This is a genomic window from Niallia sp. Sow4_A1, assembly GCF_052116745.1.
GTDB classification, from domain to species: domain Bacteria; phylum Bacillota; class Bacilli; order Bacillales; family Cytobacillaceae; genus Niallia; species Niallia hominis.
In genome coordinates, this window is sequence record NZ_JBQKKM010000031.1 from 1 (window position 1) to 57,671 (window position 57,671).

Annotated in this window: 49 protein-coding genes (1 of these 49 running past the window's edge); 8 read left to right on the forward strand and 41 right to left on the reverse strand. The window is 35.0% G+C overall.

Annotated features, from left to right (window positions below):
• Positions 1–321 precede the first annotated feature (321 nt).
• Together ACTQ5K_RS16360 and mgtE are read right to left on the reverse strand one after the other, a co-directional pair.
• A complete protein-coding gene (locus tag ACTQ5K_RS16360) occupies positions 322–2,172 on the reverse strand; it encodes a monovalent cation:proton antiporter family protein (protein ID WP_251628607.1) in 1,851 nt (616 codons plus the stop codon).
• Between the two features lie 21 nt (positions 2,173–2,193).
• Positions 2,194–3,564: a magnesium transporter gene (gene mgtE, locus ACTQ5K_RS16365; RefSeq protein ID WP_031540159.1), complete on the reverse strand. Its 1,371-nt coding sequence runs from the start codon at positions 3,562–3,564 to the stop codon at positions 2,194–2,196.
• A gap of 652 nt (positions 3,565–4,216) precedes the next feature.
• Between mgtE and prpE the strand changes: the two genes are divergently transcribed.
• Positions 4,217–4,981: a bis(5'-nucleosyl)-tetraphosphatase PrpE gene (gene prpE / locus ACTQ5K_RS16370; protein WP_235251661.1), complete on the forward strand. Its 765-nt coding sequence runs from the start codon at positions 4,217–4,219 to the stop codon at positions 4,979–4,981.
• 37 nt (positions 4,982–5,018) lie between these two features.
• Here prpE and ACTQ5K_RS16375 read toward each other — a convergent pair whose 3' ends face one another.
• From ACTQ5K_RS16375 to ACTQ5K_RS16390, 4 genes are all read right to left on the reverse strand, one after another.
• Positions 5,019–5,915, reverse strand: coding sequence for an RluA family pseudouridine synthase (locus ACTQ5K_RS16375; RefSeq protein ID WP_031540161.1), 897 nt, complete (start codon positions 5,913–5,915; stop codon positions 5,019–5,021).
• 21 nt (positions 5,916–5,936) lie between these two features.
• The gene (locus ACTQ5K_RS16380) at positions 5,937–6,731 is read right to left on the reverse strand and encodes an NAD kinase (protein WP_031540163.1); all 795 of its coding nucleotides are present in this window, start codon (positions 6,729–6,731) and stop codon (positions 5,937–5,939) included.
• Positions 6,732–6,811: 80 nt separating this feature from the next.
• Positions 6,812–7,444, reverse strand: coding sequence for a GTP pyrophosphokinase (locus ACTQ5K_RS16385; RefSeq protein WP_031540164.1), 633 nt, complete (start codon positions 7,442–7,444; stop codon positions 6,812–6,814).
• A 155-nt stretch (positions 7,445–7,599) separates the two neighbouring features.
• Entirely contained in the window at positions 7,600–7,968 is a 369-nt protein-coding gene (locus tag ACTQ5K_RS16390) for a hypothetical protein (protein WP_235251662.1), read from the reverse strand.
• 506 nt (positions 7,969–8,474) lie between these two features.
• On the opposite strand from ACTQ5K_RS16390, the gene ACTQ5K_RS16395 reads away from it, so the two are divergent.
• The 4 genes from ACTQ5K_RS16395 to ACTQ5K_RS16410 all read left to right on the forward strand — a co-directional run bounded on the left by ACTQ5K_RS16395 (position 8,475) and on the right by ACTQ5K_RS16410 (position 11,423).
• The gene (locus tag ACTQ5K_RS16395) at positions 8,475–9,062 is read left to right on the forward strand and encodes a CYTH domain-containing protein (RefSeq protein ID WP_349204101.1); all 588 of its coding nucleotides are present in this window, start codon (positions 8,475–8,477) and stop codon (positions 9,060–9,062) included.
• A 346-nt stretch (positions 9,063–9,408) separates the two neighbouring features.
• The gene (locus ACTQ5K_RS16400) at positions 9,409–10,038 is read left to right on the forward strand and encodes a lytic transglycosylase domain-containing protein (RefSeq protein WP_031539986.1); all 630 of its coding nucleotides are present in this window, start codon (positions 9,409–9,411) and stop codon (positions 10,036–10,038) included.
• Positions 10,039–10,143: 105 nt separating this feature from the next.
• Entirely contained in the window at positions 10,144–10,551 is a 408-nt protein-coding gene (locus ACTQ5K_RS16405) for a globin domain-containing protein (RefSeq protein ID WP_031539984.1), read from the forward strand.
• Complete coding sequence (locus ACTQ5K_RS16410) at positions 10,551–11,423, forward strand: ClpXP adapter SpxH family protein (RefSeq protein ID WP_031539983.1); 873 nt, start codon at positions 10,551–10,553, stop codon at positions 11,421–11,423. The genes ACTQ5K_RS16405 and ACTQ5K_RS16410 overlap by 1 nt, the downstream gene beginning before the upstream one ends.
• A 480-nt stretch (positions 11,424–11,903) precedes the next feature.
• On the opposite strand, the gene ACTQ5K_RS16415 is transcribed toward ACTQ5K_RS16410, so the two are convergent.
• The 13 genes from ACTQ5K_RS16415 to ACTQ5K_RS16475 form a co-directional block, all read right to left on the reverse strand.
• The gene (locus ACTQ5K_RS16415) at positions 11,904–12,353 is read right to left on the reverse strand and encodes a DUF305 domain-containing protein (RefSeq protein WP_349204102.1); all 450 of its coding nucleotides are present in this window, start codon (positions 12,351–12,353) and stop codon (positions 11,904–11,906) included.
• A 436-nt stretch (positions 12,354–12,789) separates the two neighbouring features.
• Positions 12,790–14,613, reverse strand: a complete 1,824-nt coding sequence (gene pepF, locus ACTQ5K_RS16420; RefSeq protein ID WP_031539978.1) for an oligoendopeptidase F — start codon at positions 14,611–14,613, stop codon at positions 12,790–12,792.
• A gap of 165 nt (positions 14,614–14,778) precedes the next feature.
• Positions 14,779–15,963 carry a competence protein CoiA gene (locus tag ACTQ5K_RS16425; protein WP_284561064.1) on the reverse strand — a complete coding sequence of 395 codons (1,185 nt, stop codon included), beginning with the start codon at positions 15,961–15,963 and terminating at the stop codon, positions 14,779–14,781.
• Positions 15,964–16,110: 147 nt separating this feature from the next.
• Positions 16,111–17,628 carry a cardiolipin synthase gene (gene cls / locus ACTQ5K_RS16430; protein ID WP_031539975.1) on the reverse strand — a complete coding sequence of 506 codons (1,518 nt, stop codon included), beginning with the start codon at positions 17,626–17,628 and terminating at the stop codon, positions 16,111–16,113.
• Between the two features lie 338 nt (positions 17,629–17,966).
• Positions 17,967–18,629 (reverse strand): adaptor protein MecA, encoded by a 663-nt coding sequence (mecA, locus tag ACTQ5K_RS16435; RefSeq protein ID WP_031539974.1) that lies wholly within the window; start codon positions 18,627–18,629, stop codon positions 17,967–17,969.
• 557 nt (positions 18,630–19,186) lie between these two features.
• Positions 19,187–19,582, reverse strand: a complete 396-nt coding sequence (spxA, locus tag ACTQ5K_RS16440) for a transcriptional regulator SpxA (protein ID WP_031538220.1) — start codon at positions 19,580–19,582, stop codon at positions 19,187–19,189.
• 517 nt (positions 19,583–20,099) lie between these two features.
• Positions 20,100–20,675, reverse strand: coding sequence for a GNAT family N-acetyltransferase (locus ACTQ5K_RS16445; protein ID WP_031538219.1), 576 nt, complete (start codon positions 20,673–20,675; stop codon positions 20,100–20,102).
• 3 nt (positions 20,676–20,678) lie between these two features.
• Positions 20,679–21,902 carry a putative glycoside hydrolase gene (locus ACTQ5K_RS16450; protein WP_035416518.1) on the reverse strand — a complete coding sequence of 408 codons (1,224 nt, stop codon included), beginning with the start codon at positions 21,900–21,902 and terminating at the stop codon, positions 20,679–20,681.
• Positions 21,903–22,069: 167 nt separating this feature from the next.
• Positions 22,070–23,005, reverse strand: a complete 936-nt coding sequence (locus ACTQ5K_RS16455) for an ABC transporter ATP-binding protein (RefSeq protein WP_031538217.1) — start codon at positions 23,003–23,005, stop codon at positions 22,070–22,072.
• The gene (locus tag ACTQ5K_RS16460) at positions 23,006–24,073 is read right to left on the reverse strand and encodes an ABC transporter ATP-binding protein (RefSeq protein WP_031538216.1); all 1,068 of its coding nucleotides are present in this window, start codon (positions 24,071–24,073) and stop codon (positions 23,006–23,008) included.
• A 12-nt stretch (positions 24,074–24,085) separates the two neighbouring features.
• Complete coding sequence (locus tag ACTQ5K_RS16465) at positions 24,086–25,003, reverse strand: ABC transporter permease (RefSeq protein WP_031538215.1); 918 nt, start codon at positions 25,001–25,003, stop codon at positions 24,086–24,088.
• Between the two features lie 2 nt (positions 25,004–25,005).
• Positions 25,006–25,941: an ABC transporter permease gene (locus ACTQ5K_RS16470; RefSeq protein ID WP_031538214.1), complete on the reverse strand. Its 936-nt coding sequence runs from the start codon at positions 25,939–25,941 to the stop codon at positions 25,006–25,008.
• Positions 25,942–26,189: 248 nt separating this feature from the next.
• The gene (locus ACTQ5K_RS16475) at positions 26,190–27,803 is read right to left on the reverse strand and encodes a peptide ABC transporter substrate-binding protein (protein ID WP_031538213.1); all 1,614 of its coding nucleotides are present in this window, start codon (positions 27,801–27,803) and stop codon (positions 26,190–26,192) included.
• Between the two features lie 884 nt (positions 27,804–28,687).
• Between ACTQ5K_RS16475 and trpS the strand changes: the two genes are divergently transcribed.
• Entirely contained in the window at positions 28,688–29,677 is a 990-nt protein-coding gene (gene trpS / locus ACTQ5K_RS16480) for a tryptophan--tRNA ligase (protein WP_031538212.1), read from the forward strand.
• A gap of 350 nt (positions 29,678–30,027) precedes the next feature.
• Here trpS and ACTQ5K_RS16485 read toward each other — a convergent pair whose 3' ends face one another.
• From ACTQ5K_RS16485 to ACTQ5K_RS16505, 5 genes are all read right to left on the reverse strand, one after another.
• A complete protein-coding gene (locus ACTQ5K_RS16485; protein WP_031538211.1) occupies positions 30,028–30,774 on the reverse strand; it encodes a YjbA family protein in 747 nt (248 codons plus the stop codon).
• A 404-nt stretch (positions 30,775–31,178) separates the two neighbouring features.
• Positions 31,179–31,934, reverse strand: a complete 756-nt coding sequence (locus tag ACTQ5K_RS16490; protein ID WP_031538210.1) for a DUF2268 domain-containing protein — start codon at positions 31,932–31,934, stop codon at positions 31,179–31,181.
• Positions 31,935–32,505: 571 nt separating this feature from the next.
• Complete coding sequence (locus tag ACTQ5K_RS16495; protein WP_031538209.1) at positions 32,506–32,928, reverse strand: Fur family transcriptional regulator; 423 nt, start codon at positions 32,926–32,928, stop codon at positions 32,506–32,508.
• 319 nt (positions 32,929–33,247) lie between these two features.
• Positions 33,248–34,489, reverse strand: a complete 1,242-nt coding sequence (gene fabF / locus ACTQ5K_RS16500; protein WP_349204103.1) for a beta-ketoacyl-ACP synthase II — start codon at positions 34,487–34,489, stop codon at positions 33,248–33,250.
• Between the two features lie 70 nt (positions 34,490–34,559).
• Positions 34,560–35,498, reverse strand: a complete 939-nt coding sequence (locus ACTQ5K_RS16505; RefSeq protein ID WP_349204104.1) for a beta-ketoacyl-ACP synthase III — start codon at positions 35,496–35,498, stop codon at positions 34,560–34,562.
• Positions 35,499–35,865: 367 nt separating this feature from the next.
• Between ACTQ5K_RS16505 and ACTQ5K_RS16510 the strand changes: the two genes are divergently transcribed.
• A complete protein-coding gene (locus tag ACTQ5K_RS16510; protein WP_349204105.1) occupies positions 35,866–36,267 on the forward strand; it encodes a hypothetical protein in 402 nt (133 codons plus the stop codon).
• Between the two features lie 187 nt (positions 36,268–36,454).
• On the opposite strand, the gene ACTQ5K_RS16515 is transcribed toward ACTQ5K_RS16510, so the two are convergent.
• The 3 genes from ACTQ5K_RS16515 to ACTQ5K_RS16525 form a co-directional block, all read right to left on the reverse strand.
• A complete protein-coding gene (locus tag ACTQ5K_RS16515; protein WP_235251673.1) occupies positions 36,455–37,465 on the reverse strand; it encodes a BMP family ABC transporter substrate-binding protein in 1,011 nt (336 codons plus the stop codon).
• 22 nt (positions 37,466–37,487) lie between these two features.
• A complete protein-coding gene (locus tag ACTQ5K_RS16520) occupies positions 37,488–38,279 on the reverse strand; it encodes a hypothetical protein (RefSeq protein WP_251628602.1) in 792 nt (263 codons plus the stop codon).
• Positions 38,280–38,459: 180 nt separating this feature from the next.
• Complete coding sequence (locus ACTQ5K_RS16525; RefSeq protein WP_349204106.1) at positions 38,460–39,197, reverse strand: hydrolase; 738 nt, start codon at positions 39,195–39,197, stop codon at positions 38,460–38,462.
• 285 nt (positions 39,198–39,482) lie between these two features.
• On the opposite strand from ACTQ5K_RS16525, the gene ACTQ5K_RS16530 reads away from it, so the two are divergent.
• A complete protein-coding gene (locus ACTQ5K_RS16530) occupies positions 39,483–39,674 on the forward strand; it encodes a YjzD family protein (RefSeq protein ID WP_031538202.1) in 192 nt (63 codons plus the stop codon).
• 218 nt (positions 39,675–39,892) lie between these two features.
• Here the strand turns inward: ACTQ5K_RS16530 and clpB are convergent, their stop codons facing one another.
• From clpB to ACTQ5K_RS16600, 14 genes are all read right to left on the reverse strand, one after another.
• On the reverse strand, positions 39,893–42,493 hold the full coding sequence (gene clpB / locus ACTQ5K_RS16535; RefSeq protein WP_031538201.1) for an ATP-dependent chaperone ClpB: 2,601 nt from the start codon (positions 42,491–42,493) through the stop codon (positions 39,893–39,895).
• Between the two features lie 262 nt (positions 42,494–42,755).
• Positions 42,756–42,935 carry a YjzC family protein gene (locus ACTQ5K_RS16540; RefSeq protein WP_031538200.1) on the reverse strand — a complete coding sequence of 60 codons (180 nt, stop codon included), beginning with the start codon at positions 42,933–42,935 and terminating at the stop codon, positions 42,756–42,758.
• A 500-nt stretch (positions 42,936–43,435) separates the two neighbouring features.
• Positions 43,436–44,383, reverse strand: a complete 948-nt coding sequence (gene argF, locus ACTQ5K_RS16545) for an ornithine carbamoyltransferase (protein ID WP_396953883.1) — start codon at positions 44,381–44,383, stop codon at positions 43,436–43,438.
• On the reverse strand, positions 44,380–47,502 hold the full coding sequence (locus tag ACTQ5K_RS16550; protein ID WP_441131376.1) for a carbamoyl phosphate synthase large subunit: 3,123 nt from the start codon (positions 47,500–47,502) through the stop codon (positions 44,380–44,382). Before ACTQ5K_RS16550 ends, argF begins: the two co-directional genes overlap by 4 nt.
• Positions 47,495–48,577 (reverse strand): carbamoyl phosphate synthase small subunit, encoded by a 1,083-nt coding sequence (locus ACTQ5K_RS16555; RefSeq protein ID WP_031538197.1) that lies wholly within the window; start codon positions 48,575–48,577, stop codon positions 47,495–47,497. Before ACTQ5K_RS16555 ends, ACTQ5K_RS16550 begins: the two co-directional genes overlap by 8 nt.
• Positions 48,578–48,656: 79 nt before the next feature.
• Positions 48,657–49,814 carry an acetylornithine transaminase gene (locus ACTQ5K_RS16560; protein WP_251628597.1) on the reverse strand — a complete coding sequence of 386 codons (1,158 nt, stop codon included), beginning with the start codon at positions 49,812–49,814 and terminating at the stop codon, positions 48,657–48,659.
• Positions 49,811–50,584, reverse strand: coding sequence for an acetylglutamate kinase (gene argB, locus ACTQ5K_RS16565; RefSeq protein ID WP_251628612.1), 774 nt, complete (start codon positions 50,582–50,584; stop codon positions 49,811–49,813). The genes ACTQ5K_RS16560 and argB overlap by 4 nt, the downstream gene beginning before the upstream one ends.
• A 10-nt stretch (positions 50,585–50,594) precedes the next feature.
• Positions 50,595–51,839 carry a bifunctional ornithine acetyltransferase/N-acetylglutamate synthase gene (gene argJ, locus ACTQ5K_RS16570; RefSeq protein ID WP_031538193.1) on the reverse strand — a complete coding sequence of 415 codons (1,245 nt, stop codon included), beginning with the start codon at positions 51,837–51,839 and terminating at the stop codon, positions 50,595–50,597.
• A gap of 12 nt (positions 51,840–51,851) precedes the next feature.
• Entirely contained in the window at positions 51,852–52,886 is a 1,035-nt protein-coding gene (gene argC / locus ACTQ5K_RS16575) for an N-acetyl-gamma-glutamyl-phosphate reductase (RefSeq protein WP_031538192.1), read from the reverse strand.
• 478 nt (positions 52,887–53,364) lie between these two features.
• A complete protein-coding gene (locus ACTQ5K_RS16580) occupies positions 53,365–54,081 on the reverse strand; it encodes a LutC/YkgG family protein (protein ID WP_031538188.1) in 717 nt (238 codons plus the stop codon).
• Entirely contained in the window at positions 54,078–55,508 is a 1,431-nt protein-coding gene (locus ACTQ5K_RS16585) for a LutB/LldF family L-lactate oxidation iron-sulfur protein (RefSeq protein ID WP_031538187.1), read from the reverse strand. The genes ACTQ5K_RS16580 and ACTQ5K_RS16585 overlap by 4 nt, the downstream gene beginning before the upstream one ends.
• 20 nt (positions 55,509–55,528) lie before the next feature.
• Positions 55,529–56,248, reverse strand: a complete 720-nt coding sequence (locus tag ACTQ5K_RS16590) for a (Fe-S)-binding protein (RefSeq protein ID WP_031538186.1) — start codon at positions 56,246–56,248, stop codon at positions 55,529–55,531.
• A 156-nt stretch (positions 56,249–56,404) separates the two neighbouring features.
• Positions 56,405–57,127 carry a FadR/GntR family transcriptional regulator gene (locus ACTQ5K_RS16595; protein ID WP_441994086.1) on the reverse strand — a complete coding sequence of 241 codons (723 nt, stop codon included), beginning with the start codon at positions 57,125–57,127 and terminating at the stop codon, positions 56,405–56,407.
• 57 nt (positions 57,128–57,184) lie between these two features.
• On the reverse strand, positions 57,185–57,671 hold the end of the coding sequence (locus ACTQ5K_RS16600) for a molybdopterin molybdotransferase MoeA (RefSeq protein WP_284561072.1). The gene runs 782 nt beyond the window's last position; the window shows 487 of its 1,269 coding nt (coding positions 783–1,269); its start codon lies off the right edge, out of view; its stop codon occupies positions 57,185–57,187.

The window sequence follows — 57,671 nt, forward strand, 5'->3', positions numbered from 1 at the left end:
TTTTACTAAAAAGGGCTTAGAGACGTTTTCTCTGTTACCCTTTCGTCCTTCTTTTTGCTAAAAAGGGCTTAGAGACGCTTTCTCTGTTACCCTTTCGTCCTTCTTTTTGCTAAAAAGGGCTTAGAGGCGCTTTCTCTGTTACCCTTTTGTCCTTCTTTTTACTAAAAAGGGCTTAGAGGCGCTTTCTCTGTTACCCTTTTGTCCTTCTTTTTGCTGAAATGGGCACTGACACCGTCGTCTTTCCTTTACCTTTCAAGCCTTTCTCATACTGCAAAAATTATTAAATAATTTACCCGCCTATAATAACCTAACGATACTTAATTAAAATTTAAATTCCAACTGTCTCTTTAATTCTGTTACATATTCATGTGATCCAGTTACAAGTAGATGGTCATTAAGTTGTAACTCTGTATCTCCATGAGGGATGACAAAATCAGATCCTCTAAAGATTCGGACGAAAATGACATCTCCAGTAAACGGGAATGATCTCAAAGACATTCCTTCAAATTCTTTGTTTCTTAATATTATTTCATGTAGGGATGTCTCTGTATTTCCAAGTAGTGCAAATATATTTGGAGACTGAATTAATGCAGTTAATAATGCTTTCGTAGATGTCAACATAGAAAATACTTCTATATCTTCTCTGCGTAATTCCTCCTCCATCTCCATATTTTCCACACGACAAATCACTCGATCTACCCCTGCTCTTTTAATCAAGAGACTCATTTCAGCATTTAAGAAGGAATCTCCTGTCGAAATCACAACTATATCTGCTGAGCAAATATCTGTTTGTCGTAGAATCTCCTCTGAATAATTGTTCAATTCAATGATTTCAAATAAAGAGTCTGCAATTTGAAAATCTTGCTTTTCTTGTTTTTTATGATAGAAAGTTACATCATAAAGAGATGATTTCAACTCTTGGTAAACTTGCATAGTAACTTGATTTACTCCAATAATAGAAACATTTATCACTTTTTCTTGTGCTACATCTTTCGGGAACATTTTCTTGAACAAAATCGGCGAAATAATGCAAGATATAATGGCAACCAAAATAAAGATTCCACTCATTTGAGGTGTTATTATATTTAAACGTTCTCCAATTGTAGATGCAGCTATAACGAGTGACAAAGTAGATGTTAATAAAAATCCAGAAGCCACAATCGTTTTTGTATCATACCATTTTTTTAAATAGTAGACTGGTAACAGCTTACTTACTAATAAAGCCATTAATAGTAAAGGAATAAATAATAATAGTTTAGGATATGTAAATAACGACCAGATATCCATTTCAACACCAATCATCACAAAGAAAATAGGTATTAAAAATCCATAACCAAATGAATCTAACTGGTGAACCAATTCTTCATTTGGTGATAATAGGGACACAAGTACTCCTGCTAAGAAAGCACCTAAAATATGTTCTGCTCCAACAGATTCTGATAAAGCGACAAGAAAGATGATTAGTGCAAATACTGCTCTTGTGCCTATTTGTACTGTTCCTCTAGAAAGAGTGTCCATAAATTTATTATTTTTTATTTTTCTACCAACAAAGTAAAGAATTAAACCTGCTATAAAAAGAATTAATAATAGCCAAGTATTCCCTCCTGTTTCATGAATAGAAGCAAATACAGCAAGTAAAATCATTGTGACTAAATCAGCAATTACTGCTACAAGCAAAATAATTTGCCCAATAACGGACTTCATGATGTTTGCTTCTTTTAAAGTTGGAACTACTACTCCTAAAGAAATAGTTGCGATAATAATGGTCATTAAGAATGCACTATCAACAAATCCAGCTAGTACAAATAAGAAACTTAATCCGATTGATAGAAGGAGAATTGCCACAAAAATAATCATTGCCGTCTGAAATGATTTAGGCTCTAATTTCCCATTAGGCAATGTCTCTCTTTTTTTTCTACTTGAAAAAGCAGAAAAATCTATCTCTAAACCACTTAAAAACATTAAAAAGATAAACCCTAAAGTCGATAGAGTTTCTAGCCACATATCTTGCTCTACAAGGTTAAACCCACTTTTCCCGATAATTAAACCCATCAGAATTTCTGCCACAACTACGGGAATAATATTCAATTTTAGTCGTTGCAAAATAATTGGTGTTAATAGAGCCACCGTAACTACGATAACTAGTGATGCGAAAGAAGCACCGTGTTCCATCGCTATCCCTCCTTTTTTCCTCTAATTCGTTAAATAACTCATAAACATAGTTGCCATACCAAAATAAATCAAAATACTAATAATGTCATTAATTGTTGTAATAAATGGACCTGAGGCCACAGCTGGGTCTATATTAAATTTGTGCATAATAAGAGGGATGATTGCACCAGCAATCGTTGCTACTATCAGTGTTCCAAGGATTGAAACTCCAACTAGAATTCCGAGAAATAAATCACCCTTCCATACATACACCACAATCGTAACCAGTATGCCACATATCGTTCCAGTAATGAGCCCAGTCCCTGCTTCTCTTACAATTAGCTTCCAGCTATTTTCCTTGCCAATATCTCCTGTGGCTATCCCACGTACAGCAACTGCCAAAGCTTGCGTTCCTGTATTCCCAGCCATTCCGGCAATCAGTGGAATAAATACAGCAAGGATTGCTACTTGATTGAGTGTTTCTTCAAATCGACCAATAAGGCTTGCAGTAAACATGCCAAGAAATAATAAAATAATTAGCCATGGGAGCCTTTTTTTTGCTGCAGAGAAAGGATGCTGGTCAACAAAATCCATATTGGAAACCGCAGCAAATTTTGAATAATCCTCTGAAGCTTCCTCTTGCATAACATCGACAATATCATCAATTGTAATAATCCCAAGCAATCTTTTTTGAAAATCAATAACAGGTAAGGCTAAAAAGTCATAGTCTTGCATTTTTCTAGCTACTTCTTCCTGATCCTCACTTACAGAGACAGAATAGATTCTGTCATTCATAATATCTTTGATAAGCGTTTGATTCCCACTAACAATTAAACTTCGTAAAGAAACCACGCCAACTAATTGTTTTTGGTCATTAACTACATAAATATAATAAATAGTTTCTGCATTGGGTGCCTCTCTTTTTAAAATATTCATAGCAGTCTCTACCGTTTGTTCTGCAGATAAACTTATATAGTCTACTGTCATAATACTTCCAGCAGTCGACTCTTCATAATGCATAAGTGCTTTAATGCTCGTTGCAGTTGGTTGCTCCATTATTGCCAAATAGCTTTCTACTTGCTCTTTTTCTAATACATTTAATATATCTACAGCATCATCTACAGACATATTTGCTAAAGTGTCTGCTACATAATCAGGGATAAGTTTAGCAAAAATCTCTTGATATTCCCAATCATCCATTTCTAAGTTCTCAAACATTTCTGCGATTTCACTTGGAGCTAAGTATTCAAAAACTTTGGTTCTCTCTTCTATCTCCATTTCCTTAAAAAATGAAGCTTGGTCATAAGGATGTAATTCAAGGAAATTTTTACGAAATTCCTGTAAGTTTTCATTTTGTAAAGAATGGAGAATTACATTACGCTGTGCTTCATTCGTTAAATTTTTCTCTGACACTTGTCTTCCTCCTCTCTTTTAAAATTGACTATTTTTCTTTGTCAAAGCAATAAGCTTTTAAAAAGGCTGTTTAAGTTTGTAACTGCAATTTAATCATAATTGTTGGTGGCCGACTTTTAAATTTGGGTATTTCATTTGTTTTCCGAGGCGACAGCTTGCTTTCCATGGGGCGAGCGCCGAGCCGCTTCGTTACTACGTTCCTGCTGCAGGGTCTCGGACTTTCTCGCAGCTCCCATAGGAGTCGAGCTGTCGCCTCTCCAAACCAACTTAATATTCGCTTTCAAATAAATAAACCCTTAATTAATTTGGAGAAACTATACTTTTTCAGTGCCCTCGTTATGCTCATGCAGAATCTTAATAGCGTCTCTCTCGATAATCCCACTGGAGTCTACGTATATTACGGCTACTCTATTTTTCCAACTTATTCTTTTTTCCTATTGAAAAAACAACAATCTTTTAGAAAACTGCCTTTAAAAATCAGCCTAAAAATTTCAATATGATTTTTATAGTAACAAAAGATTAACGATTTGTCTTTTATTTAGACATGACACTTTTATTCTTTTATCTTTCCCCAAAAGCAGAAACAATTAACAAAATGCTCTCTAAAGCAATTGGGTATAGTAAAAAAGAGAATAAAGGAGAGAGGGATTTTATGAAGCTTGATATCATTGGAGATATTCATGGGTGCTATGAGGAGTTTAAACTTTTAACAGAGAAATTAGGTTATAGATGGGATCAGAATTATCCACAGCATCCAGCAGGGAGAAAACTAGCGTTTGTTGGAGATTTAACAGATCGCGGCCCTGCTTCCTTAGCTGTAATAGAAACTGTTTATTTATTACTCAAAAAGGATTTGGCTTATTACGTACCTGGAAACCATTGCGATAAATTGTATCGTTTTTTCTTAGGACGAAATGTGAAAATTGCCCATGGTCTAGAAACAACCGTAGAAGAATGGAAGCAATTAAATAAAAGAGAACAGGAAAGAATAAGAAAAATGTTTAAAGAATTATATGAGAATGCACCATTATATCATGTGCTTGACAATCAAAAGCTTGTTATTGCTCATGCTGGCATTCGGGAGGATTACATTGGCCAATATCATAATAAAGTAAAAACATTCGTACTGTATGGGGATATCACAGGCGAGGTACATGGAGACGGTTCACCTGTAAGAAGAGATTGGGCTAAATATTATAAAGGAAAATCCATCATTGTTTATGGTCATACACCAGTAAGCAATGTAAGAGAAATCCATCGTACCTATAACATTGATACAGGCGCAGTATTTGGAGGAAAATTAACAGCACTAAAATATCCAGAACTAACTAGCGAATCTGTCCCATCCAGTATGCCTTTTTTTGCAGAGAAATTCCGTACTTTTGATGAAGAGGTAGTAGGAAACAAGGATAGGTGAGTGAATTAATAAAGAGTTAGAGATCTGTCTTCGATCCTTAACTCTTTGTCATTTTTTGCTTCAACCTTTTCATATCGTCCGGGAGATCAATTGTAAAAGTCATTGTTTGTTTTGAAACTGGATGTGTAAATTTAATAAAAAAACAATGTAATGCTTGCCGATCAATATCGATTCTTTTCCCACCATATAAGTCATCCCCATGAAGTGGGTGTCCTTTATAAGAAAGATGTACTCGTATTTGATGAGTTCTTCCTGTCTCAAGTGTTAATTCTACTATAGAATAATCTACATCCTGTGATAAGACTTGATAATGGGTAATGGCTGTTTGCCCATCTTCTCGAACTTCTCTTTTAATTATACTGTCTTGGCACCTGCCAATTGGCTCATTAATTATATCACGTAAGGGAGAAATTTCCCCTTCTGCAATAGCGATATATTTTCTTTTTACATCTCCAGTTTTTTGTTGCTCACTCAGTAAATGATGAATATGGCGATGCTTCGCAATAAGTACTAATCCTGATGTATCTCGATCTAAGCGTGTAACAATATGAGTTGTTGCTTCAATGCCCTGCTTTTTATAGTAATCAACTAAGGCATTTGCCAAACTGCCTGTAGGATGCTCTCTTGAAGGGATCGTATTCATCCTAGCATTTTTTTGCACGATAAGAATATACTCATCCTCAAAGATTATGTTTAAAGGAATGGATTCTGGTGTTAATCCACTACTAGGCAACTCAGGCGGAAAGAGAACAACTAAATGATCATCCCTTTTTAAAAAATAGCGAACGTTTTCTTCTTGATCGTTTACCAGGATTTTTCCACCTTTAAACTTTATATCTGTTAAAGCTGCCTTTGAGATACATTGTGTTTTCAAAAATTCTTTAATGGTAATGCCTGCTTCATGCTGTATAACCCACTCTAACAAAAAGCTCAAACTATCGCTCCTGTCTATTTCTTATTCAGAAATGAAAGAATCATGTACTCGTTTCCAAAATGGGAACGAACGAAATCTTGCAAACCGTACTTTTTCTTCTGCTACACGATATTGAATCGAATGTACTTTTTTATGTAATAGATTCAAATGATCAATCGAAATTTGAAAATTCGGTTCATTAACTGGCTTTAAAACACATGTATGATGTTTTGGTAAAATCAATGGGGAGCCAACCGTTCTAAAAACACGATTATTAATGGACGCCATTTCTGCCAGCTGAATGGCTTCAATGGAAGGATGTACAATTGCCCCACCTAATGCTTTGTTATAGGCAGTACTTCCAGAAGGTGTTGAGACACAAAGACCATCTCCTCTAAACCGCTCGAAATGCTTACCGCTCATTTCCACATCCATGACAAAGGTTCCTTCTATACTTTTCACCGTTGATTCATTTAATGCTAAGTATCTCGTTTCCTTCTCTTCGTTCTGATATCGTACAACCACTTCCAATATTGGATATTCAATGATGTTATAAGGCGTTTTCGCTATCGCAATCACTAGTTTTTCCAATTCAGCTGGAGTCCAATCTGCGTAGAATCCTAAATGACCTGTATGCATACCAACAAATGCTGTTTTGTCTAAACGATTGCTGTAGCGATGAAATGCATAAAGAAGTGTTCCATCTCCCCCTACAGAGATAACAATATCTGGCTCTTCTTCATCATATTGAAGTTCAAAATCAAGTAAGTATTGTTTGATTATTTGCACTAAGTTTTCGGATTTTGAATCACCCTTTGAGGTTACGGCAAATTTCATTGTTTAGTAGCTCCTCTTCTCAGTTTAGAAATGCAGAATATATATTTTTATTTCTATTGTTTTAACTTAAGAAAAAAATACTAACTATTCTTGTCATTTTCTTTTTTTCGATTAAAGAAAGCTTGTGCTTCTTGAATTTCTCCACGGATTAAGGACATTTCTTTATCTAAACGAAAGGCTGCTTCTGCAGCTCCCTGCAACCTCATTTTAATATCTTCGGGAAATTGGCCCTTATATTTATAATTCAGTGAATGTTCAATCGTCGCCCAAAAGTTCATCGCAAGGGTACGAATTTGGATCTCAACTAGGAGCTTCTTTTCCCCAGTAATGGTTTGTACTGGATAGACAATTACCACATGATAGGATCGATAGCCGCTTTCTTTACTATGTAATATGTAATCTCTTTCTTCTACAATTTCAAAATCATTTCTTTGTCTTAATAGTTCAACTACTCTTATAATATCGTCAACAAATGGACACATCATACGAAGTCCTGCAATATCTTGCATTTCCGTTTCTAATTTGTCTAAAGGAATTCCTTTTTCATTCGCCTTATCTAATATACTTGCAATCGGCTTTACGCGCCCTGTTACAAATTCGATTGGAGAATGCTCCTCTTCATGATCAAATTGTCGTCGCATTCCTTTTAGTTTAACCTTTAATTCATCCACTGCCTGTTTGTAGGGAGCCAAAAATTGATCCCACTGTTTCATATATAACACCTCATTTCCAAGGTTTCTTTTTGAGACGAGGTATTTCACTTATAGAAAATCTGTTAATTTATTCTTGTTCTCTATACAGGAAGGCTAGCACCTAATTTATCCCATTCACTGTGCCGTTGTACCTGCAAAAAACTAATCAACAAATTTTATTGGAAAACGGAAGAAACCGCTTTTTCCATTTCCTCTCCATAATTTCCATTTCCTCGAATATTTTCAATTAAATATTCCAATTCCTCTTTAAAATTCTCAAGCAATAATTCCCCATTTAAAGCCTTAATAAAGAATGCATTATTTGCTTCTAATGCCACTTTACAATCCTTCCACACCATTTCTGGAATTTCTAGATAAACATATTCATTTTCTTTTTCAAGTAAATATATAAACGCAAGAGAATCAGAGTCAACCAGCATTTGACCACTTGCCATTGTATTCTCTAAATTCGCATTCTCCTGCAATTGAAATACCAGTTCATTTTCTCTTACAATACTCTCTGTAATCTTCCATTTTTGTTTCATCATTCACCCTCCAACTATGCATTATTTTACCACAACCAAAAGAAATATCATAGAAAAGCGCAGGGTTCCCGTTTAGGGGCGTGTGGGATGGAGCGACCTTTCCTGAGATAAAGGAAACACGGTGAACGTTAGTGAGCCGATGTTGACTTATCGTAGGGAACGGGCGCGAAGCCCATCTGCCCCTGGGTGCCTGGAGCTAGACAAATAGAAAAGCGCAAGGTACCCGTTTAGGGGCGTGTGGGATGGAGCGACCTTTCCTGAGATAAAGGAAACACGGTGAGCGACAGTGAGCCGATGTTGACTTATCGTAGGGAACGGACGCGAAGCCCATCTGCCCCTGGGTGCCTGGAGCTAGACAAATAGAAAAGCACAGCTGCCTAGGTAGCTGTTTATTTAACACAAAAGGAATAAAAAATGGAACGGAAACAAAATGGAAGTTGACAATAGCTTGTTTTCTAATCTCACCTTATAATAGTAGAAAAGATTACATTAGAAAGGATTTATTTATGTCGCAAACTCAAAACATTGAAATTGAATTTAAAAACATGTTAACAAAGAAAGAGTATGAATTGCTTCTTACTCACTTTCACATTCAAGAAGGCGATTTATTTGAGCAAGAAAATCATTATTTTGATACAAGCGATTTTGCTTTAAAGGCTAACCATTCTGCATTAAGAATTCGCAAAAAGAATGACGGGTATGAATTAACATTAAAACAGCCTCATCCAGATGGACTTCTTGAAACAAATAAAGTTCTTTCCAAAGAAGAAAGCGAAGCAATTTTTGCAACTGGGAAAATAAACGATGAGAAAATTTCTCGTCTATTGGTAGAAATGAACATCGAGCCTGCTTCCATTTTATATTTTGGAAGCCTCCGAACTATTAGAGCAGAAAAAACAATTGGAAATGGTTTACTAGTTTTAGATCATAGTTTTTATTTAAAAAAAGAAGATTATGAGTTAGAATATGAAGTAAGTAATCGGGAAGAAGGAGAAATATATTTCACAGAACTATTATCCAGCTTAAACATTCCCGTTAGAAAAACGAAAAATAAAGTACGCAGATTTTATGAAGAAAAATACAAACAAAAATAAATTTTAGTTTATTAATACACCATTTAATGGACCTTCATATATGGTTCCATTGCGTTTTTTAAGATTGTATCTTGAAAATTTTGCTTATAATTAGTTGGCAAAATGGAACAGCCTGAATACACGTAGACTCTATGGAAGTGGCTCGGCGCCTTCCCCATGGAGAGCGAAGTGTATTCAGGCTGCGTGTAATAACAGCAGACTTCAAGAAAACATTTTTTTAGACTAAAACAGAAAATGGTCGTGCTTATCGTTAACGGCAATACTTATGTCCCAACCATCTTCGTTTTGTTAAACGAAATTTTGCATGACTGTATAAAAGTCCTTATTTTAACAACGGAGGAAAGCAATGAAAATTGATCAATTTAAAGTAATGCTTGAACTCCAAGCTTTACAAGGATTAAATTCTATGAACACTACAAATAGTAGTGCATCCACCCTTTTCCAAGACTTTCTGAGTAGTATGTTGTCATCCGAATCAACTTTAACAAATTCTATTGAAAACAATACTCTAGGAACTTCTTCCCTACCTGTAGGAGTGACTAGTAATGTTTCCCTTCTACCAATGAACTTAACAAAGCTTTCTTCTTCATCGTCATCTGCCACCGATTACGATGAAATGATTAAAGTAGCTGCGGATAAATATAATCTACCTGAAAAATTAATAAGCTCCGTTATTAAAGTGGAATCTAACTTCAATCCAAACGCTACGAGCTATGCAGGAGCATCTGGATTAATGCAACTAATGCCTAGTACTGCAAAATCATTAGGTGTACAAAATGTATTTAACCCAATAGATAATATCATGGGCGGAAGTAAGTATTTAAAGCAAATGTTAGACAAATATAACGGAGATGTTGAACTTGCTTTAGCTGCATATAATGCAGGGCCTGCTAATGTTGATAAGTATGGTGGTATTCCACCGTTCAAAGAAACCCAGAATTACGTAAACAAAGTCACACAGCAATATATGGCATAATTTCTATCTCGATCTATTTACAAGCTATTTATTTGTACAATGAAATGTGGATTGTTACAATATAATAAAGTAATGTTATAAAAGAACGAAAAAGGAGTTTTAAATATGGTCGAGAAAATGTCGACACCTTATGATCAAATCGGTGAAGCCACATTAAATAAACTTGTAGATATATTCTACAATCATGTTGGTCAACATCCTGACCTAGCTCCTATCTTCCCAAAGGATTTAACAGAAACAGCTCGTAAACAAAAACAATTTCTTACACAATTTTTAGGTGGTCCTTCCCTTTATTCAAATGAACATGGTCATCCTATGCTTAGAGCGAGACATCTACCTTTTCCCATAACAGAAAAGAGAGCACAAGCATGGTTAGCTTGCATGGATCAGGCCATGGAAGAAGTAGAACTAGATAGCGAACTGCGTGATGGGATTTTTTCAAGACTCGTGCTGACAGCAAAACATATGATCAATTCGGAGGAAATCGAAACTAAAAAAGGTGATAACACGTGATGGAAAAAGACTTCTCTATATCCAAGCCGAAAACAGCTGATGATAATTGCCAAGAAAGTAAACCACTTGAAATCTATATGTTTATCGATCCACTCTGTCCTGAATGCTGGGCACTTGAACCTATTATGAAAAAACTACAAATTGAGTATGGACGATATTTCTCCCTTAAACATGTATTAAGTGGTAGATTATCTTCTTTAAATTGTAGTAAGAAAAGCAAGCATGCAAACATTGCTGAATTTTGGGAAAAAACAGCTAGTCGTTCTGGAATGTCATGTGATGGTTCCTTATGGTTTGATAATCCTATTATTTCGCCACATTTACCTTCCATTGCGCTAAAGGCGGCAGAATTGCAAGGCCGGAAATCGGGAATGAAATTCTTACGAAAATTACAAGAGCTTTTATTTTTGGAGAAAAAAAATATTGCCACATTTGATGTACTTAAATCTTGTGCCAAGAGCGTGGGAATAGATGTAATTGAGTTTGTAGCTGATATCCATTCACATAGTGCAGCGAAGGCATTTCAATGTGATTTAAAAATCACAAGAGAAATGGAAGTAAATGAAATTCCGACATTAGTCTTCTTTAATGAAAATATTGAAGAAGAAGGAATTAAAGTCACAGGTTATTATCCTTATGAGATATATGTTCAAATCATCGAAGAAATGCTGCAAATTCAACCAGAAAAAGCAGCGCCACCACCACTCGAAAACTTTTTAGAGTGTTTTAAACTTGTTGCGTCCAAGGAATTATCTGTTGTTTATAATAAATCGATACAAGAAGTGGAAAAAGAAATGAAGAAATTGCAATTACAACAACTAGTAGAACAAATACCTGCTAAATACGGGGTGTTTTGGAAATATATCGGTTAGTAAATAAGGGATATGGCATATCTACAACAGATGCCATGTCTATTTTTTTATTTTGCTTCAAAATAGGAAAGATAAAAAGGAATCCTAAAAAAATAAAAAAGGACTTGCTGTCTCAAGGCAAGGCCTTTTTTATTTTTTTACGAACAAAGGGGATGGGAGAAATTTTTCACGGTCAAACAAAGGGGTATAAGTTTGTATGTGATTAACTTCACAACTATATACTATCATAGGTCAATCAATTTTCGCAATACACTCGATACTTTGTTCACAAAAGCGTCAAAATTAAAGACGTTTTTGTAAAGATTATCGCCATTTCCCGTCCGCCCTTTCTGAGAATACAACTCCTCCACGTTTCCTGAAAAAGGATAGAAATGAAAAATCCATTAGGAAAAGAGGGACTAGATTCTTTTATGCTCCAGTATCTCCTACAATATCTTAGCTTAATAACTCTATTTGCAGGAATCTATACTTCTTAATTTATTATTCATCTTTTAAATCTTTCATTAATTTTTTCATTTCATTAATTTCTTCTATTTGCTTACTTATAATTTCATCAGCAAGACTTCGGACTCTTGGATCAGTTATTTGAGCACGCTCACTCGTTAAAATGGCAATGGAATGATGGGGAATCATTGCTTCCATATAATCCACATCGTCAACAAGTGTTTGGCTCCTCAACAAGTATAGGGAAAGAAAAAAGACAACTACACTTCCAATCGCAATCATTATATTTACTTTCCGATTTTTTAACATTTTAACCATAAATACTAGCATAATCAGCGCCATTGTCGCTCCCATCAACAAAGCCATATACGCTCTTGTTTCACTAAAAAAAATATGGTCCATTTTATAAGTACTCAAGTATTTAAATAGAAACATGACAATTGTTGAGGTTAAAACCATTCCAAAAAACTTTACATATGGCTTCATAAAAAAACTCCCTTTCTATTAATTTTTAGAATTAACCCCCTCCGATTCTCAAACATCCCTTCTTAGAGATTTCTCTTCCCTAACTACAATTAAACAAAACCTCCTCCAAATAATATGGAGTATTTCATATCATAGAATCCCTTATAACCTAAAATCCATTTATTACCAATAGAAGTATAATCAGATTTTGCTTTAGTCAACTATTCCTTAGCTTTTTGATGACTTTATAGAATATCACGGTCTGCCAATTTTATTACATTAAATATTAAACTAAACCTTTTGAAACATAGATAGTCCTAAAATTCACATGCCCTATCCCTTTGTTCTAAGTAATTTTTTATCTATTAATCAATGATTTTCTAGAAAACAAAATAAATAAACAAAAAAACGAGTAAAAGAGCTGTCTCTCCTACCCGTTTTTCCATCCTACAGACTATTATAGTTCATTCAATAAGCTTTCCATTTCATTTAATTTTTCTTCAAATACCTTACAAGCCTCTTCAATTGGTGTTTTGCTTGTCATATCTACCCCAGCTTTTTTAAGAACCTCAATGGGATAATCGGAGCTTCCAGCCTTGAGAAAATCGATATATCGCTCAACAGCAGGCTTTCCTTCCTCCAAAATTTGTTTACTTAAGGCCGTTGCAGCACTATAGCCAGTCGCATATTGATACACATAGAAATTATAATAGAAATGCGGTATTCTTGACCATTCTAATCCAATTTCCTCATCAATTACGATGTCTTCTTCACCAAAATACTTCTGATTTAATGCGTAGTACTCTTTTGTCAATAAATCAGCAGTTAATGGCTCATTATTACTTGCCTTTTCATGAATTAGTTGTTCAAATTCAGCAAACATCGTTTGACGGAATACTGTACCTCTGAATCCTTCTAGGAAATAATTAAGCAAGTATAAACGTTTTTGCTTATCCGTAATCGTTTTAAGCAAATAATCATTTAACAAGGATTCATTACAAGTAGAAGCAACTTCAGCGACAAAGATGGAATAGTTCCCATATGGATATGGTTGTGATTTTCTTGTATAGTAGCTATGCACAGAATGGCCAAATTCATGAGCTAATGTAAATAAATTATTCACATTATCCTGCCAGTTCATTAAAATATATGGATTTGTTCCGTATGCGCCTGAAGAATAGGCCCCACTTCTCTTCCCTTTATTCTCATGGACATCCACCCAGCGATTTTCAAAGCCTTCTTTTAAGATTGAAGCATATTCTTCTCCTAGAGGTGCCAAACCTTTCACTACTAATTCCTTCGCTTCATCATAAGGTATTTCCATCTTTACATCCTTTACTAACGGTGTATAAAGATCATACATATGAAGCTTTTCTACTCCAAGAACCTTTTTGCGAAGCTTCACATAGCGATGCAATAATGGTAAATTTTTATTTATCGTTTCGACTAAATTTTCATACACTTGTTCAGGAATATTATTCGCAGCCAGTGCAGCATGCCTTGGTGAGCTATAATTTCTTATCTTTGCATTGAATGTATGATTTTTTACTTCTCCACTTAAAGTGGAAGCAAACGTATTTTTAAATTTTCCATAGGTGTCATAAACGGCCATAAAAGCATCATGACGTACTCGCTCATCTGCGCTCTCTAAAAAACGTGAATAACGGCCATGAGTAACCTCTACTTCTTCTCCATTCTCATCTTTAATGGTTGGGAATTCTAAATCAGCGTTATTAAGCATTCCAAATGTATTGCTTGAAGAATCCAATACTTCTGATGCTTGTGCTAACAATGCTTCCTGTTCTGCACTTAATACATGTGGACGTTGCAAGTTAACTTCTTCTAACGCCTTTTTATATAGCTGTAATTCTGCTTTTTCTTCTAAAAAAGCATTGATTACTTTTTCATCAATAGACAATAATTCTGGAACCATATATGCAAGAGCACTTGCAGCTTGGGCATATAAGCTTTTAATACGGCCATCTACCCCTTGATAGTAACTGTTCGTTGTATCTTGGTCATACCGCATATGTGCATATGTATATAATTTTCCGAGCCTTGATAAAAGCTCGTCTTGATACTGCAAAGCTTCATAAAGAACATCTGCGCTATCTGCCAGCTTGCCTTGATATTCTGTTGCCTTTTGTGATAAATTCTTTACTTCTTCAAATTCTTTATCCCATTCTTCATCAGTCGCAAAAATATCCTCTAATTTCCAAGTGTCCTCAACTGGAATTTCATTGCGTAATGGTAATTTCTTAACACTTGTTTCTGTTGACATACTAAATCCTCCACTCTTATCCTTCGTAATTCGAAAATAAACCATAGTACATAGTTCTCTTTTTATAAACTAATTCCTTCTTTATTGTAACAAAATTCCGGTTTAATTCCGATTATAAGCATTTGACCAATACTATTATCATATGTAATTTCTCCTTTTTCATTATCATTTATTGCTTATCATCATATTTTTTAATCGCTGATAAAACAGTACTTCTTCTTGTGTTTGTCTCTCATAATTATTTATTTTTTTCTGATGAAGAAGTCGAAAGAAATTGGGTTTTACTTCTTCCAAAACTTGGATACTCACAAGCATTTGTAAATAATGCTTAACGACGGTTTTCCATTCTATGTTTTCTAGAAAAGGAAACTCTCTTATTTTAATATGTCCTGCCTTTATTCTTTTTTGAAAAAAATCATAAACTTTTTGAAGTGGATAAATTTTCTTTTCATCATTAAGACAAAAGCTATCGAGAAAAATATATGCTTGCCAGAATAGTGGTGGTGTTTCAAAGAGGAAACCTTCTTTCACAGGGATTCCGATAAAGGGTGGTAAAAAATGAGGATGTAATTCACCGGCATAGAGTTCTTTTAAAAAATGATCATTCGTCTTAGTAGGATAATGTAAATCTTTTGTTTTTTGGCGGTTTAGTAGCTCACGCCAATAGGAATAATGGATATTCATGCTTGGAATTTTCGGGAGACTTTTCTCTAATTTCACTAAGGGATAGGAAGAAGTAGAGATAAAAGTTTGAGAGACGGAGATTGGAATGGGATTGTGAAGCAAATAAAAGACCTTATTAAATGGGCAATATATTGGTAGAAGATACTGGCTCTGATAGAAAGTGAGAAATTGAAAAATAAAAGCAGTAAGTTTCAATTTGATTGGATTCCATTTTTTTATTTGATTAAAGCCAATAATCCATATGGGCTGAATATTTATTTTTCGATAGCCATCTGTACGCTTTTTTACTAATTGAGGAGAAATGACAGCACACTGAAATTCAATTACATACTTTTTATGATGCAAGATAAAGCTGATATCTCCCCGTTGCTTTATTTCTGGATAATATGGTTCCAATTCTGGCTGAAGATTTACTTGAAGTAATTTTTGATATAATTGAAGCTTCCCTTGCAAATGGTAGGAAGACTCAGCCTCTCCGTTACCTGAACAGCAGTCTTTCCTTTCATGGGCAAAATGAGTAATCTTTTTTGTCCCCATCTTCAAAATGACACGTCCTTTACATTCTGGACAATATGTCGGAATATTTTTCCATGCTTTTAGTTCTTCCTTGTCTCTCATAGTAAATAAATTAATAATGCTTCCTTTTTCGGTCATGGCAGTAAACAAATACAAATCCCTCCCTTTGATTTCTTTCCTATACTTATTCTTTTTTGTCCTTCCGAATCCTTCAAGAATATTAATTTTCATGTAAAAAATGCAAAAAAAAACTATCTTTGTCCAAGAAAGATAGTTTTCCCTGTTGCAAGGCTTGCTTTATAACAATGGCGACAATAATCTAGAAGTGGATTCAAGCATCCTATACCCATAATGCCTTTTATTAAAGCTCGCCACTTCTAATTCAAGTGAGTGTTTGATGTCTTCCTTATAATCTTTTACTAGTTTTTCTATACTCCTTGTTTTATATAAAAAAGCACTTACTTCAAAATTTAAATGAAAGCTCCTCATATCCATATTACAAGTCCCAATGGAGGCAATTTCTCCATCCACAATAATAATTTTGCTATGCATAAATCCTCGATTGTATTCAAAAATCCTTACGCCTGACTCTAATAATTCTGGAAAATAGGAACGAGAAGCATGGAAAACGATTCGTTTATCTGGTTTACTAGGTACAAGTATGCGAACATCCACTCCACTTAGAGATGCTATTTTAATTGCAGAAAAAATGTCCTCATCTGGAATAAAATATGGAGTGGCAATCCAAATCGATACTTTCGCAGTCGTAATCATACTGAAAAATATACTTTTAATAACACTCCATTCATTGTCAGGACCACCGGCTATTAATTGTACTCCACCATGTGAATTTTCCTCAGAAACAGGTGTTAAGTATTCCTCTGTTAAAAAACTATGACTAGTCATGTAGAACCAATCTTGGAGAAAAATTAATTGCAAAGATCTTACTGCATTACCTTTCACAAGTAAATGAGTGTCTCTCCAATATCCAATTGAAGGATTTCTCCCTAAATACTCATCCCCAATATTCAGCCCACCAACAAAGCCCACATTTCCATCCACAATAATAATTTTACGATGATTTCTAAAATTAAATTTGCTATTAAAAAAAGGCATTTTAACAGGCCCAAATGCAATTACTTCAATGCCAGCCTCTTTCATTTCTAGGCAAAACCTTTTAGAAAGCTTCCAAGATCCAACTGCATCATATAAAAATCTAACTTGTACCCCAGCCATTGCTTTTTCAACTAATATGTCCTTAATCTGAGAACCGATTGCATCATCTCTTACTATATAATATTCCATGTGAATATGGTGTTTCGCTCGCTTCAGTTCATCTAAAATAGTAGAAAATGTTTCCTCACCATCTGTTAACACCTGTGTTGAGGTACCAAAGGAGATTGGACTATTTCCAAGCTTCTCAGCTAGGTGAAATAAATTGCGTTGATGTCCGTCTAGAATCTTTCTTTTCTCTTCTGATTTAGAACCAATATCTTGCTCAATCTTAAGAAATGCTTCTTTATCCAAAAAGTATTTTTTTCGATAAACTCTTTCCTTCTGATAGTTCCTGCCAAAGAATAAATAAAAGACAAAACCAATAATCGGAAAACTTCCTAAAACAATTAACCATGTTAGTGTTTGTGTTGGGTGTCTATTTTCAAAAAATATAACAAATCCAATAAAAATCACTGATAAACTTATTACTAAACTTAACTGCCCGTAAATTCCTCCCCGAATAGAAAAAAATAAATTAAACACATAAACAAAAAGAGCTGCAACAACAAAAAATAATCCTAACCTAGCAGTATGATTCATAGCAAACACCGCCATTCTCCCATTTACTTACATTAAGCTTAGCTCTATTCATTATTATTCCCTTATATTTACCCACAATGTCAATTTAATACTCGCTTTAAAAGCTGCTAAATTGCTCTTTTGAAAAGAACATTTATGAACGCAAGACTACTTGAAAAATGAAGCTTACTTTCTAGTTTTTAAAGGTGTCTATATCTATTCAAAAGGAATGACAATTATACATGCCTTCGCCGAGTTTCTTTAGCCTAAATACAAAAAAACTCCACAATGCAAGGCACTAACCGAACATTGTGGAGTTTCTTCTTCACTTCGAAATATTATTGTTGTATCCCTATTATTTAATGAAAGTATTTTCTTAACTCCATAAATACTTCGTTCTCAATAATTATTTTTCCGTATTCTTGGAGAACATGAATTGTCATTTTGGAATCTTCTTGAGCATATTCTAATAAAATGCTTAATGCATTTTCTACTTCCTCTTCTGGTATTTCTTCGTCAAGGAACTGTACAAATAAGTAGTATTTATCATTATAGGTATAAAGTTTGGTATCAATTCCTTCTAGTCCCTGTAGTTTGGATAAGGAGATGATGTCCTCAAAATCTTTAAATGTTAGTATAAATTCAAGACTGTCATCGTATTCTTCTTCCCCATCTTTAATGGTAAAGTGTTGATCCATCAAGTCTTCAAATCTTTCATCTACTGGTAAATCCTTCAACTTATCCTCAGGGATAGAAATTTCAAACTTCTGTCCATCTTTTGAAAGCTGTGCTTTTGTAACGAGAATTTCCAACCCTTTTTCTAATGCCTGAACCTGAATCCATAATGGTCCATCAAACATGAAGTCTTCTTCTTGATGCACTTCATCCATCATTTCCCAAAATAGTTCTTCACTACGTTCCCGATTATACCAAATCTCCTCACGCTTAAAACCACGTTCTTCTATATCAATATACGAAATATAAAACTTTACTGTATGATCATTAATTCTTTCAATTTCCATACGCTAACACTCCCTTCAGACTATGATGGAAGGGACAAGAGACCCCCATACAGATTTGTTTTATTCCTTACAATAAATCGTTCTGAAATAAAAATTTATATTTTCCTTGTATTGTACCTTGTACCTTGTACCTTGTACCTTATATTTTATGACAAAAGCTGTATAAATGGAATTAAAATATCTTGGGATCGAAAAAAACCATTAAATACCCATTCAAAAAACATTCACAATTCTCAATTTTCTAAAATAAGCACAGCTTCATTCAGCCTCAGGTTTTATTTCTTTTTAATACCTTATTCCTGTTTCGTTATATTTAGTAGTATTACCTCATAGAAATTATTTCAAACTAAAAAGAAAAAGCAAATAACTATCCGTTTTATCCAAACATATTGATTTTCAGTTTAAGCTAATCATTGAAACTTTTACAAAGCATTCGTTCGTCGCTTCTCTTCCTATTAATAGGATTGAGCCTATTTCCCAAATAAAAAATAAAAATCTGACCAAAGGATGATAAAATCACATCCTATAAAGTCAGATCTTTTTATACTTGCTTATAATTAGTTAACTAATCGTTGAGCTTCTCTTAATTGGAAAGTACGAACTTTTCTTGGTAAGAATCGACGAATTTCATCTTCGTTATACCCAACCTGCAGCCTTTTTTCATCAATTATAATTGGGCGTCTTAATAGCCCTGGATTATTTTGAATAATGCCAAATAAATCTTGTAGCGGCATTGTTTCTAAATTCACATTTAGTTTTTGAAAAGTTTTGCTTCTTGTTGAAATAATCTCATCGGTTCCATCTTCTGTCATGCGAAGAATTTCTTTTATCTCGTCAATTGAAAGAGGCTCTGAGAAAATATTTCTTTCTTTATAAGCAATTTCATGTTCCTCTAACCATGCTTTTGCTTTTCTGCAGGATGTACAACTTGGTGAAGTGTATAATGTTACCATTTTACAAATTCACGCTCCCTTTATTTAGACATGTAATTAACTACATTCATTATAATTATAAATAACTTGAATTCTTTTTTCGAAAATTCTTAAATTATAATTAATTCAATCAAGTAATTTATATTAATTATTATACACTAATTATTTGCTTTATGGTATATGTTTTGAAAAAATTATCCACAAGTATGATTTTTTTCTGTTTATAAGCTTCTATTCTTTGCAATGTTTGTTGGTGTTCTCCTCCTTTATGTAAGAAAAACTCGTTATACTTGTACGAATTCCTCTCTTATTTTGTTGCTTATCATTATAGACGTTTGAAAACAAAAAAAGTTTCAAAAATTTACGGTATCTGTTAGGATATTTGTTTTAAAAATGACCTTATTTTTTAATACCCCTTATTTCTTTTCATTAAACCTATTTCTATTCTCAATTAAAATGTTTTAATGAAAATACGACCTTTACAGATCGTTCATCCTCAACCTATCTTCCTCAAGGGGATTTTATCTTTGCAAGCTAATTAAATTTCGTCAAAAATGTTTTTTTGTTCTTCCTCATCGTTCAATTGCACTACTTTTTCAACTGGTTCATAAGCTTCCCCGTAAAAATGGACATCCTTATATGTATGAATTTTATTATATGTCTTTACCAATGCCTGATAAACGACATCTTCTCCTTCATTATTTGGAGCCCAATAGAGAATTTCCATCGCATTTACTTCTCTAGTTGCTAATGACAACCGTCTATAACCAATCGTTTTTGCATGTTTAAATCCTTCACGCTGATAAAATTTCAATCTCTTTTTTGTATCACTATCCTTATAATTTATAGGTTCCACTTCTAATATAATTGGTTTCCCCTTCTTTTTTAGCTTCTCAACTAATTGATGTCCAAGACCTTGCCCTCTGGCTTCATTAGAAACAAATAAATAATCTATAAAAATAAAGTCCTCCGCTTCCACATACATCAACACATGATATTTGTCTTCATCCTTATGATAATACTCTGGAAAATCCTTAAGCAAAGCTTCCATATGTTCTTGCGATTTCATTTCTTCAACAGGAAAATATTCATTAAGTTTATCGTACCAATGCATTTATTAATCTCCTTTTTCTTCTTTGTTATTCGGTATATAGTTAACATTTTTTGTATAATTATTTCCAGCATTCCATAATAAAAACTCAGAAACCCCTTGATCATTTAAGGCTTGTATCTGCTTTTGAATCTCCTCTTGTCCATATACTTGATAATTATCTTTACCAAGCCATGTCGCTGTGAAGTCTTGGAGCCATGGTCTTGAAATTGGCGGTTTGTCAAGTTGATTTAACTTTTGCTTTTCGACTTTTATATACTCGCTCACAAGTTCATAAGGATGGAGGTCTGGTTTTTCAATGCCAAAATAGGAAGACCAATGGCTTGGATAAATCATCGATGAAATAACATCAACATGTTTACTTATTTTTGAAAAGTTTTGCCCAATACCTGGTGCTTGATCTAAGGTTGCTGTGTATCCAAATATATCAACAGAAACCTTTACATCATATGGTTCGAGTTTTCCTTTCGCATATTCAACAAAATCTGTAACAGCTTCTACTCTTTTTTCCCCTTCTGTTACATTTAATTTCTCATAATCACCCTTCGTATAGGTTAATTTATCTGCCTTATTTTCAAATCCTTCTGGAAAACGAACATAATCAAACTGTATCTCTTGGAAGCCCATTTTCGCCGCTTCCAATGCTAGATTGACATTATATTCCCAGACCTTTTTTTCAAAGGGGTTCACAAAAGCTTCTCCCCTTCCATTTGTCCAAACCTTTTCCCCTTGAACAAAAGACCATTCTGGTTTTTCCTTTGCCAGCACTGAATCTTTAAAAACAACAATGCGTGCAATCGGATAAATTTTCTCTTTTTCAAGCTGTTCCAATAATGCTTTCATGTTCTTTATAGAATCACTCCCAATTTTCTGATAAGGAGAGCTTTCTTCCGGCATAAAGGTCAAATTTCCATGGTCTTCTTTATAATCAATTACCATTGCATTTAAATCCGTATTTTTTACTAAATTGATTAATTGGTTCCACTTGCTCCCACCAATTGAGTGGGCATTTACATATATACCTCTTACCGCATCTGGGTATGAAAAAGTAAAGGAATTGGTTTTCAATCTTGGTAAAGTAGCTGGCAATTGTTTTATCATAACTTCCATTTGTTTTACTGGTTGTTTAGGAATGACCTTCTCCCCTTTAGCCAAAGCGACATTAGGGAATAATAAAGATATAGTTAACCCGAAGGATATTAGTTTTTTATTCACGGCGATAACTCCCATCTATGTACAGTATCCATTATCCACTATCTTGGTATAAATTATGTATTCCTTTTATTGTAACAACTCAAACAAACTTAGGCTATTACTGTTTTTTCTCTTTTGCCACCGTGCTAGTATAAAAAGGCGACACCTCATTATCTCTGAGATTGTCGCCTTTTTTAAAATCATTATTTAGCTACTTGCGTTTTATATTTCTTATATTCACTTTCAGAGCAATAAACAAAATGACCTGGCTTTACTTCTCGCATTTTAAGTTCTTCCCCATCTTGATATTGATGAATCGCAGGATCATAAACAGTTCTTTTTCTTGTGCGCTCTGTTTCTGGATCTGGAAGAGGAATTGCTGATAGTAAGGACTGTGTATATGGATGAATCGGATTATTATATAGCTCATCTGCTGAAGCAATCTCCACTAATTTTCCAAAATACATTACTCCAATACGGTCACTTATATACTTAACCATCGATAAATCATGGGCAATAAATAAATACGTTAATCCCTTTTCCTTTTGAAGTTTCTTCATCAAATTAACAACTTGGGCTTGAATGGAAACATCTAATGCAGAAATCGGTTCATCAGCTATGATAAAATCAGGATCTACAGCTAAAGCACGAGCAATTCCGATTCTTTGTCGCTGCCCACCTGAGAATTCATGGGGATAACGATTAGCATGCTCCTTATTTAATCCAACTGTATGAAGCAAATCGTATACCTTTTCCATTCTTTCACTTCTGTTCTTCGCTAATCCGTGAATATCAATGCCTTCTGCAATAATATCTGCAACAGTCATTCGTGGATTTAATGAAGCATATGGATCTTGGAAGATCATTTGCATTTTACGATTAAATTTCTTTAAATCTGCTCTTGATTTTCTTCCATGCACGTCTTCTCCATTAAATAGAACTTGACCACCGGTTGCATCGTATAGACGAATGATTGTTCTCCCAGTCGTAGATTTCCCGCAGCCTGATTCTCCTACTAGTCCAAGCGTTTCTCCTTTGAAAATATCAAAGGTTATATCATCCACTGCTTTTACTAAGTTAGGAGTGCCCACATTAAAATATTGCTTAAGATTTTTAATTTCTAATAACTTCTCAGCCACTTATTTCTCCCCCTTTACTAATACTGGTGTTTCAAAGTTAGAGGGTAGCTTTCTCATTCTCTCTTTAACAGAAGCAGGTGGTTCTACTGCTGGTGCATTTGGATGTAAGAGCCATGACTTTACAAAATGTGTTTCTGAAACTTGATATAATGGTGGTTCCTGTTCGAAATCAATAGCTAATGCATATGGATTTCTAGCTGCAAACGCATCTCCAACTGGCGGGTTTGTTAAATCTGGCGGTGTCCCTGGTATTGCTGCAAGCTCATCTTCGTTATCATTATCTAAGCTTGGCATAGACGCAAGAAGTCCCCAAGTATAGGGATGTCTTGGATCATAAAAAATTTCATCTACAGTACCCATCTCTACAATTTGGCCTGCATACATAACAGCTACACGATCTGCCACATTTGCAACAACCCCTAAGTCATGGGTAATGAAAATAATGCTTGTATCCATTTTGTCTTGCAAATCGTTCATTAAGTCTAAAATTTGCGCTTGAATGGTAACATCTAATGCTGTTGTTGGTTCATCGGCAATTAGCAAATGTGGATTGGCAGCTAAAGCAATGGCAATCATCGCACGCTGTCTCATTCCGCCTGAAAATTCATGTGGATATTGGTCCACTCTTTTTTCGGGTTTTGCTATTCCAACTAAGCTTAAAAGTTCTATTGCTTTCTTTTTCGCCTTTTCTTTATTCATTTGCTGATGTTTAATCAGCACTTCCATAATTTGCGTTCCAATTCTCATTGTCGGATTCAAGGATGTCATTGGATCTTGGAAAATCATACTCATTTCTTTTCCACGGATGCTTTCCATCTCTTTATCCGTTTTTTGAACAATATCTTCTCCGTTAAATAAAATTTGTCCGCCTTTAATATGACCTGGAGGCATAGGAATTAATTTCATTAATGTTTGAGAAGTAACACTCTTACCTGATCCGGATTCACCAACAATTGCCAATGTTTCTCCTTTATATAAGTCAAAGGATACTCCACGAACTGCCTGCACTTCTCCTCCATACGTATGGAATGAGACTTGTAAATCCTTTACTTCTAATAATTTTTCCATTTATCTCACTCCTTACTTACGTAGTCTTGGATCAAGAGCATCTCGGATTCCGTCACCTATAACATTAAATGCAAAGATTGTTAAACAAATAAACATTGCCGGGAAGAATAATCGCCATGGGTAATATTGCATCGCTCCGATTCCATCATTAGCCATTGTTCCCCAGCTAGCTAATGGAGGCGTTAACCCTAATCCAAGATAGCTTAAAAACGCTTCTGTAAAAATAGCGTTTGGCACAGTTAGTGTTAATGTTACAAGAATAGGTCCCATTGCATTAGGAATTAAATGCTTGCCCATTATTCTTGATACTCCTGCTCCTAATGTTCTAGAGGCAAGTATATATTCTTGACTCTTTAAAGATAATACTTGTCCTCGGACCATACGAGCCATATTAATCCAACCTGTAATACTCATCGCTAAAATCATCGTCCAAATTCCTTGTCCAAGCACAACCATTAGAAGGATTACAAGTAATAGGTAAGGAATTCCATATAATACGTCTGCTATACGCATCATCACTTCATCAACCTTACCACCTTTATAACCTGCAATTCCGCCCCAGATTACCCCAATCACTAAGTCGATTAATGCAGCAGCAATCCCAATGAAGAGGGATATCTTTGCCCCATACCAAATACGTTCGAACATATCTCGACCCAATTCATCTGTTCCAAAATAATGCTCTGCACTTGGTGGTTGATTTGTTTTTGTTAGATCATTTTCATAGTAATTGTATGGCGTAAGGAATGGTCCAACAAATGCCATGACGATTAAAAGAATTAATAGTACAAGTCCAAATACTGCAAGTTTATTTTTCTTAAAACGAGTAAATACATCTTTCCAAAAAGACAGACTTGCTTTTGAAATCTTCTCTGATTCAACGCTGCTATTTCCTACTATTTCAAATTTATCTTTCGAAATTTCTTGCATCTTTACTCTCCTTTCTTCCCGCCCGATAATTTAATTCGAGGATCTATTAATCCGTACAATATATCGACAAGAAGAACAGATACTAACAGGATAATACTATAGAAAACAGTAACTCCCATAATAGCTGTATAATCACGATTGTTTATACTTTTTACAAACTGTGATCCTAGTCCCGGGATACCAAAGATTTTTTCAATAACAAAACTTCCTGTAACGATCCCAGCTGATAATGGTCCCATGTAGGAAACAACTGGTAGAATCGCATTACGGATTGCATGCTTTACGGTAATATTAAAGCCGCTAATTCCTTTAGCTTTTGCTGTTTTAATATAATCATTGCTTAATACTTCTAGCATGGAAGATCTAGTTAAACGGGCAATAAATGCTGTTGGACCAGCTGCTAACGCTATTGCCGGCAGGACACTTTGCATAAATGTTCCCCATCTTGCTACAGGGAAAATACCTAGCTTCATCGCAAAAATATATTGTAAAAAAGCAGCCATTATAAAGGAAGGTACGGAGATTCCTAATACAGCAACGATCATTGCCAAATAATCTTGCCATTTATTATGTCTTAATGCAGCAATTACGCCTAATGTTACGCCAATTGCTAAAGCAATGAAAATGGCTTCGACTCCCAATACTAAGGAAACGGGGAAGCCCTCATTGATTAATTGATTAACAGTCTGACTCTTATATTTAAAAGATGGACCAAAATTCCATTGAACAACTCTTAGCAAATAATCTCCATATTGAGCATACCAAGGTTGATCAAGACCATAATGGGCATTTAAATTTGCTTCGATTGCAGGTGGCATTTTCTTTTCCGATGTAAATGGGTTACCCGGTGCCATCCTCATGAAGAAAAACGTTGCTGTAATGATTAACCATAAGGACAGCGCCATAAACAGCAAACGTTTTGTCAAGTACTTTATCATGGTTTTACCTCCATTTTTTTCTAAAACAACGCCAATTAGAAAGGAAGAGGATGTCTTAGGGAACGAGCTTCCTAGTGTATCACTCGTTAAATAAGACAGCCTCTTTTATCTCTTTGATCTTGTAGTTCATGAATGGTTTTCTTGTCCTAATTACACAAACAATTTAATAATATTTTTTAACAATTTCTATATGCAATTAGAATTTGAAATCCTTCTAACATGATTGCGGAACAAAGTAATTCCTTTTATTATTCAAAATGCGCCCATTTCAACTGAGCTTCCCCTAAACCTGAAATTACTACATCCTTCAGATTCTCTTTTTGTACCCAAGTGTTTGTATAAAAATATACAGGTGCAATTGGAAGTTCATTCATTAAAATAGCTTCTGCATCTTGTAATAATTGTTTACGCTTCGCTTCATCTGTTTCCTTTTGTGAAGCAATAAGAAGTTTTTTGTATTCTGGATTTTCCCAACCAGTATCATTGTTTCCGCCGTCTGCATCACGATACAATTCTAGGAAGTTAAATGCATCATTGTAGTCACCAGACCATGACATACGCCCAATCTGATAGTCACCAGAATCAATTTTTTCTAAGTAAACTTGCCATTCTTCGTTGTCTAATTCGACATTAATACCAAGGTTTTGTTTCCACATATCTTGAACGGCTTGCGCAATTTTAGCATGTGCTTCACTTGTATTATAAGATAATGTAATTTTTGGTAAGTCTTCTACACTATCATAGCCTTCCTCTTTCAAACCTTTTTCAAGAGCCGCTTTCGCTGCTTCGATATCATTATCTTTAAAGTAGCCTTTTTCGTTTTCAGAAAACATTGTTGGAGGAACAACTGCCATGGCTGGGATTTGTCCACCTTGTGTAATTTGCTCAACAATCGCTTGACGATCAATTGCATATGTTAATGCTTTACGAATATTTTCGTTATTAAATGGTTTTTCTTCCGTATTGAATTTATACCAATACGTTCCTGCTATTGCTTTAATATTTAGGTCCCCATTGTCTTTTAATGCCTTAATAGCATCTGTAGGTAATGAACCAAATGGTAAACCAGCCCAATCTAACTCATCGTTATCAAACATGCTTAATTCCGTTGTTGGATCTTCTACCATTGACATTTCCACTGTCTCTAATTTAACCGAGTCAGCATCCCAATAATCTTCATTTTTTTCTAAAAGAATAGACTCACTATGATTCCACTCTGTCATTTTGAAAGGACCGTTTGTAACATAATCATCGCCAGCATCTTTATACCAATCTGGATTTGCTTCTGCTACATTTTTATTCACTGGGAAATAAGTATAGAAAGCTAGTAATTGTAAGAAGTATGGTGTTGGATTTACTAAAGTTACTTCTAAAGTTTTTTCATCCACTGCTTTAATAGCAACATCATCAAGTTTACCTTCTCCATTATTAGCTGCTTCAGCACCTTTTATGGCATATAATTGATAGGCATATTGTGATTGGTTTTGAGGATCAATAGCCCATTTCCAAGCATATTCAAAATCTGCTGCTGTTACTGGATCACCGTTTGTCCATGTTGCATCTTCACGAATTTTGAATGTATAGTTTAATTGATCGTCTGAAACTTGAATATCTTCGGCCATTGCAGGCTGAGGCACTCCATCTTTATCAATACGAGTTAAACCTTCAAACGTTTGAATTAACACTCCACCAGACGTTGAATCTGTTGCTAGTGCTGGATGTAATGTTGGTGGCTCTGAAACGATGTTCAAGCGCAAGTTCTGTGATGATTTATCACTTCCACCATTGTCATTACCACATGCAGCAAGAAATGCACTTAGCACAAGCACTAAGCTCATTAGTACAAGCATTCTTTTTCTCATGTAATTACCCCCTAAATAATTTTCCTCAAATGGAACTTCGAAAATAGCTTTCCCATTCTAAACCTTAGAATACACAAGCAATCATTTCCTAAATAGTCTGTTAATTATAATAAACGACTATTGATGTATTAAAAACGATTAAATGCAAACCCCCATACATAGCGTTCAATATTATTATTTCGAAATAACTATTTCGCTAGTTCAACCTTTTATGTATTCTTATGTGTTTTAAAAAGTCTGAAAATACAACTACCTAATCCATTCGTAATCACAATTATATAATTGGAATATTTTTTACGCAAGAACTATGTAGAATTTTGTAGAATAAAAACAAATCAGAAATATACAAATCTACAGAATAATTATATTAATATAAATTTATCTAAATTTTTTTAATTCATAGAATTCATTTAACCGTTCTCATCTTCCTCATTTACCTTTAGACGAATCATTTATCTTTCTTTTCATCTGGCTCACTCTTTCTGTTTCTTCCACATATAGACTAAGCTGTTTTAAATCTGCATCTACCATCTACTACACTAAATCCAATTTACATGCCGTATACCTTCAACACTCCTTTAGAAACAACATTACTAATAGAAATCCACCATTTTTTCTATGAAAAACGACAAACTTTGAGAAAACAGCCTTTGAATATCAACTAATCATGCTAAAATGGTTATAATAATGAATATAATGTAGTTTCTGGGTTCTCTCTTTTTTGCTCTTTTTAACGAAAAAGTTGCTTTCTGATGCGAAGTGTACTTCACTAACGAGCGCTATACCAACGAATAGAAACCTAGTAAATAATATGAACAGTTTGTTTAGAGGATGCTGTCAACTAAACATTCGTGTCTAGAATACATAATGGAGGAAGTATTATAATGAAAACTATCTTTTCTGGGATTCAACCAAGCGGCACTATAACTTTAGGAAATTATATTGGTGCTTTAAGTCAATTTGTCGAGCTACAAGATGAATATAATTGTTTCTTCTGTATCGTCGATCAACATGCGATTACAGTACCTCAAGATCGAATGGTATTAAGAAAAAATATCCGCAGTTTAGCTGCACTTTACTTAGCAGTAGGTATTGATCCTAATAAAGCAACTCTATTCATTCAATCAGAAGTACCTGCCCATGCCCAAGGAGCATGGTTAATGCAATGTATCTCTTATATTGGAGAATTAGAGCGAATGACACAATTTAAGGACAAATCGACTGGTAAAGATGCTGTTTCTGCTGCATTATTAACATACCCACCATTAATGGCGGCAGATATTCTTCTATATAGTACAGATATCGTTCCAGTTGGAGAAGACCAAAAGCAACATCTTGAATTAACGCGTGATCTCGCAGAGAGATTTAATAAAAAATACAATGATATTTTGACAATACCTGAAGTTAGAATTCCAAAAGTAGGGGCAAGAATTATGTCTCTTCAGGATCCTACGAAAAAAATGAGTAAATCGGATACTAACAACAAAGCTACTATTACGTTATTAGACGAGCCAGCACAGATTATTAAAAAAATCAAAAGTGCCGTTACAGATTCAGAAGGTGTTGTTAAATTCGATCGAGAAAATAAGCCGGGAGTTTCTAACTTGCTTTCCATTTATTCTATCCTCTCTGGAGAAAGCGTGGAGAGTCTGGAAGCCAAATATGAAGGAAAAGGATACGGAGATTTCAAGTCAGATTTAGCAAATGTTGTGGTTGATGCATTAAAACCAATCCAAGAGAAATACAATGAGCTTATGAACTCTACTGAATTAGATGATATATTAGATGATGGAGCAGCAAAAGCTAATAAAGTAGCTGGTAAAATGATTAAGAAAATGGAAAATGCGATGGGATTAGGACGTAAGCGTCGTTAATTTAAATCTCTTATGGAAACGATGGAAAAGAGGATGTTCCTTTATTCCTACTGATTGATTATTTCTTGGAAAAACAAAATTTTCGAGTAATAAATCTTTAAAATCGAAGAGGAATGAAGCGGAAGACACTCGAGGCGCCGGGGAGGAATCTTAAGACTAGCCCATGGAAAGCGACGTGTATTCAGACTGCGAGCTTCTTCCCAAAATAAAAAAAACGAACAATTATGCATATCGTGATTGTTCGTTTTTTTTTATTAGTTGAAATACTTATGTCCGAGCCTTTATACTTATGCAAACTGGAGATTTTCATAAATCCCTATTTTATATAGTAATTTCTCCACTGAAAACGCTTAGTTTACCTTCGGACCATGCTCCATTTCCCATAGCTTTTCAAAAAACGGCTGACCTTTTATAATATTCTCACAAAAATGCTCATGCTTTTTAGACCAACCATACTTTGTACATTCATATAGTTCCTTCCATGCATTCTCAAAATCTAAGTGCTGAATCTCAAAATAACGTTCTGGACTCCATTCTGTGTACCAATAACGAACCTCTGCAACATTTTCAGAAGAATACAGTTGATCTAACGCCATAAACAATAATTGCTTTAATTGTCTTTCTTTTCTTGTTAATCCATTCATCACATGAGGTTCAGGTGATAAAATATGGAATTCTTTCTTTTCTTCATTGTTTTGAAAGTTATAATGAATCGTTTCTTGATTTTCAAGCAATTCATAGGCCAATTGTTCTTGTCTAGGTATCATTCGACTTTTCCTAATCGGAACAGAATATCCAATTGTATCTACTACTAAAAGTCCAATTCCATCAGAAACTACAAAACAATAATCTAATTGAATTCGTTCATGATTTTTTCGTAGATATGCTTTTTGATAAATTTCTTCTAATAATTGTCGTGGTAGTTCCGCCAAATCGTTTTCTATGTAATTGAATAAACAAGAGTCTACTTTTACTAGCGGAACTTGATCTAATAATTCAACACCATCATCTTTTCTCCATTCATGAAAGTGACAAACATTATATCCGTTTTCTTCTCCTTCAAACCAATTTACCCAAACATCATGAAGATACTGCATATTTTATCCCTCACTTCAACAACTGTTTGTCCATAAGTATTGGCAGAGCGTAGTAAATTTATTCCTATTTTCAAAGGATTATTTTATAATCCTCTATCTGATATGAAAAATATCTATCTTTCATGTATTCAGTTTGCTACGTATTTCTCTTTTTCTATAATTACTAAGAAGAAAGATAAGCAGAAGATATTTTCTTATTGAACCTATTATCATAATATGTACAAACTTTCCTTTCATGTCTTTTTTATTTCGTTTTCAGCCCCTTTTGCTAATTATTTATCCAGTTAAATTATTCTAATAGAAAGGAAATAAGTCTAAGACATAAGTACTTAAACCTAAGAAAAAGCCAACCAATCATACGGAATTTTGATTGGTTGGCTTTTAGTTTTTCAATAGACATTTATTTATAAAAAGGCTTCACTTTTTATCGTAAACTGCATCTTTGCTGTTTGTTTTTTCTTTTGAAAATAGGAATTGACAAGATAAAATCCTGTATTGTACCCAATCATGCGTGGATAGCGTCCATGTCCATACAAGAGTTGATCATGTTTCGTCTCTGTTTTTTTTACATCTAAATGTTCCTTTAGCTCCTTCTCCCAAAATTGCTTAACCTCTTCTTCCTCATACAGGTGGCACCAGCTTGCATTATATGCCTTCCCACAGTTTTCTTTAACAGCAAACTCTGCTAATCCTTCCATGATGATAGAATCTAATAAGGTATAATCCTCTATTGGTTTTTTCAGACAATGCATGCGACATACATGATGATATTCGTGAATAAAAAGAGCCTCTAATTCTTTATCGTCCGTTACTTCCCCAACAAATAAAAATAGCTGATTAGGAAATGATACACCTGATTTGTTTTCATCCCCTCTCCATGTCATCTGAAAAGGAAAAAGATAAATAGGTACATCGGGTCCATCCCATTTTTTCTTATACTTTTTATAAAACCTCTCTACTTTATTCCAGGTTTCTAATTCTTTCATCTTCTCAAAAGTTTGTTTGGAACGCCTTGATGGTTTATACATTCCAAATCCATTTAAATAACGATAAATATTATGAGAGTCGTCTCCATCAAAGGAAGCTTTCATGTTTTCACATATAGAAGTCGGCTCATAAAAATGTTCCTCGAGCCATTTCTTTGTATTGATTATCCCCACCAATATTTCCCCTCTATTTCATTTTATTCTGTTCATTTAATCAGTATATGAATGGTGAATTGATGGCGTTCCAATGCAACTAATCTCTATTATTGAAAATAGGGGCGTGGACAAAATTAAATAACTAATCTTTAAAGACGAACACTCTCTAATTTAGCTCTTAAATAAAGCTACTTTCTCATGATGGTTATCTATGTTTTTTAAATATAGTCAAGTATAAAAACTAAGTCGTTCCATTGCGCTACAGACGCTCGCTTTCCGCGGGGAGGAAGCTCCTCGCTGCGCTGCGGGGTCTCAGCCTTTCCTCCACTTCCCGCAGGAGTCGAACGTCCTCCGCTCCATTACACTTCGTTTTTTAAACCTTTTTCTAAAAAAATAAAAGCGAACATTTACGCGAATTAATCACATTATAGTTCGTGTTTATTGTTAGTTGAGATGCTTATGTCCCATCCTCTATATAAATTATCTATGTGTTTCTTTCATGATTCTACTTCCGCATCCACAAATAATGGAGTGTTTTAATTTTTTGATTGGCTGTTTACACTCTAAACAAATGAACTCGCTTTTTCGCTTAGCCTTTTGAACATTGTTCACAGGTTCCGTAAAATTGGAGACTATGGGAGCTGATATTGAATTTAGATATGGATTTCGCAAATGATTCTACCTCCCTTAATGTAGGATACCAAATATCCACTATTTCACCGCAATCGCTACAGACAATATGATAATGTTCTTCTTTTTTCCATTCATATTTACTTAATCCTTCGCCAAATTGTATCGCTTTCAATAGCTCTAATTCTATAAATAAATGGATGTTATTATAAACAGTAGTAATACTTACCGAAGGCATATTCTCATTTAGGACATGATAAATTTCATCTACTGTCCAATGCTTATTGTCTTTAGATAGAATATTAATTAATTCAAGTCTCTGTGGTGTAAGACGAATATTTTTTTCTTTCAACAGGTTTTTAGCCTTTTCTATACTAAGCATAGAATTCTTCCTTTCTACGTAATATCTTCTTAAATAGTAAGTTCACCCTCGAAGAAAGCGTTTTCTTTTAAACATTAAAAATTTCCGAATTTATACCTTAAATAATAGAATTATAGTTTTAATTATATACACTTTATAATAATAGTCAATATTAATTTAAAATAATTATAAATAAAGATTGGATTGGTTTCATTTTTGCAATAAAAAAACTGCTAAGATTCAAGTTGTTAATGAATCCTAGCAGTTTTAATACATGACTATTTTATTAGTAGGAGCTTTTCAACAATCCTTGAATTAATTACATAAATAAGCGAAGTATTTATTGATATTTTTTAAATACAATAGTAGCGTTATGGCCGCCGAAGCCTAGGGAATTACTCATTGCTACATTTACTTCTTGCTTTCTATGGGCATTAATTACATAATCTAAATCACAATCTGGATCTGCTGTTTCAAAATTAATTGTTGGTGGAAGAATGCTGTCTCTAATTGCCAAGACGCTAAAAATAGCTTCGACTCCACCTGCTGCTCCAAGCAAATGACCAGTCATGGATTTTGTTGAGCTCATTGGGACTTTATAAGCATACTCTCCAAAGACTTCTTTAACAGCCATCGTTTCAAATTTATCATTATATGCTGTGCTTGTTCCATGTGCGTTAATATAAGAAACATCTTCTGGTGCAAGTCCGGCATCATTAATTGCCATTTTCATGGCTCTTGCTCCACCTTCTCCTCCGGGTGCAGGGGAAGTAATATGATAAGCATCTCCTGTGGAACCATATCCTACTATTTCTGCATAAATGTTAGCACCTCTTGCTAAAGCATGCTCCAATTCTTCTAGCACCACAATTCCTGCACCTTCACCAATTACAAATCCATCACGATTCGCATCGAATGGTCTACTTGCTGTTTTAGGATCTGGATTAAAGGATAAAGCGGTATTTGCGCAGAAACCAGCCACGGACATCTTTGTAATCGGCGCCTCTGCTCCACCAGTAATCATCGCATCAGCATCTCCACGCTGAATAACTTTAAATGCGTCTCCAATAGAGTTTGTTCCCGTTGCACATGCAGTAACAGTACAAGAATTCACTCCTCTTGCACCTAATGTTATCGAAACTTGTCCAGATGCCATATCTGGAATTAACATCGGTACAAAGAAAGGGCTTACTCGTTTATAGCCTCTTTTTTGGAACATTTCATATTGATTTTCGAACGTTTCCATTCCGCCAATCCCGGAACCAATCCACACGCCAATACGAGGAGCATTATCATCTGTTATTTGTAAATTAGCATCTTTTACAGCCATTAAGGATGCTGCAACCGCATATTGTGTAAAACGATCCATTTTTCTAGCATCTTTTTTTTCCATAAAATCTTCCGGATTGAAATCCTTCACTTCTGCTGCTACCTTTGCGGGATATTCATCAGCATTAATTCTTGTGAGTGGTCCAATTCCCGAAACTCCAGCTATAATATTATCCCATGTAGTTACTGCATCATTACCAAGTGGCGTTACAGCTCCAATACCAGTAACAACTACTCTTCTATTCGTACTCATGTCCTATTCTCCTTTTTGCTATATTTATCAACATAAATCTGCTAGTTTTCTTTTTACAAATCAAGGAATCTTATCTTCCCCAACGCATAGCAATTGCACCCCAAGTCAAGCCTCCACCGAAACCGACCATTACAAGGACATCATCCTCTTTAATTTTACCTGTTTCTAATTCTTCCACTAAGGAAATGGGAATAGATGCCGCACTTGTATTTCCATATTTATGAACTGTTTTGGATAACTTCTCTTCTGGTAAATCCAATCTTTGTCTTGACGCTTCCATGATGCGAATGTTCGCTTGATGTGGAATAAGGAAATCTACATCTTCCTTGGACAATCCTGCTTTTACCAACACATTTTCACTGCTTTCGCCCATTTGACGAACCGCAAATTTAAAGACTTCTCTACCATTCATGTAAATATAGTCTTCATCATCTAAATAAAGATGTTTCCCACCAGAACCATCTGCTCCTAATTCGAATGAAAGAATCCCTCTTCCATCTGAAACTTTACCTAGTACAGCAGCTCCAGCTCCATCCCCAAAGAGTACAGCTGTATTACGATCTTCCCAATTTGTAATTTTAGAAAGCTTCTCTACGCCAACAACCAGTACATATTTATAAACCCCTGTATCAATAAATTGCTTTGCTGTCACCATACCATACATAAATCCTGCACATGCCGCACTTAAATCCATTGCTGCAGCCTTTTTTGCACCTAGTTTTTCTTGAATCATACATGCAACAGATGGAAATGACTGATCAGGTGTAACCGTTGCGACCATTATCATATCAATATCTTCTGGATGAATGCCAGCATCAGCAATTGCTTTCTTTGCTGCTGCTAATGCAATATCCGATGTATCTGTATTGTCGTCCGCTATTCTTCGTTCTTCTATGCCAGTTCGCGTTCTTATCCATTCATCATTTGTATCAACCATTTTCTCTAAATCAAAGTTTGTTAAAATTTTTTCTGGAAGTTCACGGCCAATACCAATTATTCCTGTACCCAAAGCTTTCAGCTCCTTTATATTCACCGGTTACCCGGTATCTCTCTCTTATTTGTTTTAATGCAGTTATTCCTTATCCTCATTTAAAAAATTGTCATGTATATTCATCCCTCAGTGATCTATAAACAAAATAAGGATGTTTTTTTTAGTTTACCCTAATTTGTTCAATATGGTCTAAATAGAAAGGAGAAAATTACAGTATTACATTAATATATTATTATCAATTATTATGACTTGGTACTAATTTTATCAAATTCCTTCTCTCTTTTGCAACATATTTTGTTTTCTATTACATTGGTCTAAGCATTTACCGATGTTTTTCATAACATATTAAGAGCATAATTTAGAATGTATTAGAGGAGGAAGAAATGTGGACGATTATAAAGAGGAACTATCTGATGAGAAAGATCAAAAGGATGTTATAGCAGATGAAAAAACAGAAATGGATCACTTTTCTCTATTTATGTTTGGTACAAACAGTCGTTCCATAAGAAAAAAGGAGTCACCAGAACATTCTCAACGAACGGATGTGGAGCCTTCCATTTCAAGAGGAGTTAAAGGAGATGATTGGATTCTTGGTAGAAGTAATAGGCAATCCAATCAGGTAGAAGAAAAGGAGGAAAATGCAAATTTTGATGCTGTTGCAAACTTTATAAATCAAATAGACCTTGAACTCCTTATGAAGAATGTCGATATGTTTATGACATCAGCGAATGATTTAAAGCCTCTATTCAAAAAAATAACCCCTTTCGTAAAAAAATGGATGGATTAACTTAGTATGAATTGATTACTTGTTAGTCCATTCCCATTTTTGATTCTATTTTATCTTCTTGCAATACATTAAAAATTATTTACGTCGTGTCAGGTCATCATATACTTATTCTTTTTCTCACTAAAGGACAAGGCTTTCCTAAAATAAAAAGAAATACCATCATGACATTATTGGAAGCCTTTTCCTTTTATTCCTCATTTGGCAGCTTTCCAGTCTTCTTATACCGATTTAAATCCTTCTGTATGGATTCAACAATATCTTGATCAATACTTGGACTGAATTTCCCTAAATATATGGTACCCTCTCTAATTCCACAGATTTGAGTACCGGAGTGAAGTTCCCCTTCATCAAATTCAGTGGCAATTTGTTCATAAAGTTTAGGAATATCTTGAACCGTGCTTGTTAGCACTGTGTACTTTCCTAAATTCGCTTGATCAGAAATATAACCAACTACGTGTAGACCTTTTTCTTTAATGCTTTCTACTATTTCTACATTAAAGCCATCTCCTACTGGATAAACAATATCCACATTCTTACTGATTTGATCATTTAATATGTTCATTGCCTTTTCTCGATTATCCCAATCATTCACAAATTCTTTTATGACTTTTGCATTTTTGTTGACATATTTGACTCCATCTTTAAATCCATTAACTTCTTCTTGCCATTCATAGGCACCAATTACACCAATAGTATTTGTTTTTGTCATCTGTCCAGCTACCATTCCACCAAAGAAGCCCATTGGATAATTTTCAAACTTAATATTGGTTGTATTATCTTTTGTCGCAGGCTCTCTCCCATTTATACTGACAAAATGAATGGAAGGATACTTAGAGGAAAGGATATTAAAATATTGGACAAAATCACCACCATGTCCAAAAATCAAATTGACACCTTTCGCTTTAAATTCCTTTACTGCCCTTTCTGTTATGGTATAAGAATCAATTGACTCTTTATAAAAAACATCCACACCAAGTTTAGTATGAATATTTAACAGTCCCTTATATCCTTTTGTACCCCAAACTTGATCACTTACTGTACCACTGACTAGAAGCCCTACTTTTTCAACCTTTCCTTTTTTAGCAATCGATCCATTAAAAAAAAGGAAAAGCAAAAGAACACACATAATTAGAGGAAGGATAATGATAATCTTTCCTCTAATTATTTTATTTCGAATGTTCATTAATGCTTTTTTCATTATTATTACTCCTATAACACTATTAAATTCTATATAATAAATGGTGCTTTTTCTGTTTATCTAAGTTCTCTGAAATACTGCGTTTATTTATTACTATTATCTCTTCTAATCCTTTTAAATTTTCTATATCTTTATGAACGCTTTTAGGTACATTCCATTTTAAATGTTCTAAGCATCTTTGCCAATGGTTTATTACATTACTTTTTAATAGAATATCCTTATTTTGTCCTTTATTTGTCTGTTTTACTACTTCCGATACAGCATCTTCGATATAAATCGCATCTGTAGGATATTCTCGTAAACCTATGCGAACAGCATCCTTTTCATTTCCTTCTACTAGCTGCTGAAACAAAAAATCCCTTGGCTGCCATGGCCCATATAATGTGGGCATATGTATCATCTGAATCATATAGCCTCCAAGGTCATCTCTAATGGAAGAAAGTAATTCTCTTTCTTTTTCTATTGCCATAATATTTACTAAGAAAACAAGTTTTTTATTAAAAAGCAATTCTTTATCACTACAGTCAAAAATGTGCCTTTTCATTGTTCTATACAAGGATTGTAGGCTTTCTATTGTATATAGGTCAAAAAAAAGATGGTCAATGCTTGCATCTTGGAGTATAGATCCAAGTTGATCCCAGCTTATTTCACTAAAATTTGCATTTCTGCCTATTTCCATTCTTTTATCTTCTATATCAGCTATATTTATATGCGGGAAAGATACACCTATTATCTCCTCTCCCTCTTCTAATAGTGCTCCACATATATGAAAACCGAGGAATTGATATGCACCGAATACTACTGCCTTCTTCATTAAAAAGCCTCCCATAAATAATTACTTAATGTATTCATATGCATGTAAAAAGGTAAATATTTCGAAGTACTTTAGGAACCATACAGTCAAAAATCATACACAGGATTACTTAGTTTCATGAAAGAAAAGCGAAAGATGTTGTTCGTTTAACATATGCTCAATTGAACAACATCTTTTCTTCTAAAGTTTTTTTTCATACTTTCTAAAAAAAGAAGCAATTTGTTTCGGCATTGCACTTCGTTTTTCTGGTAGAACATAGGAGACAAAAATCGGCAAACTTTTTTCTTCCCAAATAGCAGAAGCTTTTTTTAATGCATGGGATTGATAATAGGACCTACCATTGTGGAGGATTTGAATGATTTTTGTCGGTGTATCAGTCTCCTCTAGCTGGTACTCCTTTTTATCCTTTAATAACTCCATTAATTCATGCCTATTTGTATTAAAAGCAATACTGATTTCATTGGTTAACTTCTTAATAAAAAACTTATGCTCTTTTTCCCTTTCTAAATGCTCCTTTAAAGATAGAATAGGGTTTAACAGAACAACAGATCGAATATTATCCTTCATTTCCATCATTAAGCGAATAGCTGTTAAGGCACCCATACCTTCTGCAATAATATGAATTCTTTGATTCAGTATCTCTGTACGAATAATATGTTCATATAGTCTTTTAGCCATCTGCAAAGCTTTTTCACTACCCCAATTTTTTCCATATAAATTGGAATAAAAAATGGTATAGCCATTATCCAGCAATGATTCAATTAAGGTTCTCTTTCCCTCATTTTGGTTCCAAAAACTATTTGTATCTGTAACAAAATTCCTTTCGTCTCCAATAATTAAGATACCGAAACCATTAGGTCGATGAGGATAATGTATCATGTTCCATTCGGTATCTAACTGGAAGTTCCGGTTCTCCATCTTAAAAACTCCTTTTTAGCATTTTCCTTTTAATAATGTATGTCTCTTTTATTAAAATGTAAGGGAGTTTGCCTATATTCCAAGAAGAAATGCGGAGTTACACGACCAAATGACATTGATTTTTCTCATCTCTCCTCCCTTAAAAATAATCATTGCATATATGGGAAGACAATTTATATGATGAAAAAGTGAAGAATTTAAGAAAGCTATATCATTCACATTTATTATTTATCTACTATGTGGTAAGATGAGTATGATTAGCAAGCTATAAAGAGGTGATTTCGGTTGCGTTACATAATGACAATTTTTTGGACATTTTTACTTGCTCAAATGTTAGTTTATGTTGTTGGTTCAATGAATGGGGTTCCTTTTGACTTTTCAATGGGAATGATTCTAACAGCTGTCTTTTCCGTAGTAGTTTTCATTCTATCAGCCCTTATTCCAAATGAACCTACTCATGAAGAAGGTTCCCATTAAGAATATGTCACTGTAGTAAATGGTGTTTAAATAATATATTCAATTAGGGGGGAATTCCCTAGTTCGTATATTTATTTAAACACCTTTTTAGTATGGTAACAATAAAGGTAATGTTCTAGCGTCAAAGCAGAAAACTTATGGTTTTTATACTGTAAAAAAGCAGCCTAAAATATCGTTTTCTTTCTATATTTTAGGCTGCTTAGACGAAGGTAAAATCTTTATTCCTTACGTTTTAACACAATATGTTCGTTTTCTTCATCAATCTGTACATGATCATTTTCTTTTATTTTTCCGCCAATGATGTCTTTCGCTAATAATGTTTCAATCGTCTTTTGCAAAAATCTTCTAAGCGGTCTTGCTCCAAATTTAGGGTCAAAGCCATTTTTCGCCACAAATTCTTTCGCTTTGTCTGTCATTTCAATGGTTATATGCTGATCAGTAAGCCGTCCTTGTAATTGATCAACAAGCTTTGAAACAATGTCCTTAATATTCGCTAATGTTAATGGCTTAAATAAGATAACCTCATCTATTCTGTTTAAAAACTCTGGTCTAAAATGACCATTTAATTGTGCCATTACTCCATCTCTAATTTCTTTGGGAATCTCATTTGCATCTCCAGTTTCTAATAATAAATGGGAACCAATATTAGATGTCATAATAATTACGGTATTTTTAAAATCGACCGTCCTACCCCTTGAATCTGTTATTCTTCCATCATCAAGAACTTGAAGCAAAATATTGAATACCTCTGGATGAGCTTTTTCCACCTCGTCTAAAAGAACAACAGAGTAAGGCTTTCTTCTAATTGCTTCTGTTAACTGACCGCCCTCTTCATACCCTATATATCCAGGAGGAGCTCCAATTAAACGAGATACGGCATGTTTCTCCATATACTCAGACATATCAATACGAATCATTTGTTCCTCACTATCAAATAGGGTTGCTGCTAATGTTTTAGCTAGTTCTGTTTTCCCAACCCCGGTAGGTCCTAAAAATAAGAAGGAACCAATTGGTCTATTCGGATCCTTTATTCCAGCTCTTGCTCTTAATACAGCATCACTAACTAGCTCAACTGCCTCTGATTGCCCAACCACTCTTTCTTGCAGAATTGCTTCTAAACGTAAAAGCTTTTCTCGTTCTTTCTCTACTAATTTGGAGACAGGAATACCAGTCCATCTGGCAACAATATTAGCGATTTCTTCTTCGGTAACTTCTTCTCGAAGAAGACGATTTTCCTGCTCTTGTTTCGCTTGACCTTCCATTTCTTTAATTTCTTTCTCTAATTTTGGAATACTTCCATGTCTTAACTCAGCCGCTTTATTTAAATCATAGTTATTTTCTGCATCCTCTAACTCTCTCTTTTTCCGTTCGAGCTGTTCTTTTTTCTCCTGAATGGATTGCAAAGCATCTTTTTCATGTTGCCATTTAGCCTTTAATGCATTCGAACTTTCTCTTAAATTCGCTAGTTCTTTCGCAATAATAGCCAATCTCTCTTTACTTTGGATATCTTCTTCCCCATGTAATGCGGCTTCTTCAATTTCGAGCTGCATAATTTTTCTTGTCAGCTCATCAATTTCAATCGGCATGGAGTCTATCTCGGTACGAATCATCGCACATGCTTCATCAATTAAATCAATTGCTTTGTCTGGCAAGAAACGTTCTGTTATATACCGATCAGATAAAGTAGCCGCTGCAATGATAGATCGATCTTGAATATTAACACCATGATGGATTTCAAATCTTTCTTTTAGCCCTCTTAAAATAGCAATTGTATCTTCTACTGTTGGCTCCGATACAAGAACCTGCTGAAAACGACGCTCCAGTGCAGGATCTTTTTCAATATACTGGCGATGTTCATCTAATGTTGTAGCACCAATACAATGAAGTTCCCCTCTTGCCAGCATCGGTTTAAGCATATTCCCTGCATCCATTGCTCCATCTGTTTTGCCTGCCCCAACTATCGTATGCAATTCATCAATAAATAAAACGATACGTCCATCGCTATTTTTCACTTCCTGTAAAACAGCCTTTAGACGCTCCTCAAATTCCCCTCTAAATTTTGCTCCTGCCACTAATGCTCCCATATCTAAAGAAAATATCGTTTTATCCTTTAATCCTTCAGGTACATCTTTTCGGACAATTCGTTGTGCCAGCCCTTCCACAATAGCTGTTTTACCCACACCTGGTTCACCAATTAAGACGGGATTATTTTTAGTTTTTCTTGATAAAATTCGAATGACATTCCGGATTTCATTATCTCGCCCAATTACTGGGTCAAGCTTCCCCAGCTTTACTTCATCCACGAGATCTCTGCCATATTTACTAAGTACTTCATATGTTGCTTCTGGATTCTTGCTAGTCACTTTCTGTGTCCCCCTTATCTCTTTTATTGCTTTTTTCATTTCTTCAAATGGAATACCCTCTTTTTTGAATATCGTTCCTACCGTTGATTTTTCTATTTTATATGTGGCGAGAATTAGATGCTCTACGGACAAATACTCATCTTCCCATGCAAGCATCTCTTCTTCTGCTTTCGTTAAAAGCTGTTGCAAACCAGCTGTTATATAGACTGTTCCCTGTTCGGAACCACTTAAGGATACTTGTGGCTTTTTCTGTAATTCTTTTGTTAATTTATCCAAAATCCTATTCGGTTCTATTTGTAGTTTTTGTAGTATAGAAGTCAATAAATTATCTTGCTGATGAAGAATAGCCAAAAACAAATGGATATCATCTATTTCTTGATGACTTTCCTTTATTGCAAGGGATTGTGCTTCTGTTATTGCTAACTGGACTCTTTCTGTCATCTGTTCTACATTCATTTTACAAGACTCCTTTTGACCTTTTTTGACCTTTGATTTTATTATAGTATATTTTATCCATATGTAAAGGGATCTCTCTTATACAAAGAGTAATGTTCAACATAATGATATCTCAATGGAGATATTTATCATGAAGCTGACTCTTTAAGAGAAATCCCTTTTATTAAGCATCTATTTGTTGATTTTCTGCTGAAATCAACAAAATGTTAAATCCAAAATGGTTTCACATGAAAGTATTTTGAATCGAATAACTACTTATTTATTATGGTCTTCTTTGATAGGACCATAATCGATTATGGTTGGACGTTTCTGGAAAGCGATCTCCTGCTTTCATTTTTAACTTTTGAGGGTTATTTACGTTACTTCCGGTTTCACCAATTTCTATATATAAACCATTGTTTGGTGCCTTTTGCCCTGGACGAAACTGTCTATTTTGACCCAAAATAAACTCCTCCTTTATCCATTACCATTTGAGCAGTTAAGTAAACACGAAGAGAAAGTTGATATTACTTAACTGCTATTAGTATGGCCTTTTTTCAAATGAAAATTACGGAAAATAATTACTGGTATTGAAGTTGGTTAGTTATAAATTGTTTACACATACTAAAGATAGTATTTCCACAGAAAAAGACGATTAACAATGGTTAATCGTCAAAGACTGTAGACAAACTCCGAAATTTTAGAGAACAGACGTTTTTCTATAGTATATTTACTAATCTCTTCGAATAAGATGTTGCTTTCCGCTACAGGGGTTCGCTTTCCGTGGGGCTCGCGCTGAGCCGCTTCGGCCTACAGCCTGCAGGGTCTCAGCTGTCTCGCTAATCCCACAGGAGTCTCACCCCTTCCACTCCAAGCAACGGATATAAATTTAATTTATCTTTTTAAAAATCTTTTTGTCGACTAACTGAGACGATTAACAATAGTTAATCGTCAAGGACTTTTTCATTTTAAAATTTCCACTAATAGTGCTTTTTGTGCATGCAATCTATTTCCTGCCTGTTGAAAGACATATGAATGATTCCCGTCAATAATTTCTGTTGTTACTTCTTCTTCTCGATGGGCTGGTAAACAGTGTAAGAAGATATAATCCGCTTTTGCATGCTTCACTAAGTCTGCATTAATTTGAAAGCCTTGGAAATCCTTTAAACGCTGTTCGTTTTCCGCTTCCTGTCCCATGCTGGTCCATACATCCGAGTATATGGCATCTGCTTGGTGGACAGCTTCCACTGGATCATTTGTAAGGACAATCTCACTGCCGCTTGCTTCAGCAAAAGAATAAGCTAATTCTGCCACTTTTGTATCTACTTCATAATTTTTCGGTGTAGCAACGGAAATATCAATCCCTACCTTTGAGCATGCTACTAGCAAGGAATGGGCAACATTATTTCCATCACCAATATAGGCAAGCTTTAAACCTTTTAAAGTCCCTTTCACTTCTAATATCGTAAGCAGGTCTGCTAATGCCTGGCAAGGATGATACAAATCCGTTAACCCATTAATCACTGGGATTGTTGCATGCTCTGCTAATTCTTCCACAATTGAGTGAGAAAATGTACGAATCATAATCCCATCCACATATTGTGATAGAACTTTTGCGGTATCAGAAATAGTTTCTCCTCTTCCGATTTGGAGGTCACGACTATTTAGATAAAGGGCATGACCTCCTAGCTGATGCATGCCTGCTTCAAAGGATACTCTTGTTCTTGTAGATGATTTCTCAAAAATCATTCCCAATGTTTTCCCTTGAAGAGGAGCAAATAATTCTCCATTCAAGTGCGCTTCCTTTATTGTCTTTGCCTTATCGAGTAATTCAAGAATCGTTTCTTTTGAATAATCAGCTAATGTTAATAAATCTTTTCCCTTTAAATTTAAATCGGATGCGATCATCATACCGTACTCACTCCTTTTTTTATCTCTTCATGCCATTCCTGAATGGAATGAACAGTTAATTCGTTCTCTTTGAAAGAGGTAATAAATGCCTCTAAGCTTTCCTTTTGTGTAAAAGTAATTATCCGATTTCTTGTAGCTAATTCACGAGATAATTTATCTTCTTTTAAATTTGTTGGATTGTAAAAAGCAACTGTTCTCTTATCCTTTAATAACGATTCAACCGTATTATTATCAGCCATTTTTACAGAAAGCTGTACCTGTTCAGCCACTTTATAAATCGCCTCTAAGTCTTCTGTCGTTTTTACAACTACTTTCATTTCATGTTTCGGCATTTTCTTTAAGGTAGGATGAAAGACTTTTTTCAAAGCCTTTTCAACAGTGGAAGCAAGTGCAATCCCCTCGCCTGTTGAACGCATTTCTGGTCCTACTTTAGAATCTAAGCCCTTTAAAGCATAATTGGAATAAACAGGGTACTTGACACAAGTAAATTTAATATCATCGGTAAACGTCTTTTCTTCTTCAGTGAAAGCATATTTCCCAAGCAATATTTTTGTCGCAATTTGTACTAGTGGCACCCCAGTTACTTTACTTACAATCGGAACGGTGCGACTGGCACGAGGATTAACTTCAAGCACATAAACCTCTTCGTTATTAATAATATATTGGATATTCATTAACCCTTTATAACCTGTATGTCTTACAATTTTTTTAGCATAAGTAATCATTTTTTCTTTTATGTTTAACGATAAATTTCTAGCAGGTAATAATGATAGACTATCGCCTGAATGTACTCCTGTTTTCTCAATATGCTCCATAATAGTTGGAACACAAATATCGACTCCATCAGTGGCCAAATCCAATTCTGCCTCAGATGCCTCCATAAATTGATCAACAAGCACTGGATATGGTACATCTGTTTGCAAATATAATTGTAATGCATCTTCATCATTAATACGTTCCATTCCTTTGCCGCCAATAACGTAAGATGGACGGATTAGAACTGGAAAACCTATTTTCTGCACTGATTGTATAATCTGCGCTTCACTTTCCGCTATATCTCCTTGAATATGCGGTATATCTTCTTCTTCTAAAAGCTTATAAAATAAATCCCGATCTTCTAACACATCAATGGTACTGCTGTTTGATCCCAGAATACGAACACCGTATGCTTCTAGCTCTTTTGCAACATTAAGTGCTGTTTGACCACCTAATTGTACAATGACATCCTTGATTCCCTCTGATTCGATAACATTCATAATATCCTCTACTACTAATGGTTCAAAATACAGGCGGTCTGCAGTAGCAAAATCAGTACTGACGGTCTCAGGATTGTTATTAATAATAATCGTTTCAATTCCTTCTTCTTTTAAAGCAAATACTCCATGAACAGAGCAATAATCAAATTCTATTCCTTGCCCAATTCTTATTGGTCCACTACCAATAACAAGCACTTTTCGTTTATCACTTTTATTTTGTTCATTATCTCCATAGTAGCTGGAATAATAATAATTTGTCTTTGCTTCAAACTCAGCCGCACATGTATCCACCATTTTATAAATAGGGAGCACAGCAAATTGTTTACGTTTTGCTCGAATCTCTTTTTCAGAGCAATTCCAAGCACTGGCTAAAAAGGCATCACTAAACCCTTTTTCTTTCCACTTCCATAACTCCTTTTTTGTTACTGTTTGGAGCGAAGAATGGATTATTTCTTTTTCCATATCTATTAATCTTTTAAAATTATGCAGGAAAAACAAGTCGATTTTTGTTATATCATGGATTTTAGTAACTGACTCTGACTTTCTAATAAGTTCGAGAATGACAAAAAATCTTTCATCTGTTTGTTCGAGCATTTTTGCATATAACGCTTCAACAGACATCTCGTTTAATCCAGGTAACGTTAAATCGTTCCCTTTTATTTCAAGGGAGCGAATTGCTTTTAATAAAGCCCGCTCCATATTCCGATCTATTCCCATTACTTCTCCTGTTGCCTTCATTTGTGTTCCTAGTTTTCTTGATACAGCAGGAAATTTATCAAATGGCCATTTAGGAATCTTAACAACTACATAATCTAATGCTGGTTCAAAACTTGCAAATGTATCGCCGGTAACCGGATTTATCAGTTCATTTAGCGTGTAACCAACTGCCAATTTTGCAGCCATTCTTGCAATCGGATAGCCAGTAGCTTTAGAAGCTAAGGCAGATGATCTGCTTACTCTTGGATTTACTTCAATTAAATAATATTTCTTGCTGTTCGGGTCTAATGCAAATTGGATATTGCATCCGCCAATTATTCCTAATGCAGAAATGATTTTAATAGAAGCAGAACGAAGCATTTGATATTCTACATCTGTCAATGTTTGAGATGGAGCAATAACAATGCTGTCACCAGTGTGGATTCCAACTGGATCGATGTTTTCCATATTGCAAATGGTAATACATGTATTCATGCTATCTCGCATTACCTCATATTCTACTTCCTTAAAGCCAGCAATACTTCTTTCCACTAAGCATTGACCAATTGCGCTTTCTTTCAAGCCACCAGTTACAAGATTAGTGAAATCTTCCATATTTTCAGCAATGCCGCCACCTGTTCCGCCTAGCGTATAGGCAGGGCGTACAATGATAGGGAAACCTATTTCATTGGCAAAGTCTACAGCTTCTTCTACTTTATGAACAATTTTGCTTTCTGGTACTGGCTCATTTAAGTGATACATTAATTCTCTAAACGCTTCTCTATCTTCTCCTTTTTTAATCGATTCGATAGAGCTTCCCAGTAATTTCACTTGATACTTTTCTAAAATGCCTTGTTCACTAAGTTGAAATGCAAGATTTAATCCTGTTTGGCCCCCTAAAGTTGCAAGGATTCCATCAGGCTTTTCTTTTTGAATAATCATTTCTAATACATCTACTGTCAATGGTTCGAAATATATCGAATCTGCAAATGTTTCATCTGTCATGATTGTAGCTGGATTATTATTAACAAGTATGACTTTATATCCTTCTTCCTTTAAAGCCATGCATGCTTGTGTACCAGCATAATCAAATTCTGCTGCCTGACCAATTACAATTGGTCCTGATCCTATTACAAGTATAGTATTTATCGTCGTGTCTTTAGGCATATGCAAAAACTCTCCCATTATTTGCTTTAACGTCTTCTATAAATTCATCAAATACATAACAACCTTCAGAAGGTCCTGGATTCGCCTCTGGATGAAACTGAACAGTTTGCAATGGATACATGCTATGAGACAGTCCCTCTACCGATCCATCGTGAAGATTATAAAATCTTGCTTCACAGCCAGTAGCAGTTAAACTTTCTTCTTTCACTACATAGCTATGATTTTGTGAGGACATAATCACCCTCTTTTTCTTTCGATCCATTACAGGATGATTGGCTCCTCTATGTCCAAATGATAGTTTAGTTGTTTCTGCCCCAAGTGCTAATGCTGCAAGCTGATGCCCTAAGCATATACCAAGTGTTGGATAATGCGTAATCAACGCTTTAATGGTTGGCAAAATCCCCTCTAATTCCTTCGGGTCCCCTGGTCCATTGGAAAGAAGAATTCCATCAGGTTGTAATGATTTAATACTTGTAAATTCTGTATTATATGGTACTACCGTCACTTTACATTCACGTTCTAATAATGCCGTTAACATGCTTTCTTTTTTTCCGAAATCAACGAGGACAATATGATATTCTCCCTGTCCATATGTTTTAAAATTCTTATCTGAAACTTTTGCTACTTTTCCATCTTCCTTTAAAGAAAAGGTATTACTAGTAATCTCTTTTTCTGCAGTCATAACTGCAGGCATGGAACCCGATTGTCTTATATTTTTGACAATCGATCGAGTATCCACATGTGTAAGCATCGGTATATCCCATTTGTTCAAATAATCCTGTAGTGAATATTCAGCCTGATAATGATAAGCCTCGCTATTTGATTCATAAACAATAACACCCGCTACATGTGGCTGTTTGCTCTCAAAATCTTCCTTATTGATTCCATAATTTCCGATTAGCGGATACGTAAATACGATTATTTGATCCTTATACGAAGGGTCTGTTAATACTTCCTGATACCCAGTCATTCCAGTAAAAAATACGATTTCTCCCTTTACCTCTTTGACTTTTGCCTCTATTGCAAAATCGCCTTTATATTTCACACCATTGCTTAAGTGAAGATAACCTTCCATTGTGTTTACACCTCGATAATGAATGTATAGTTACTCTTTATTTCTTATAATTATACATTATCATGCAAAAAAATACATATTAGATTGTGATTTTCGCATGAATATTTAGATTTTTTTCTAATATCTCTAACGCTTTTTCGAAATCTTCTTGTAGAGTATTAAGACTTGGTAATAATCGTATAACCTTTTCTCCAGCATTTAAAACCATTAATCCTTCTTTTCTTAATTCTCCCAAAATCGAAGCTACTGGCATATCCAGTTCAATTCCAATCATTAATCCTAATCCACGAATATCCTTCACTAGTTGATTTCCAACTAGCTTTTCTTTTAGAACACTAATAATCCATTCACTTTTCTTTTGTACATCATCTAAAAAGGATTGCTGAAAGATGATTTCCATTGTTTTTACGGCTGCGGCCATTGCTAAAGGATTTCCTCCAAATGTTGTTCCATGACTACCTGGTCCGAAAAATTCTTTTAACTTTCCATCTGCAACAATAGCACCTGTTGGTATACCATTTGCCATCCCTTTTGCTAAACTGATAATATCTGGTTTAATTCCAAAATGCTGAAATGCAAAGGCTTTTCCTGTTCTACCAATCCCTGTTTGAATCTCATCAATGATTAGCAAAACGCCTTTTTCTTTGCAAAGTGCTTCTACTCCTTGTAAAAACTCTTTTGAAGCAACAAAAATTCCGCCTTCTCCTTGCACCACCTCAAGCATGACTGCTGCTACATCCTCTGTTAATAGCTGCTGTAAAGCTTCTAAATCATTAAAAGGAACATATTCAAATTTATCTAGCATTGGACCAAATCCCTGCTTGATTTTATCTTGACCCGTTGCGGACATTGTTGCAAATGTTCTTCCATGGAAGGATTGCATAAAAGTTAGAATTTTAGTTTTTCCCGTTGCCTTTCTTGCTAGCTTAATCGCTGCCTCATTTGCTTCTGCCCCACTATTTGCAAAGAAAACAAGATCTAATCCAGACGCATTTGTTAACAGTTCAGCTGCCTTCTCCTGCAATTCTATTGGAAAAAGATTAGAAACATGCCAAAACTTATTTAATTGTTGTTCTACAGACTGTTTTACTTCCGGATGGCAATGACCTAAATTACAAACACCTATCCCTGATGTAAAATCTAAATAAACGCCCCCATCCTTACTATATAAATAGCTTCCTTTAGCTGATTCTGGCTCAATTTCCCATTTTGAATAGGTTGGGAATAAATGACTCATTCTATAATCCCTTCTTTCACAACGATTTTTGTTCCAAGTAAGTCTTCCCCATCAAAAAATTGTTTTTTGCCTGATACAATCATTACACTATTTAAACCACTTTCTAATGCAGCTATGGCAGAAGTAACTTTTGGAATCATTCCACCACTAATCTGACCAGTTTCGATAAAATGATTAATTTCCTCCTGTGCCATTACTGATTGAAGCCTTCCATCTATTAAGATTCCCGCTACATCTGTAACAAAGAGACATTGTTCCGCATGTAAATACTTAGCTACTGCTGATGCCACATAATCTGCATTTATATTTAATTTCCTACCATCCTCTGTAATTCCTAAAGGTGTTATAACTGGGATTAAAGCTTCTTCTAATAAGGTGTAAATCAACCTTGCATTCACCTTTGAAACAGCCCCTACTAAGCCAAGCTTTTCTTCATCAATAATAGATGCATTTATACAATTATCGTCTGTCCCATTAAGACCAATACCATTTAAGCCGTTCTCCCTTAACAACTGAACCAACTTACGATTTGTTTTTCCAGACAGAACCATCTCTACAATTTCCAGTGCCTCTTCTGTTGTCTTACGAAGCCCATTATGAAATGTTGCTTTCACTTGAAAATAATCAAGCATCTCGTTAATGTCTGGACCGCCACCATGTACAAATACTAGCTGATAGCCATTAGCTTTTAGCCTTTTTAAACTAGTAAAAAATTCTGAAGTTAGTTGATCGATTACACTTCCCCCACATTTTATAACAATGGTTTTCATCGATTTCACCTCAGGTTCTGTAGCTAGCATTTATCTTGACATAATCATAAGATAAATCGCAGCCCCATGCTTTTCCTTCGCCATCTCCATTATGCAGATCTACAAATATCTGAATGAAATCCTGATTTAAGTAATTGATTGCCGCTTGCTCTGAAAAGGATTGTGGCTCACTTTCCTTGAGCATAATGATATCCCCAATCGCTATATCTACTCTTTCAGGATTTACTGAAGTTTTGGTTTGACCGATAGCAGTGATAATTCTTCCCCAGTTAGCATCTGACCCATAAATTGCGGTTTTTACTAAGTTGGATCCAACAATTTGTTTGGCAATAACACGTGCTTCATCGTCATTATTACTTCCTGAAACTTTTACCTCCACAAGCTTCGTTGCTCCTTCACCATCTTTTGCAATCTGCTTAGCAAGACTCTCACATGATGTAGCAAGCAGTTCCAAAAAGATTGGGTAATCAGGATGATCTTCTGTAAGTGATTCATTTTTCGCCATTCCATTTGCCATAATTAACACTGTATCATTTGTTGAGGTATCTCCATCCACTGTAATTTGATTAAAAGTGGTTGGAATAACTTTACTTAAAGCACCTTGTAGTACTTCAGACGAAATATTTATATCTGTCGTAATAAAGCCAAGCATTGTTGCCATATTAGGATGTATCATCCCCGATCCTTTTGCTGTTCCTCCCATTGTTACCGTAACCCCATTGATAGTAGCGGCAAAACAGCATTTCTTCATTACTGTATCAGTAGTAAGAATTGCCTCTTGAAAGGCTTCGGCATTTTTCAGCGTGGCATTAAAATCGAAGTTTTTAATGCCTTTTTCAATTTTATCCATTTGTAAATATTCACCAATTACACCTGTAGATGAAACAGCAACATATTCTTCCTTAATATGAAGATAGTCTGCCATCATTTTTCTCATTTGATAGGCATCCTTTAAGCCTTTCTCTCCTGTACATGCATTTGCACATGCACTATTAACTACCACTGCCTGTATTTGCTTTTCCTTTGCAATAGATTCTTGCGTTACTTTTAAAGGTGCAGCTTGAAAATGACTTGTTGTATATACGGCAGCACAATTTGCTGGAACTTCACTTATAATGGCGCCAATATCTTTTTTGTTATATCGAAGTCCTGCGTGCACACCAGCAGCTTTAAAGCCAATCGGAGTGACGATATTTCCATCTTTTATTACTTCAATATGTGATGAATGTTCATGAATATTGTTAATAACCTGCACGTAGGCTCCTCCTTATGGGTAAAGCGGAAGAAACTGTAATCCAGTTGTTTCTTCATAGCCATTCATCACATTTGCATTTTGAATGGCCTGACCCGCAGCCCCTTTCATTAAATTATCAATAACGGATACAATCGTTAACCTTCCTGTACGTTCATCCACATTTATTCCAATATCACAATAATTGGAACCTGTTACTTCTTTAATGGAAGGATAGGTATGAAGTGGTCTCACTCGCACAAAAGGACTATTCTTATACATTTCCATATATAAATCATGCAAATAATCATTTGTGACCATTTTATTTAATGTCGCGTATATAGTTGCCATTAGCCCCCTGCTTGTCGGCAGCAGATGAGTTGAAAAAGTAATAGCTTTCATCTCAGAATTCCATTCAGCTAATTGTTGCTCTATTTCGGGAATATGCTGATGTTGATTCACTTTATAAATTTTAAAATTTTCACTCATTTCAGCAAACATATTAGCCCTAGACGGACTCCTTCCCGCTCCCGATATACCAGATTTCGCATCAACAATGATACTATTTGGTAAAATCATATTTTCTTTCACTACTGGTGCTAATCCTAATAGAGTTGCAGTGGGATAGCATCCTGGGTTCGAAATTCTCTTACTAGAAGCTATATTTTCTTTATTCCATTCGGAAAGACCATATACAAAACTATTGACAAGTTCAGCTGAAACAGGTTCTTTTTGATACCATTTTTGATAATCATCTGTATTCCTTAATCGAAGATCCCCAGATAAATCGACCATTTGTATTTCTTTATCTACGAATTCTTGAACCAATCTTCCAGATACACCTGTAGGAGTAGCAAAAAAAACAATATCACATTCTTTTGCTATTTTTTCTGGATTAATTTGTTCTAATTTATTCTCCATAATATTAAATAAATGGGGATATTCATTCCATACTGGAACTTCATCTCTTGTTGTATGTACAGACTTAATTGTAAATAATGGATGGCTATGCAAAATTCTAATTAATTCCGCACCACCATAGCCAGTTGTACCAATTATAGCTGCCTTCATGACTTCCTCCTTCCGATTGAATAATTGTATATTTAATCATTTTTATTTATAATTATTAATCTAAGATTCTCTTATTATAAAAACTACTGCACATAAAATCAACACTTTTTCATAAAAGTAATAGTTTTCTTATTTTTCTGATAATAATATAGGTAATAGGTTAATGAATTTAATTAGATTGTTTGTGTGGAAAATTTTTAGATGAAGATTGTTGGAATATGTGTGGATCGTATATGCTATTTTGATTATTTCTTCTTTTGTTTGGATCATATCTGCTTATTTTCAATCCTTTCTCCTTTGCTTCGAACACTATATGCATTTCTGCCGGTATCCATTCTACTCGAGAAAATTCTAAGCCCTCTATCTTCATGGAAAAAACTTCACTTTAATCCATAAAGATAGAGAATTTCTTGATTCAACATCAACATCATATGAGGCATTTATCTAGTGGTGTCAGAAATTTTCACAAAAAGCTCATTTATAAATCTTCTACTACTATATAAACAGCTTTTACTGGCCCATGGACCCCAACAACTAAATCCATTTCAATATCAGCTGAGTTACTTGGTCCTGTAATATAGTTAATACAAGACGGAAGCACTTCTCCGTTTTGTACTTTTTCTCTTAAGATTTTTGCTGCCTGCGTCATTCGTGGGACAATCGTGCTTTTTGGAATAATAACCACACTGTTTATAGGTAAAAAACTGACCGTTCTTCCACGATTTTTTCCACTATAAACAACAACTGTACCTGATTCTGCTAAAGTCATTTCACTTATCGTAATTCCAATATTTGCTTTCTCTGCCTTTTCAATATTCTCTTTTCCTAATATTGGGTCCCACTCAAATACCTCGATTTCTTCTTTGGGTAGCTTTTCGTTAAATAATTCCTCGAGTCCATACTGTTGATATCGAACATCCTTCCAAGTAACAATATTTCCGCCACCATACTCTTTAATGAAATGATGCAGTGTATTGGTGAGTTCCTTTTGGGAAGTAATGACTAAATCTGTATGAATAAGCGTACATTGCGATTTTAAAACCTCAACCAGTTCATCCTTCGATGCCTCTTTAAGTACCTCTTCTTGTGGCTGATAGGCCCAACGAGGTTTTTCTAACTTCGTTTTTCTTTGTCTGCCTAATTTAGAAGCAATTGTTTCAAGAAAAGCTTCCCTGTTCTCGATTGTCCCTGTCATTTTTTATCTTCTCCTTTCTCTCGATTCTTGAACCAATCACGGAATCTTTCTTTATTTGGTGCAGGAAGATCGCGAATATCTGTCCATTCTTTTAACATGCCAACACCTTTTGTAATTTTATCGCCTTTTGCTAATGGCTTTGTCACTGCAGGAGCCATTTTAGATCCAATATTATATAGTTTTGGGGAAGATGCTCCAATACCAAAAGCTTTAAAAATCATTTTTTCAGAAATTGGTGCTTTTCCTTCCTTTTCGACAATTACTTGTCTATGCTTATGCAACAACTCATGTAGAGGAATTTTAACAGGACACGCATCTGTACATGCTCCGCAAAGAGTCGAAGCATACGGCAACTCCTTATACTCTTCATAGCCACCTAACAAAGGAGAAAGAACTGCCCCAATTGGTCCGGAGTATATGGAGCCGTATGAATGTCCACCAACCTGTCTGTATACAGGACAAACATTTACACATGCTGCACAACGTATACATTGCAGAACAGATTGGAACTCTCCGCCAAGTATATCCGAGCGGCCATTATCCACAATAACTAGATGAAAGTCCTCTGGTCCGTCCACATCTCCCTCTTCTCTTGGCCCAGTTAGTGTTGTTACATAACTCGTTAGCTTTTGCCCAACAGCACTTCTCGTTAACATCCCAACCAATACTTCCATTTCGGAAAAAGTAGGGACTATCCGTTCCATTCCCATTACAACGACTTGTGTTTTTGGGAGAGCTGCGACTAAGTCTGCATTTCCTTCATTCGTTACGAGCGTAATCGATCCTGTTTCTGCTACAGCAAAATTGCAGCCAGTAATCCCCATATCTGCTGTTAAGTACTCATTTCGAAGCACCTGTCTTGCATGCCATGCTAATTCTTCTGGCTTTTCCGTATTGGTGTAGTTTAGTTTTTTTGTAAACACATCACGGATTTGTTCTTTGTTTTTATGCAAGGCTGGAACAACGATATGGGAAGGGGGATCATGATCATCCACCTGCAAAATGTATTCTCCTAAATCCGTTTCAATAACCTCACATCCAGCCTCCTCCAACTTTTGGTTTAAGGAGATTTCTTCTGTGACCATCGACTTTGCTTTTACTACTTTTTTCACCTTTTTTTCTACAGCTACTTGTTCAATATACTTACTTGCCTCTTCACCGGTTTTCGCAAAAAAGACGTGACCTCCACGCTTTGCTACCTGTTCACTTAGTTCAAATAGATAGTAATCTAGATTTTCTAATACATGCTGACGGATTTCCTCACCATGGGACCGCCATTCCTCCCAATTCCCCATTGCCTCTGTAACTGTGTTTTTTCTTGTCTGAATGGTTTGTTGCGCCTTTGATACAGCACCACGCATAAATTCATTTTCCAACTCTGTTGAAACTCTCTCTTTAAATTTTTGTGAGCTTGTTTTCATCGACATAGCTATTAAATCCCCCCATTTTATTCTCGACTATTTAATACCTCTGCTATATGTAAAGCTTTTATTGCTTTGCCCTTTCGATCCATTCTTCCTCCAATATTCATTAGACAGCCTGCATCTGCACTAACTAAATATTCAGCATTTGTTGATTCGACACAAGCGACTTTTTCATCCACCATCTGTTCTGAAATTTGCCCCATTTTCACCGAAAAGGTCCCCCCAAATCCGCAGCAATTCTCCTTTAATGGCAATTCGGTATATTCCACTCCACGAACATTTTTTAATAGCTTAATAGGAGCTTCCTTTACCCCTAGCAATCTTGTCATATGACAGGATGTATGATAGGTAACCTTCCCGTGAAATGTTGCCCCGACATCTTCTATTTTTAAGACATCTACAATAAACTGTGTTAATTCAAATGTCTTTGTGGCAAGCTCTTTTGCGATTGGCTCCCAGACCGGATCCCCTTTAAAAATATGCTCATATTCATGAAACATATAGGCACAAGAACCAGACGGACAGACAATATATTCTGCATCCTGAAAGGTCTTCATCATTGTTTTCATCGCTTCCTTCGTTTCCTTTACATAGCCACTATTATAGGATGGCTGCCCACAGCATATTTGTGTTGTTGGAAAATCTATTTCACATCCTAATCTTTCTAATAATTCAACTGTTGCTTTCCCAACATCACTTTGAAACATATCAACAAGACAGGTAGCAAATAATGTTACTTTCATTTCAAATCCCCTCTTTCTAGATATACACCATCATTTTCTAAAAGCATATGAACACTAATGAACAGGTCATCTGATGACTTAATAAAATTTTTAAAGCGATTTCAAAACTTTAAATAGTTCTAGTAAACGATTAAAAACAAACACCTACTATTTATGTCACTTCTCCTTTTTAGCAAAATATTTGATTAATATCTCTTCTACATTTTCTAAATGCTGAGTCATGGCACTAACTGCCTTTTCTGATTCTTGATGCAAAATAGCTTGATAGATAAGCAAATGTTCCTCATAAAGCTGAGTCATCGTTGTCTGCTTTGAATATAACCAAATTTGCCTTGTTTCTTTCATCGTTTCTTGCATGAGATCTGATACATTCATCAATAGATTTACGAGCAATGCATTATTTGTCGCTTTAGCTACAGACAGATGAAATTCTAAATCTGCCGCTTCCCCTAATTCCTCTCCTCCATTCGCAGCACTCATCTTCTCTAATGCAGCTTTCATTTCTATTAAGTCTTGATTCGTGCGGTTTTCCGCAGCAGATTTTGCCGCTCCACTTTCAATCATTCTTCTTACTTCCAGTAAATTCATGACATCTTTCTTGTTCATAAGAACCGCTTGGGGAAAAGAAAATACTACTTCCTCTGGATGATATGTTTTTACAAATGTTCCTTCCCCTTGCTTCAGTTCAATTAACCCCTTTGCCTTTAAGGCTGTCAGCGCTTCTCTCATTGCGGAACGACTAACTTGAAAGTTGTCAGCTAATTGCTGAACAGAGGCTAATTTTTCGCCAGACTTCAATTGTCCTTTTTTTATTGCTTCGTACAGAGCATCTGCTACTTCTTCGTATATTTTTTTCGGTTTTATTTGCTTAAATTCCATCTATTCACCTCCTTTAAATAAAAAATTTCCCTTCAGCTAGTTCTTACCCTCGCACTGTTAATTCCAGGGCCATTCAGAGCCTTCTTCCTCTTCCAATAAAAGAACATTTACACGCTCCCCCTTTTGATAACCTGTAGAATTGCTAGGAAGGATCGTTAATGCATTAGCAAAGGCAAGACTTGTTACAATATTCGATTTATCTACACCACTTGGTACGGTATGTAATCCATCCTCTTTCCAACTAACTGTACTACGGAAAAAACGAGTAAAAGCATTGGCTGTCAAAAAATCCTCTCCTAATATTGCAGGTGCAGATTGTAAATGCGGTTTGGAAGAAAAGAGATATCTTCTAATGATTGGTTTTGTAAAAATTTCAAATCCAACATAGCAAGCTGATGGATTCCCTGATAAGCCATATAAAAGTTTGCCATCTAAATGAGCAACCGTTGTCACACTTCCAGGTCTCATCGCAACTTTGTTAAAAAGCACTTCAGCTCCCAGTTCTTTGTAAATAGCTGGAAGCAAATCATAGTCACCAACCGAA

Coding starts and splice junctions, on each gene's coding strand:
- ACTQ5K_RS16360 (WP_251628607.1), bottom strand. CDS start 2,172: ATGGAACACGGTGCTTCTTTCGCATCACTAGTTATCGTAGTTACGGTG.
- prpE (WP_235251661.1), top strand. CDS start 4,217: ATGAAGCTTGATATCATTGGAGATATTCATGGGTGCTATGAGGAGTTT.
- ACTQ5K_RS16380 (WP_031540163.1), bottom strand. CDS start 6,731: ATGAAATTTGCCGTAACCTCAAAGGGTGATTCAAAATCCGAAAACTTA.
- ACTQ5K_RS16385 (WP_031540164.1), bottom strand. CDS start 7,444: ATGAAACAGTGGGATCAATTTTTGGCTCCCTACAAACAGGCAGTGGAT.
- ACTQ5K_RS16390 (WP_235251662.1), bottom strand. CDS start 7,968: ATGAAACAAAAATGGAAGATTACAGAGAGTATTGTAAGAGAAAATGAA.
- ACTQ5K_RS16395 (WP_349204101.1), top strand. CDS start 8,475: ATGTCGCAAACTCAAAACATTGAAATTGAATTTAAAAACATGTTAACA.
- ACTQ5K_RS16400 (WP_031539986.1), top strand. CDS start 9,409: ATGAAAATTGATCAATTTAAAGTAATGCTTGAACTCCAAGCTTTACAA.
- ACTQ5K_RS16405 (WP_031539984.1), top strand. CDS start 10,144: ATGGTCGAGAAAATGTCGACACCTTATGATCAAATCGGTGAAGCCACA.
- ACTQ5K_RS16410 (WP_031539983.1), top strand. CDS start 10,551: ATGGAAAAAGACTTCTCTATATCCAAGCCGAAAACAGCTGATGATAAT.
- ACTQ5K_RS16415 (WP_349204102.1), bottom strand. CDS start 12,353: ATGAAGCCATATGTAAAGTTTTTTGGAATGGTTTTAACCTCAACAATT.
- pepF (WP_031539978.1), bottom strand. CDS start 14,613: ATGTCAACAGAAACAAGTGTTAAGAAATTACCATTACGCAATGAAATT.
- cls (WP_031539975.1), bottom strand. CDS start 17,628: ATGAATCATACTGCTAGGTTAGGATTATTTTTTGTTGTTGCAGCTCTT.
- mecA (WP_031539974.1), bottom strand. CDS start 18,629: ATGGAAATTGAAAGAATTAATGATCATACAGTAAAGTTTTATATTTCG.
- spxA (WP_031538220.1), bottom strand. CDS start 19,582: ATGGTAACATTATACACTTCACCAAGTTGTACATCCTGCAGAAAAGCA.
- ACTQ5K_RS16445 (WP_031538219.1), bottom strand. CDS start 20,675: ATGCATTGGTACGATAAACTTAATGAATATTTTCCTGTTGAAGAAATG.
- ACTQ5K_RS16450 (WP_035416518.1), bottom strand. CDS start 21,902: ATGGGAGTTATCGCCGTGAATAAAAAACTAATATCCTTCGGGTTAACT.
- ACTQ5K_RS16460 (WP_031538216.1), bottom strand. CDS start 24,073: ATGGAAAAATTATTAGAAGTAAAGGATTTACAAGTCTCATTCCATACG.
- ACTQ5K_RS16465 (WP_031538215.1), bottom strand. CDS start 25,003: ATGCAAGAAATTTCGAAAGATAAATTTGAAATAGTAGGAAATAGCAGC.
- ACTQ5K_RS16470 (WP_031538214.1), bottom strand. CDS start 25,941: ATGATAAAGTACTTGACAAAACGTTTGCTGTTTATGGCGCTGTCCTTA.
- ACTQ5K_RS16475 (WP_031538213.1), bottom strand. CDS start 27,803: ATGAGAAAAAGAATGCTTGTACTAATGAGCTTAGTGCTTGTGCTAAGT.
- trpS (WP_031538212.1), top strand. CDS start 28,688: ATGAAAACTATCTTTTCTGGGATTCAACCAAGCGGCACTATAACTTTA.
- ACTQ5K_RS16485 (WP_031538211.1), bottom strand. CDS start 30,774: ATGCAGTATCTTCATGATGTTTGGGTAAATTGGTTTGAAGGAGAAGAA.
- ACTQ5K_RS16495 (WP_031538209.1), bottom strand. CDS start 32,928: ATGCTTAGTATAGAAAAGGCTAAAAACCTGTTGAAAGAAAAAAATATT.
- fabF (WP_349204103.1), bottom strand. CDS start 34,489: ATGAGTACGAATAGAAGAGTAGTTGTTACTGGTATTGGAGCTGTAACG.
- ACTQ5K_RS16515 (WP_235251673.1), bottom strand. CDS start 37,465: ATGAAAAAAGCATTAATGAACATTCGAAATAAAATAATTAGAGGAAAG.
- ACTQ5K_RS16520 (WP_251628602.1), bottom strand. CDS start 38,279: ATGAAGAAGGCAGTAGTATTCGGTGCATATCAATTCCTCGGTTTTCAT.
- ACTQ5K_RS16525 (WP_349204106.1), bottom strand. CDS start 39,197: ATGGAGAACCGGAACTTCCAGTTAGATACCGAATGGAACATGATACAT.
- clpB (WP_031538201.1), bottom strand. CDS start 42,493: ATGAATGTAGAACAGATGACAGAAAGAGTCCAGTTAGCAATAACAGAA.
- argF (WP_396953883.1), bottom strand. CDS start 44,383: ATGATGATCGCATCCGATTTAAATTTAAAGGGAAAAGATTTATTAACA.
- ACTQ5K_RS16550 (WP_441131376.1), bottom strand. CDS start 47,502: ATGCCTAAAGACACGACGATAAATACTATACTTGTAATAGGATCAGGA.
- ACTQ5K_RS16555 (WP_031538197.1), bottom strand. CDS start 48,577: ATGGAAGGTTATCTTCACTTAAGCAATGGTGTGAAATATAAAGGCGAT.
- ACTQ5K_RS16560 (WP_251628597.1), bottom strand. CDS start 49,814: ATGAGTCATTTATTCCCAACCTATTCAAAATGGGAAATTGAGCCAGAA.
- argB (WP_251628612.1), bottom strand. CDS start 50,584: ATGAAAACCATTGTTATAAAATGTGGGGGAAGTGTAATCGATCAACTA.
- argC (WP_031538192.1), bottom strand. CDS start 52,886: ATGAAGGCAGCTATAATTGGTACAACTGGCTATGGTGGTGCGGAATTA.
- ACTQ5K_RS16580 (WP_031538188.1), bottom strand. CDS start 54,081: ATGACAGGGACAATCGAGAACAGGGAAGCTTTTCTTGAAACAATTGCT.
- ACTQ5K_RS16585 (WP_031538187.1), bottom strand. CDS start 55,508: ATGTCGATGAAAACAAGCTCACAAAAATTTAAAGAGAGAGTTTCAACA.
- ACTQ5K_RS16590 (WP_031538186.1), bottom strand. CDS start 56,248: ATGAAAGTAACATTATTTGCTACCTGTCTTGTTGATATGTTTCAAAGT.
- ACTQ5K_RS16595 (WP_441994086.1), bottom strand. CDS start 57,127: ATGGAATTTAAGCAAATAAAACCGAAAAAAATATACGAAGAAGTAGCA.